Raw genomic sequence first — 57671 nt, 5'->3', positions numbered from 1 at the left:
CTCCCGTAACGACATGGTATTTCAATGTTTTCTCGAGCGTGACCTGGTCGATGTCGGCCAATCCCGATGCGCCAAGTTCAGTAAGCAAGTTCCCGAATGCCGTGTTCGTCGGTGCAAAAACCGTGAACGGCGAACTCGCGGTGCCCGACAGGATTCCAGCGAAATCAGGTTGGTCGTCTCTCGTGAGCGCGGCAACCAAGGTCGAAAAATCAGGATTCGCGATCGCATGGTTTACGACAGTCGGCAAACCGATCACTCCGTTTACGACGTGGATGACGCCGTTTGAAGCCATGATGTCGGCAGTCGTGACGGTCGCGCCACCGTTTGCGGTTCCTCCGTTAAGTACGACGCCCGATGCAGTGTTTACGAACATGCTCATCGTGTTGGTTGTCGATGCGGCGCCTTTTCCCAACGTTTTCACATAACCTGTCGTCAATGCCGATGACATCACGCTGCCCGAAACCACGTGGTTCAATAAAATTTCCTTCAATGCCGCAGTCGGGACCGCGTCGAGGTTTGCATAACCGTTTGCCGATAAAAATGCCGTAAACGCTTCATTCGTCGGCGCGAATACCGTAAACGGTCCGGAACCGTCGAGTGTCGCGACCAAACCAGCCTTGTCCAGGGCTTGCACCAAAATGGAAAGGTTTGGTGTGTCAGCCGCGATCGCTGAAATGGTCTGTGGCTGCGTTACCGGATCCGAATCATCGTCACTGCACGAAATCGCTGCAAATCCGATGAAGGCGAGCAAAATCGATTTTTTAAAAATGGTACTTGTTTTCATAATGAGTTTATTTTGTATTTGTTCATCTGCCGAAATTACGCACTTCACCACTTTTGTTTAACGTTTTTTAAATTTATTTAAACAATGTTTAATCAGTACTTTACCGTTGCTTTTACGAAAATTCCGAACGTCAGCCATACCATTGCCCTAACATAAGTTTAACAATAATTTTGTTTAATGAATTTCATAAAATCGTTAAACAAAATCTTGCGTAAAAAAAGGCGGCCTCCAAATCGCGAAACCATTGGCTCATCATCTTGTATACGTGTGTCCAAAGCCCTATATTTGCACACTTAATTTTTAATTATGATCAAGATTACATTGCCCGACGGTTCGGTAAAAGAGTTTGAAAGCGGTGCATCCCCGATGGATGTCGCCAAAAGCATCAGTGAAGGCCTCGCGAGAAACGTGATTTCGGCCTCGTTCAACGGCACGACCGTGGAAACTGAGACGCCACTCACGACCGACGGTTCTCTCGTACTCTTTACCTGGAACGACAAGGACGGCAAGAAAGCGTTCTGGCACTCGACTTCGCACGTGTTGGCGCAGGCGTTGCAGGAATTGTATCCGGGCGTGAAATTGTCGATCGGGCCTGCGATCGAAAACGGATTTTACTACGATGTCGATTTTGGCGACCTGAAGATTTCAGATGCCGATTTCAAAGCGATCGAAGACAAAATGCTCGACATCGCACGCGGAAAATTCGAATTCACTATGCGTTCGTCATCAAAGGCCGACGCGCTTGATTTTTACAAAAAAGAAAACAATCCATACAAGGTCGAACTCATCGAGAATCTCGAAGACGGAACGATTACATTCTGCGATCATTCGACGTTCACCGACCTTTGCCGAGGCGGACACATTCCGAACACGGGCATCATCAAGGCCGTGAAAATCATGTCGATCGCCGGAGCTTATTGGCGAGGTGACGAGAAGAACAAGCAATTGACGCGCGTTTACGGCATCTCGTTTCCGAAGCAGAAAGACCTTACCGATTACCTCGAATTGCTCGAAGAAGCGAAACGCCGCGATCATAGAAAACTTGGAAAAGAACTCGAATTGTTCGCGTTCTCACAGAAAGTCGGGCAAGGCTTGCCGTTGTGGTTGCCGAAAGGTGCCGCATTGCGCGACCGCTTGGAGCAATTCCTTAGAAAAGCGCAGAAGAAAGCTGGTTACGAGCAGGTCGTAACGCCGCACATCGGGCAAAAAGAACTATATGTGACTTCCGGTCACTACGCAAAATACGGAGCGGATTCTTTCCAACCGATCCACACGCCGGCCGAAGGTGAAGAATTCCTTTTGAAACCGATGAACTGTCCGCACCACTGCGAGATCTACGCCGTGAAACCTTGGTCGTACAAGGATTTGCCGAAACGCTACGCGGAATTCGGAACGGTTTATCGCTACGAACAATCGGGCGAATTGCACGGTTTGACACGCGTTCGTGGATTCACCCAGGACGACGCCCATATTTTTTGTACGCCCGACCAATTGGACGCGGAGTTCAAGAACGTGATCGATTTGGTGTTGTACGTATTCGGATCGTTAGGATTCGAGAATTTTACGGCCCAGGTTTCGGTTCGCGATCTGGACAATCCCGACAAATACATCGGATCGGTCGAAAACTGGGAAAAAGCGGAACAAGCGATCATCAATGCCGCGAAAGACAAAGGTTTGAATTATGTCATAGAATCGGGAGAAGCTGCGTTTTACGGACCGAAACTCGACTTCATGGTGAAAGATGCACTCGGTCGCCAATGGCAACTTGGGACGATCCAGGTCGATTACAATTTGCCCGAGCGTTTTGATTTGACGTACAAAGGTTCGGATAATGAATTGCACCGTCCGGTTATGATTCACCGCGCGCCGTTTGGCTCCATGGAACGTTTCATCGCGATTCTGCTCGAGCATACCGCAGGAAACTTCCCACTTTGGCTGATGCCCGAACAAGCTATCATTCTGTCTCTGAGTGAGAAATATGAAAATTATGCCAAAAAAGTTTTGGAATTGCTCGAAAATCACGAAATTCGCGCCCTAATTGACAATCGCAACGAGACGATCGGGAAGAAAATCCGCGAAGCCGAAACCAAGAAATTCCCATACATGCTCATTGTCGGCGAGGAAGAAGAGAAGAACGGAACCATCTCCGTGCGCAAACACGGGCAGGAAGGTAAAGGCAACGTAACCGTTTCGATCGAGGAATTCGCCAGGATGGTCAACGAAGAGATCAACACAACATTAAAGACGTTCAACGTCGAATCTAATTAGTCTAACTTAATAATTTAAGCCATAGCAATACGGAATAACAGAGGTTATCAACCTCGAGTAGAAAAAAAAGATGCGCATCGCATCAACCAACACATCCGCGGTCTTCAGGAAGTTCGCCTTGTTGGTGAAAACATTGAGCCTGGAGTTTACTCACTGGCCGAAGCTTTGAGAAAAGCCGACGAATTCGAATTGGATCTCGTCGAAATTTCACCCAACGCGGTTCCGCCGGTCTGTAAGATCATGGATTACAAGAAGTTCGTTTACGAGCAAAAGAAACGCGACAAAGCCTTGAAGGCAAAGTCTACGCAAGTGACGATCAAGGAAATCCGTTTCGGTCCTCAGACTGACGAGCACGATTACGAATTCAAACGCAAGAATGCCGAGAAATTCCTCAAAGAAGGTTCGAAAGTAAAAGCTTTCGTATTCTTCAAAGGACGTTCGATCATCTACAAAGATCAAGGCCAAATTTTGTTGTTGAAACTTGCCACAGACCTTGAGGAATGGGGAAAAGTCGAAGCGATGCCGGTTCTTGAAGGAAAGCGGATGATTATGTTCATGGCGCCGAAGAAGAAAAAATAAAGTGACGAAAGACAAATGACGAAAGACGAAGGACTAACAAAAGGTTAGAAATTTATCTTCAAATATATGTCTTAAGTCCTTCGTCATTTGTCATTACGACATTTGTCTAAAAATAAGTCAAACCACAATACTTAGGAATTATGCCTAAAATGAAAACCAAATCCAGCGCCAAGAAACGATTCAAAGTTACTGGTTCCGGTAAAATCAAGAGGAAACACGCTTTCAAGAGCCACATCCTTACCAAGAAGTCTAAAAAGCGCAAGCTTGCTTTGACTCATGCCGCTTTGGTTCACCCAACCGACATGAAAAGCGTAAAACAACAGTTGCGTATTATCTAAGACGCTGTTGTAATTGTCAATTGTCAATTGTCAATTAAAGGTAATTTATAACCCTGTATCAGGCCAAACAAGTTCCTTCGATTAAATTCAGGACGCCTGCTGCAAAAAACAAGAAAAGTATGCCAAGATCAGTAAACTCCGTAGCTAAAAGAGCTCGCAGAAAAAAAGTCCTGAAGCAAGCCAAAGGTTTCTTCGGACGTCGTAAAAACGTTTGGACAGTAGCTAAAAACGCTGTCGAAAAAGCAATGCAGTACGCTTACCGCGACCGCAAAGCGAAAAAGAGAAACTTCCGTGCGTTGTGGATCATGCGTATCAACGCTGGTGCACGCCAAGAAGGAATGTCATATTCTCAGTTCATGGGATTGGTTAAAAAAGGTGGAATCGAATTGAACCGTAAAGTTCTTGCCGATCTTGCCATGAACCACCCGGAAGCTTTCAAAGCTATCGTGAACAAAGTAAAATAAACGTTTTTAATCCGGTTTGACTTATAGAAAGTCCGTTCGAAAGAGCGGACTTTTTTTTTGCGAAAAGTGCAGCGTGCAGAGCGCAAAGTACAACGTCTGTCGGAGTAAAAACTTTGTACTTTGCACGCTGCACTTTGCACTTTACCTGGGCGCGCCGGCGATTCAACTTCCCCTTCCAAACCAAAACCGTGCGCCGTCAGGCTATCCGCTATTAGTCCTCGGCACGACGCGATTTTGCCGTCGCCGTTTTTGTGGCTTCCGTCGGTCGCCCAAAACGTCGGGCAAAAGACGCGTCGCGCCTGCGGGCTAACCGCTGCTATCCTTCGCGCGTCGAACTCCGAATTACATTTCTTAAAAACTGTCGGAATATCAAAAATTCAACATCTCCAACATTAAAATAACATTAGAATATCGCATTTCCCGTAAAAATTAAACAAAAAATTAAAATTTTGTAAAACCAAGCCTGCCAATCGCTCGTAGATTCACTTCATAAAACATAACACAAATAACCATGAAGAAAACACTTCGCACCTTTTGTCTTGCAGCCACGGCGCTGGCAGGAATTACGCTCACAAGTTGCAGCGATGACGACAACGGCAACAATGGATCAGGCGGCTCAAAACCTGATTTGGAATTTTACGGGCTTATCGCGGGCAACACGTTGGTAAAACTAAACGCCAATGATTCCGATGACGCCATTTCAACCACGACGATCACCGGACTGGAATCGGGCGACAACATCATCGCAATCGACTTCCGTCCTCAAACCGGACAACTCATCGGGCTTGGCAGCACGAACAGATTATACGTGATCAACCATTTGACAGGAGCTGCGAAAGCGCTCGGAACTGCACCGTTCACTCCCGCAGTCGCAGGCGATATGGTCGGATTCGATTTCAACCCGACTGTGGACCGCATCCGTTTGGTAACATCGACAGGGCAAAACCTCAGGCTGAATCCTGAAACCGGAACTGTCGCCGCAACCGATGGCAACCTAAATCCGGGAACGCCGCAAGTCGGAGCCGCCGCTTACACGAACAGTACCGCAGGCGCGACGACCACTGCCCTATTCGCGATCAATTTCGCTGACGGCATGCTCTACAAACAAGATCCGCCCAACGACGGAACGCTTACCGCAATCGGAAGCCTCGACATCAACAACTTCTCAACGATGAGTGATGGAGGTTTCGATATCGCCCAAGACAACACGACGGCGTTGGCGAGCTTCACGATCGGATCTGAAAGCAAACTATACAAAATCGACCTGACAACGGGGAAAGCGAGAAACCTTGGAGAATTGGACATGCCGTTGATCGGTCTTGCGATTCCTGTTGCGCCGGTCGCTTATGCAGTTGCTTCGAACACGCTCCATATTTTCAATCCTATGGACATCGGAACACCAACTACGAAAACCATCCAAGGTCTTGACGCAGGCGTAAACATCGTGGGAATCGACATGCGTCCCGCAACAGGGCAACTGTTCGCATTGGGCAGCAACTCGCGTATCTATACGATAAACGTGAGTAACGGAACCGCAACCGCGATCGGAGCCGCGGCTTTCGGAACGCTTGACGGAACAGACTTCGGGTTCGACTTCAATCCGCTCGTCGACCGCATCAGAATCGTGAGCAACACAGGCCAAAACCTGCGCGTGAATCCTAACGATGGCGTTTTGGCGGCAACTGATGGCAGCTTGAATCCCGGAACTCCGAACGTGACATCGGCGGCCTACACGAATAATTTCGCGGGAACAACGTCTACCGAACTTTTCGTTATCGATTCGACTATGGACATGTTGTTCAAACAAAATCCACCCAATGACGGAACATTGGTTACCGTGGGAATGCTCGGCGCCGATGTGACGGCACAAAGCGGATTCGACATCGGAGGAACTTCGAACACAGGCTACGCAATCCTTACCGTCGGTTCGGCGAGCAAGATTTACTCTGTGAATACCGGTTCTGGAGCTGTTACCGCGATGGGTAATTTCCCTGCTGCCGTAAGCGGTTTCGCGGTCGGACTCGGCTTCTAAAATCTCAGTTCAAATAAAAAGCCCGATTTCGCGATCGGGCTTTTTTTATGCGTTAAAGTTGCGCTAACGGTTTTCCAATTCAATCGATTTTTGAATATCTATGCAAAATCAATAACACCTAAATGAGGAAAATTTTTACGCTGCTTTTGCTGTGCTGCACGTTTTTGGCGTCGGCACAATTATCCGAAACCGACAAACTTTACGCCACCGCGAAAATTTGGGGCTTTTTAAAATACTATCATCCGCAGGTCGCGAAAGGAAAATTCGATTGGGATAAAGAACTTCAAGACATCGTCCAAAAAACTAAGTCGGCAAATGACAAAGAGCAACTTTCCGAAATTTATTTCGATTGGATAAACGGTCTCGGCGAAATTCCGAACTGTAAATCTTGCGCAAAATCATCGGGCAAAAAATCCTTCGACAAAAATTTCGATTTGTCGTGGACACAAAGTCCTGAATTGTTTACGCCCGAATTATCGGCCAGACTAAAACACATCGAAAACAATCGCGCCCAAGGCAATCTTTACTACGCCGACAGTTTTAAAAACACTAAACAATTAGAACCCAAAAACGAAGCTCCGTACCTAAATTCCGATTGGAAAAACGAAAACATCCGGCTGATCGCACTTTTCAGGTATTGGAACCAGGTCGAATATTTCTATCCGTACAAATACATGACCGACGAAAAATGGGACGATGTGTTGAAAAGGATGCTTCCGAAATTCGTGTCTACAACGTCCGAAACCAATTATCATTTGGCGTTGCGTGAGCTTGTAGTTTGCCTCGACGATTCGCATGCGAACTTGTACAGCCCGAAACTAAAGGAACATTTCGGTGAATATTACGCGCCTTTCGATTACAAGATCATCGACGATATGGCGGTTGTTTCGGAACTGTTTGACGAGGCGATTTGTATTTCGAACGACATAAAAATCGGAGATATCATTCAAGTTCCTGTTGCCGATTCATTGGCTTCCCAATGGAAATATTTGTCGGGCTCAAACCCCGATGTGAAACGTCGAAGCGCATTCGCAACGTTGCTGAACGGAAACACGAAGTCGGTAAACGTCACATTTTTGCGCGACGGAAAGCCAATCGAAAAAACAATTCCACGCGACATCTTCAAAAATTTCAAACCGAAAGAAAAACCCCAAACCTCGCCGTGGAAAATCATGGACGGGAACATCGGCTATGTAAACATGGGAACGCTCGAGTTCGACATCAAACGAGTCGGCCGAATGATGGACAGTCTAAAAGGAACGAAAGCCATCATTTTCGACATCCGAAATTATCCGAACGGAACGGTCTATCTAATTGGACGTGAATTGTTCGAAAAAAGCAAACCGTTCGTCAGGTTCATTTTCCCCGACTTTTCGTATCCCGGGAAATTCCTGTTTAAAGAAGCGCACGAAGTCGGAAGATCCCATAAAAATTACTACAAAGGAAAAGTCATCCTTCTTGTGAACGAACAAACGCAAAGCCACGCCGAATTCACCGTGATGGCGTTTCAGGCCGCGCCCAACGTAACGACGATCGGTAGCCAAACCGCGGGCGCCGACGGCAATGTGAGCCTAGTCGAATTTCCTGGCGGCCTAAAATCGTACATAACAGGCTTGGGCGTTTTCTATCCCGACGGAACCGAAACCCAACGCAAAGGCGTGAAAATCGACATTGAGATCCGCCCGACCGTACAAAGAATTGCAAGCGGTAAAGACGAAGTGCTTGAAAAAGCAATTGAAGTCGCGAATCGGGGAAATTAACGATTTCGACTTTGTAACACTTCTTCGACTTCAATCAGTGAAACGCCTTTCGCGCGCAACAACAGTAAATAGTGAAACAACAGATCGGCGGCTTCATTCACGAACAGCTCGCGATTGTCGTCTTTTGCTTCGATGACCAATTCGACGGCTTCCTCCCCGACCTTTTGTGCGACTTTGTTGATTCCTTTTTGGTAGAGTCGGCTCACGTACGAATCGGTTTTCGCGTTTTCTATGCGATCGGAAATAATCGCTTCCAACTCATACGTAAAGCCTTTCGCATCGGGATTCCCGAAACAGGTCGCGCTTCCCGTATGGCAAACGTTCCCGTTAGGCAAGACTTTGATCAGCAAGGTGTCGTTGTCGCAATCAGGCAAGATTTCAACGACGTTCAGGAAATTCCCCGAGGTTTCGCCTTTCGTCCACAGCCGATTCTTGGTTCGCGAAAAAAACGTGACTTTCTTCTCGGACACTGTTTTTTCATACGCGGCTTCGTCCATGAAACCAAGCATGAGCACGCGGTTTGTCACGGCGTTTTGGATTACGACAGGCAAAAGCCCGTTCATTTTATTGAAATCTGGTTTCATCGTATCGGTATGTTTTTCGTTCGTAAATAATTTTTGAGATCAGGAATCCGCAAATCGCCATAATGGAAAATTCCCGCGGCGAGCGCACCAGTTGCCCGGGTTTTGAGGAATACGTCGGCAAAATCCTGTTCGTCTCCGGCGCCGCCCGACGCGATTACGGGAATCGAAACGTTGCGGCTTATTGCGTCAGTAATCGCTATCGAAAATCCCGACCGAGTACCGTCGCGATCCATCGAGGTCAACAGGATTTCACCGGCTCCGAGTTGCTCGACACGCTTGCACCAACCCATCGCATCCCAACCGGTTTGTTTGGAACCGCCGTGTGAAAAGACGCAAGAATTTCCGCCGACTGTCTTCACGTCGACGGCAACGGTTATCGCCTGGCTTCCGAAAGCGTCGGCGAGTTCTGAAATGAGTTCGGGTCGTTTGAGTGCGCCAGAATTTACACTTATTTTGTCGGCTCCGGCCTTAATGAGTTTTCCCGCTTCGGCCACACTGTTTATGCCGCCTCCGACCGTAAACGGAATGTCGATTTCGACTGCGATTTTTTCGACGAGTGCGATCAACGTTTTCCGACCTTCGATTGTGGCCGAGATATCGAGGAACACCAATTCGTCAGCCTGTTCGCGAGCATAGTACGACGCCAGTCCGACGGGATCGCCCGCATCGGCCAAGGCCACGAAATTTACGCCTTTTACCACGCGCCCGTCCTTGATGTCGAGACACGGAATGATTCGTTTCTTCAACATAATTTCGAGAGTTCGGTTAGTGTGATCCTGTTCTCGTAAATCGCTTTTCCTACTATCGCGCCTTCACAACCCAACCGTTTCAATTCGAGTAAATCCCGTAAAGATGAAACGCCTCCGCTTGCGATGACGCCGAGGTTTTTCATCGCAAGCAAGTCGCGGTACAAGTCAAACGCCGGTCCGTTCAACATGCCGTCGCTCGCGATATCGGTGCAGATTATTGAAATCGGATCCTGTTTCGCGAACGCTGCGACAAATTCAAATATGTCGATATCGGTTGTGTTTTTCCAGCCGTTCGTCGCTATTTTTCGATTCGAGCAGTCGGCGCCCAGAATGATACGGTCGGTTCCGAAATCCGCAAACCATTCGCGTACGAGCTCGGCGTCGTGAACCGCGATACTGCCCGCCGTTACCTGACTCGCGCCGCTATCGAACGCCTGTCGCACATCGCGCGTAGTTTTTATTCCACCACCGAAATCAATTTGCAAACTGGTTCCCGATGCGATTTCCTCGAGTACTTTCGCATTTGCGATTTTGCCTAAACGCGCTCCGTCAAGGTCGACCAGGTGCAGAAAACGCAAGCCGTTATCTTCAAAAAGTTTCGCCATTTCGAGCGGCTTCCCGTAGGTTTTGCTCGTGCTGAAATCGCCTTGCGACAACCTCACGCATTTGCCGTCGATGATATCTATTGCAGGTATTATCCTCATAATTCCAAAAAGTTTTTGAGCAATTGTTGGCCCGCTATTCCCGATTTTTCAGGGTGAAATTGCACGGCGTAAAAATTATCGCGTTCAAGCGCGGCGCTGAATGGCGTCAGGTAATCGCATCGGGCCGACGTGTTTTCACTGACGGGCGCGAAATAACTGTGTACGAAATAAAAATCCGTACCGTCAGAAATCCCGTCAAACAACACGCTGTCAAGTTTGTCAACCGAATTCCAGCCCATGTGCGGTACGATTCCTGTCTCGGGAAATTTCGCGACGCGCGTTTTAAAAATCGACAAACCATCGGTGTTTCCTTCTTGTGAAAACTCGCACATCAATTGCAATCCGAGGCAAATTCCCAAAACCGGCTGTTCGAGTTCGGGCAATAACGTATTCAATCCCTGGTTTTTGAGGTTTTCCATGGCCGACGCCGCTTGCCCGACTCCGGGAAAAATTACCTTATCGGCCGATGCAATGAATTTCGCATCACGAGTCAACAACGTTTCGTATCCCAACCGATTTACGGCGTTTTGCACCGACGCGGCATTTCCGGCGCCATAATCCAGTATCGCTATCATAATATTCCTTTCGTGCTTGGTATTCCTGAAAATTCCCCTGTTTTTACGGCCATTTTGACAGCGCGAGCGAAACCCTTGAAAATCGCCTCGATCTTGTGATGCTCGTTCTCGCCTTCAGCCTTGATGTTCAGGTTGCAGGCCGCGGCGTCGCTGAACGATTTGAAGAAATGGAAAAACAATTCCGTTGGCAACTCGCCTACTTTTTCGCGTCTGAAATCGGCTTCCCAAACCAGCCACGGCCGTCCGCCAAAATCAACCGCGACCTGGGCGAGACAATCGTCCATCGGCAACAAAAAACCGTAACGCGAAATTCCTTTCTTGGAACCCAGTGCTTTCGCGAACGCCGACCCGAGCGCCAAAGCCGTGTCCTCGACCGTGTGATGTTCGTCGATGTGCAAGTCTCCGTTCACGTTTATCTCAAGGTCGATTCCGCCGTGTCTTGCGATTTGTTCAAGCATGTGATCGAAAAATCCGATGCCCGTTTTTATGGATGATTTTCCGGATCCGTCGAGATTCAGCTCGATCGAGATTTCCGTTTCGGAGGTTTTGCGGGAAATTGAAGCGCGTCGTCCTTCATTTTTCAGACATGCGAAAATCTCATGCCAATTTGTAGCTTTTTGACATGCCAATTCCGTTTTCACATCTCCGAGCAAAATCGCTTTGCAGCCCAGATTTCGCGCGAGTTGTACGTCGGTTTCCCTGTCGCCGATCACAAAAGAATTCGCGAGATCGTAATTTCCGAAAATGTATTTCGAAAACATTCCGACACCGGGTTTTCGAGTGGGCACGTTGTCCCGTTCAAAACTTCGGTCGACCAAAATATCGGCAAAAGAAACGCCCTCATTTTCGAATGCGCGAAGCATTTTCTCGTGCGCGGGCCAAAACGTTTCCTCGGCGAAAGAATCCGTACCCAATCCGTCCTGGTTCGTCGCGATGACGAGTTCGAAGTCGAGTTCGGTCGCGATTCGGTACAGGTTCCTGAAAACGCCGGGCAAAAACTCGAGTTTCTCAAGGCTATCGACCTGCTGATCGGTTTTGGGTTCGACGATAAGCGTGCCGTCGCGGTCTATGAACAGTATTTTTTTCATGTGATTTGTTTTAAGGTTTGGATCAGCGACAGGTTTTCCTGCGGAGTTCCGACAGTAATCCGAAGCGCGTTCGGAATTTGAGAGGTGCGTTTCCTGACGACGATGCCAAGATCGATAAGCTTTTCATATACCGATTCGGCTCTATCGATTCGGATCAATATAAAGTTCGCCTGTGATGGAAAAATTTTCTCGATCGATGGAATTTCCGCGAGTGCCGACATCAATTTCTCTCGCTCGACTTTTAAGATTTCTATTTCCGAATTTACTTTTTCAACATCGATTAATCGCTTCAAAACCGCGTCCTGATTCAAGCTGCTCACGTTGTACGGCGGTTTTACTTTATCGAACCAAGAAATTATTTCGGGATTCGAAATCGCGATTCCCACGCGTGCGGCCGCCAATCCGAAGGCTTTGCTGAACGTCTGCAATACGATCAGGTTTGGGAATTCGTAGATTCTTTTGGCCCAGGAAGGTTCGTCCGAAAAATCGATATACGCCTCGTCGATCACCACGATTCCTTTGAACGCCGACAAGATTTTTTCGATCCCAACGATACCATTCCCGGTCGGATTATTCGGCGAACAAAGGAACAGCAAACGCGCGTCGGAATTTTCAAGTCGGTCGATCGCCGTCCCGAAGTCGATCTGAAACACATCGTTCAATTCAATTTCCGAATAGCCGACGTCGTTTATCGCAGCCGAAACTTTATACATGCCGTAAGTTGGCCCGAATGATAAAACCTCACTTTTTCCGGGTTCGCAAAAAATCCTGAAACACAGATCGATGGCTTCGTCGCTGCCGTTTCCGACAAAAATCGATTGACGATACAAGCCTTTCAATTCGGCAATGCGTTGTTTCAGACGCGTTTGCTTCGGATCGGGATATCGGTTCAGGCTGCCGAACGGATTTTCGTTCGCGTCCAAAAATACCGACGCTTCCGAGCCGAACTCATCACGCGCGCTCGAATACGATTCGAGTTTCAACACGTTTTGCCGTATGTAATTCTTCACGTCAAACATAATCTTGTGATTTAAGCCGGATGGAAACGGCGTTTGCGTGCGCTTGCAACGATTCGGCTTCGGCCATTGCGATCACCGACGGCCCGATGTTTTTCAACCCGTCGAACGAAAGCTGCTGGAATGAGATTTTCTTCGTGAAACTGTCGGTCGAAACGCCGCTGTAGCTTCTCGCGGAACCGTTCGTCGGCAACGTGTGGTTCGTTCCGCTCGCGTAATCTCCGGCGCTTTCGCAACTGTATCTGCCCAAGAAGACGGAACCCGCGTTTTTAATTTCAGATACTATATTCTCCGGGTCCTCAATCGCGAGAATCAAATGTTCGGGCGCGTAATAGTTGCTGAATTCGACGCACGAGGAAAGACTTTCTAGCACGATTGCACTGCTGTTGGACAACGCTTTCCGGGCGATTTCCTTACGCGGAAGTTCTTCGATTTGCCGCGCTATGGCCTTTTCTACTTCCGAAACAAATGTTGCGTCGGTAGCGACGAGCAAGACTTGGCTGTCGGGCCCGTGTTCGGCTTGGGAAAGTAAGTCCGAGGCGACAAATTCGGCGTTCGCGAACTCGTCGGCGATTACCAGAACCTCGCTCGGTCCGGCGGGCATGTCTATTGGCGTTCCGAGTTGCTGTGCGAACAATTTCGCGGCCGTGACGTATTGGTTTCCGGGTCCGAAAATCTTATCGACTTTCGCGATCGATCGTGTTCCCAATGTCATCGCGGCAACGGCCTGGATGCCGCCAATCGCATAGATTTCGGTGATTCCGACGATCTTGGCCGCGTGTAGGATTGCCGGATTGATGTTCCCGTTTCTATCGCTCGGCGTGAAAAGCGCGACTTCGCGACAACCAGCTAGTTTGGCTGGAATTCCGAGCATCAGAACCGTCGAAAACAAAGGCGCGGAACCTCCGGGAATATAAATCCCGACACGGTCTATCGCGCGTTTTTCACTCCAACATTTTACGCCCGGCATGGTTTCGATCACGACTTTTTCATCGGCCGGCTCTTGAAACTTTGAGATATTCGACTTGGCAAGTTGCATCGCATCTTTCAAGTCGTCGGTAAGTATTGCCGAAGAATTTTCGATGGTAACGGGTTTCACGCCGAATTCGGTCAAAGCCGAACCGTCGAAAAGCTCGGAATACTTTGCCACGGCAAGATCGCCATTTCGCTTTACTTCGTCAAAAATCTGGGCTACCAGTTCGTTGAGCGATTCCGTATCGGCTTTAGGACGCTCGCATAGTTGCGCCCAAACGCCTCTGTCGGGAAATTCATATACAGTCATCATACGATCATTTTTTCAATATTTGTCACTAAAATCCCTTGAGCGCCAAGTGCTTTGAGCTGGTCGATCACGTCCCAAAAATCGTCCTCGCGAATCACCGAATGCACGCTGCTCCAACCTTCTTCGAGCAACGGCAGCACGGTCGGGCTTTTCATTCCGGGAAGGATTCGGGAAATTTCGTCTATGGCGTTATTGGGCGCGTTCAATAGAATGTATTTGTTCTCGGCGGCACTTCGGACGGCATCCATCCTGAACAAAAGCTTTTGCAAAAGGACGTCTACCTCTTTCGTCAAAAAGCGATTCGAAATCAACACGGCTTCGCTTTCCATAAGCGTTTCGACTTCCTTGAGGCCGTTGAGCTGGAGTGTGCTTCCCGTGCTTACGATGTCGAAAATCCCGTCGGCCAAACCGATTCCGGGTGCGATTTCGACGCTTCCACCAATGGTTTCGATTTCCGCATCGACATTCGATTGACGCAATTTTGCAGAAAGTATTTTGGGGTAACTCGTTGCTATACGCTTGCCTTCGAAATATGAAAGCCCTTGATATTGCTCGTCTTTTGGAATGGCGAGCGACAATCGGCAGGAAGCGAAACCGAGTTTTTTTATCGTCGCGACGTTTTTTTGTTGTTCGGCGACTTCGTTTTCACCGAGGATTCCGATGTCGGCCACACCTTGCTCAACATATTGCGGAATGTCATCATCTCTCAAAAAAAGGACTTCCAGCGGAAAATTGCTTGAAACGCTCTTGAGTTTTCGTTCTCCGTTCGACAATTGGATGCCGCATTCCTTCAAAAGACTGAGGGATTTTTCGCTGAGCCTGCCACCTTTTTGTATGGCGATTTTTAATTTGTCCATTTGACTTTGATAATGTCTGAACAAACTGATGATTTCGCGAAACAACAAAAAACCCGTCAGATTGCTCAGACGGGTTCGTGTATTAGGATATCATCCAATCATTACCTGCTCGCCTGAGGGCCAGTATGGAAATGATGTTGATGAAGTTGATTGTACATGCTTTGAACGCTTTGTTTCGGGACAAATGTAGAAAAAAATTACAAGAAATATACTTTCACTAAAAAATCTATAAAAATCTTAACATTTCAAATCAAAAAAGACTGTGTATTTTTGAGCATGACCAAACAACTTTTATCGCAAAATCCGCTTTTCGTATTCGCGCTCGAGATCGAGGCTGCGGCGGCTTTCGAGAATTTCAACAACGCGTTCGTCGGCATCGGGAAAGTAAGTTCGACATATAACTTAATGAGACGGATTGCTGTCGAAAAACCGAGTATCGTCGTCAACCTAGGTTCGGCGGGAAGTACTGAATTTCCAAGAGGTTCGGTCATAAATTGCACAAAATTCATCCAACGCGACATGGACGTCGGACCGCTGGGTTACGCGAAATTCGAAACGCCGTTTTCAAATGAAAACCCGATTCTCGGCTACGGAATTTCAATCCCGAACCTGACGCAAGGCATTTGCGGAACGGGCGACTCGTTTGAGGTTGCGCACGTGAACCACGAATACAATGTGATCGACATGGAAGCCTTTCCGCTCGCGCTCGTTTGTAAGAAAGAAGGCATTCCATTTTTGTGCCTGAAATATATTTCGGACGGGGCCGACGGAGCTGCGGCTGAAGACTGGCTCGTCTCGGTCCATCACGCCGCCTTGGTTCTACGCGCCGAGATTGATCGCCTGACTTAATCTGAAACTATGCAAGCCGGCGAAATTCTCATTTATATTTTGATCGCGACAAATCTCTTGGTTTCCTACAAAGGACTCAAGGACAATGCGTTTTTCAATCGGTACAAATTCGATATCGACGGGATTCTGGTACACAAAGAATACGACAGAATGATCACGTCGGGATTTCTGCACGTGAGTTGGACGCACCTTTTGTTCAACATGATTTCACTTTACTTTTTCGCGCCGAGTCTGGTCGAAATTGTCGGTATCGGATATTTCATTTTGCTGTATTTCGCGGCCTTGGTCGGAGGTGATTCGTTTGCCTTGCTCGCGCATCGGGAACACGGAGACTATTCGTCGGCAGGAGCGTCGGGCGCCATTTGCGGTGTTATTTTCGCGTGTGTCGCGCTCGATCCAGGAATTTCAATAGGTATGTTTTTCTTGCCGATCTTCCTTCCGGGCTGGTTGTATGCGCTGATTTTCGTGGGAACTTCTATCTACGGGATTCGCTCCGGACGTGATAATATCGGACACGAAGCGCATTTGGGCGGAGCGGTCGTTGGAATGTTGGTCGCAATCTGCATCTTCCCGCAAGCGATTATCTCGAATTATTTGCCGATAACGATCGTTCTGGTTCCGACTATAATCCTGATTTACATCATCCTGCACAAGCCACATCTTTTACTTGTGGACAATATGTTCTTCAAAAAACACGATAAATTCTACAATATCGACCATCGCGACAACGCCAAAAAAGCGAGCAGGCAAAAGGAACTCGATGTGCTTTTGGAGAAGATCCACAAAAAGGGAATGCAAGGTTTGAGCGCGTCCGAAAAACGAAAACTCGAAGAACTTTCTAAATGACGGAAACGATTTTCGCTTTTTGGGCGGCGACGTTTCGACCCCACTCGGCAATTATTTCGAGCATCGGAACTACGCTCTTGCCGAACTCGGTCAATTCATATTCGACTTTCAACGGCGGTTTTTGCGTGTAAACCGTCCGCTTTAAAAGGCCGTCTTCTTCGAGTTGCTTGAGTTGCAAACTCAACGTGCGTTCCGTGACAACAGGCATGAATTTTCGGATCTGATTATAACGCAACGCACCGTTCCTTAAATGAAACAAGATCACGGTTTTGTATTTCCCGCCGATGAATTCCATCGTGATGCTCGTGCTGCACGGGAACAGTTTCCCATCGATGCTATATTGTTGGTTCTGGCAATCTATCGTCATTTTTGAACCTATCCTTTTGGATAGTTATTGCAAAGATAAAAAACTATAAATACTTTTGTTACTATAATTAATATAGTTTAATATGAAGGCATATATCTTAAATGAACCCGGAGACAGCTCAGTACTGAAATTGTCTGAAGTAGCGAAACCGAACGTAAAACCAAGCGAAGTTTTAATCAGGACGAAGGCGATTTCCATCAATCCCGTCGATGCAAAATCCCGCGCCGGCAAAGGAATCTTCGGCCGATTCAAGGATCAATTGCCGTTGATTTTGGGTTGGGACATCTCAGGAACGGTCGAAGAAATCGGTTCCGACGTAACCGAGTTCAAAGTGGGCGACGACGTGTTCGGCATGGTAAATTTCCCCGGACTCGGAAAAGGCTACGCCGAACTCGTTTCTGCTCCGGCTGACCAAATCGCATTAAAACCAAAAAGCATCTCATTTGAACACTCGGTCGCGGCGACATTGGCAGCGTTGACCGCGTATCAAATCCTCAAACCGAACGTAAAAGCGGGCGATAAGGTATTGATACAATCGGCTGGGGGCGGCGTCGGACATTTCGCAATCCAGATCGCCAAGATATTCGGAGCCGATGTCACGGGAATCACGTCGACAAAAAATTTGGATTTCGTGAAATCCCTTGGTGCCGACCATGTGATCGATTACCATGAGACGCCGTTCGAGGATGCACGCGGTTTTGACTTTTCGCTGGACACGCTTTCAGGAGAAATGCTCGAAAAATTGTCGCACACGGTAAAGGACGGCGGAATTCTTTGGACGCTTCCCTCGGGCGCAAATCACGATGTGCTTGAGGCCGAAATTGCAAAACGAAACGTACGACTCGGTTTTCACATGGTCGAAAGTAACGGAGACGACATGAAGCAAATCGCCGAATGGCTTGAGTCAGGCCAATTAAAACCCGAAGTTTCCCAAGTATTCGACTTCGACGAATTGCCAAAAGCTCATGAAAGTATTGAATCCGGGCACACGCGTGGAAAAATCGTTATCCGTTTGCAAACGTTTGTTTCCGTTTGTAAACGGACATAATCGTTTGTAATCGACTGCAATCGACGGTTAATCCTATATTTGTGTCATGCAAAACCTGTTGGCACATATCGACAAATTCGTAAGCCTCGACGATCGTGAAAAAAATCTGCTGACATCGGGGCTATATGAAATCAATATCAGAAAAAAACAGCATTTGATGCGTGAAGGCGAACTCTCGCACAAACAATTTTTCGTTTCCAAAGGCTGCTTGCGATTATACATCATCAATGAAAAAGGTGTCGAGCAGACGCACCAATTCGCCATTGAAAACTGGTGGATGGCCGATTACCTTTCATATCACAACGAAAGCCCGACAACGTTTTACATCCAGGCGTGCGAGGATTCGACCGTAATCGCATTCGATAAAAAACAAATGGAAGAACTGCTTGCCAAAATCCCGAAACTCGAGCGTTACTTCAGGTTGTGCTACCAAAAATCGGTCGGAGCGTCGCAAAAACGGATTCGTTATTTGTTTTCGATGTCGGCCGAGGAACGGTTCAACAACATGAACTCGATGTTCCCTGATTTCATACAGCGCGTTCCCCAATATATGATCGCGTCGTACCTTGACTTCTCGCCCGAATTCATGAGTAAGATACGCGCGGGCAAAGTCTGAAAATATAAAATCGCACCTATAATTTATGATGGATACATTGCGTAAATATTTAAACATTCATGAAGATAAAATGTATCTGCGACTTGCGATATCGTTCTTTATCGTCTGGATTTTTTGCACCGGGCCGTTGCGATGGATCGTAAAAACCGACAGCGATTTCCTAAGGTTGTTGCTGGGCGTGGCACCTAATTTCTTCGCAGGGATAACCTTGTTCTTCTGGCAAACATACATGACAAGTTCACGTCCGGTCTTGGCTTTACTGCTCGCCGTGGCGATACTTGCTTTGGTCGAAATTGTCCAGATGTTCATGCCGTCGCATCGAGCCGATCTTCTCGATGTTATCGCTGCAATTTTGGGTGGCTTGGTCGCGATGATAATTGCGATCCGGAGATCGAAAATCGCAATTGGTCGTGGAGTGGAATAACTCGGCCGAAAACGAAATCACCACAATTCTGTTTTTTTTCGCGTGTAAAAATTTTTAGAGTGTGCGAGTAAACGAGAAAAAATATGCGCCGATCGTTTCTTGAAGTACTTCAAGTTTTTTAGTTACCGATAACCTGAAATTTGTCCTGTAACTGTAAAACACTTTATCATGACTACTCGAGTAAACATCGCAAAAACCGCTCAAGGCGCTTACACCGCGCTTATGGGAATGGAAAATTACATAGCTTCGACCCAGCTCAGCAAAACGCACAAAGAACTCATCAAACTTCGCGCGTCCCAAATAAACGGTTGCGCATTTTGCATAAACATGCATGCGACCGACGCGTTGAAACAAGGAGAAACGATGCAAAGGATTTACATGCTAAACGGTTGGCGCGAATCGGATATTTACACCGACGAAGAAAAAGCGATCCTCGCCTTGACCGAAGAAATTACACTGATCAGCGACAAACATATCAACGACACGACGTATGCGAAAATGAAGGAACTGTTCGACGATAAATACATCGCCGACGTAATCGTCATGATCGCGACAATCAACACCTGGAACCGAATCGCGATCTCTTCAGGCTGGAGAGTTTCGTAATCAAGCTCGCAGATTTGGTGCGATCAAAAGTTTAAGCCGATGCGAAAATCAAGCTGGTTTTGACGATTGATTTGTGAAACCAGCGTCATTCATGGCTTACTTTTTTCTTAACTTTGAATATGCCTGAAATAGAAATTAAAGAAAACCCAACACGAAAAGGCGAACGCGCAAAGCAAATCACCGAGGATTTCCTACGTCTTTTGGACGAACACCTGTCAGAACTTTTCGCGGGACGTGCGCCGCATCGTATGACAACCGGAAAATATGCTGAAAAATTATTCCTCAACCAGCGCCATCTGACCACGACATTGAAGTCGACGACGGGCAAATCGCCCTGCGAATTCATGGAAAATGCGATCGCCGACGAATCCAAACGCCTGCTTCTCGAAACCAACTTATCGGTCGCCGAAATCAGCACGCGTTTCGTTTGGGACGAACCCACGAACTTCGTTAAGTTCTTCAAGGGAATGGTCGGCGAAACGCCATTGCAGTTTCGAAAAAAACATTCGGGTTACCAATCTTTAAAATAAGTGACCAAAGGCGGAACCGGACACGCCCGCGAACCGAGCGCCGGTCCTTCATTGTTTGTCGTTCGTCGTTCGTCTTTCGTCTTTCGTCTTTCGTCTTCCATCATCAAACCAAAAAAACTGACGTCTCCACCATTTTTGGCTTCAACTCCGAGCGTAACTTTGCGCTATAATTTAAAATCAAAAACATGTCATCAACAAAAATAGCACTCGTTACGGGTGGAAGCCGCGGCCTCGGAAAAAACATGGCGATCGCACTCGCCAAAAAAGGACTCGACGTAATCCTGACCTACAACAACAAAGAAGATGAAGCCCAAAAAGTGGTTTCAGAAATCGAAAGTCTCGGTCAAAAAGCGGCCACACTCCAACTAAGCGTCGACAAAAGCAACTCGTTCGAATCGTTTTTCGCGAATATAAAAAACGTCCTCAATGACAAATTCGGCGTCGAAAAATTTGATTTCCTCATCAATAACGCGGGAACGGGATTGTACGTCCCGTTTGCTGAAACGACCGAAGAGCAATTCGACGAAATGTTCAACATCCATTTGAAAGCCACGTTTTTCATTAGCCAAAAAGCGCTTCCGCACCTCAACGATGGAGGCGGAATCGTGAACGTTTCTTCAGGATTGGCGCGGTTCAGTTTTCCGGGATCGTCGGCTTACGCGGCCATGAAAGGCGGTATCGAAGTCTTGACACGTTACCAGGCAAAAGAACTTGGAGCGAGAAAAATCCGCGCAAATGTGGTCGCTCCGGGCGCGATCGAAACCGATTTTGGCGGCGGACGCGTGCGTGACAACGCCGACATGAACGCACAGATCGCGTCAATGACGTCGTTGGGACGCGTCGGTTTGCCCGATGATATCGGCGGTGTCGTCGCTTTCCTTTGTTCCGATGACGCGCGTTGGGTAAATGCTCAACGCATCGAAGTCTCGGGCGGAATGTTGATTTAAGGTTTACGCGCGAATTACACGAATAGCATGAAATCAATTCGTGTAATTCGCGACAAACTTATTCCGGCTTGTTTGAATTTCATAACTTTGCAAAATGAAAACATCAATCACGATCGAAGAATTTTACAAGGACAAACTCAACAGTCTTCCTCAAAATTACCAGCAAGGCATCGGGCATTTCAACATATTCCGAACTGAAGATTGCTTCACCCACGGCCAACAGACCGTGCATTACAGCCGACGCGAGTTCTACAAGATCGCACTCGTACGCGGTAAAAACCGTTACCATTACGCCGACAAAAGCATGGACATCGAAGGTTCTACGTTGATGTTTTTCAATCCGCATGTTCCGTATACGTACGAATCGCTCACCGACAATCCTTCAGGATATTTTTGCATTTTCACCGAGGCGTTCTTCACCGAGAAAATCCGCGGCGGCATTTCGGACCTTCCAATGTTCTCACCCGCCGGACGTCCCGGTTATGTCTTGACGCCCGACGAAGATGCGCAGGTCGCCGATATCTTCAAGAAAATGAGCGACGAACTCAATTCGGATTACGCATACAAATTCGATCTGCTGCGAAACTACACCATGGAACTCGCGCACTTCGCTCTGAAACGCCAACCGTCGGAAAACCTTTATCGTCATCCGGACGCAAATTCGAGGATTACCTCGGTTTTCATGGAATTACTCGAGCGTCAATTTCCTATAGAAACCACTTCGCAACGATTCGGACTCAGGTCTGCAAAGGATTTCGCCGACCAATTGTCTGTTCACGTCAACCATTTGAACCGCGCGATCAAGACGACCACGGGCAAAACGACTACGAATGTGATCGCCGAACGCATCGCAAACGAAGCGAAAGCCTTGTTGCGCCACACGGATTGGAATGTTTCCGAGATCGGATACTGCCTCGGTTTCGACGAGGCATCGCACTTCAACAACTTCTTCCGCAAGCAAACCGCCCAAACGCCAACATTTTTTAGAAATGTTTGAATTTCGTAATTTTTGGTTTGAGTTTCGCTAACGCAGGCCTCGATTCACTATGTAATTTTGTCTCGTAATAAAAACATAGTATGAAGACAGACAATCAATCAAAAGTTTGGTTCGTGACCGGAGCGTCGAAAGGCCTCGGCTTATCTTTGGTCACGCGACTATTAAATCACGGCTACCGAGTGGCAGCTACTTCGCGTGACGCGGCGACCCTTCAGAAAGCCGTCGGACGCACTGAGAATTTCCTGCCGTTGGCGGTTGATTTGTCCAATGAAGCGAGTGTGCAAAAAGCGGTTTCGGACACCATCGGCATGTACGGGCAACTCGACGTGATCATGAACAACGCGGGTTACGGCATCGGTGGAAGCCTTGAGGAATTGACGAATTCTGAAATCCAGGACGCGTTTAACGTGAACGTGTTCGGGACGATAAACGTGATCCGTGCCGCGATGCCGCAGTTGCGCAAACAGCAGTCGGGACATATCATTAACATCTCGTCGATCGCGGGATTCGATGGCGGAACGGGCTGGGCAGCCTATTCAGCCGCTAAAGCTGCCGTGATCGCTTTGACCGAGGTGCTCGCGCTCGACGTCAAGGAATTCGGTATCAACGCCACGGTTGTAATGCCCGGCGGTTTCCGCACGAACTTCCTTAAAGCCGATTCGATTATTTTGGCCGAAAACAAGATGCCCGAATACACGGCGGTCCGCACCTATCACGACCGACTTCTATCTATCGACGGCAAACAAACCGGCGATCCCGACAAAGCTGCCGACATCTTTATCGATTTGGCTGAAAACCCGAATCCGCCAGTGCGTTTATTCTTGGGCAGCGACGCCGTGAAACGCGCTTGGGAAAAGACCGAAACACTTCAGGAAAATATCAAGGAATGGAAAATCACGTCTAAATCTTCAGACGTTTAATTCAATTTTTAAGCTGCGAATTGGGCGAACAATTTCTAATTCGGAAAACTAGTGCGATTCGCGGCCAAATCTTTTACCCAGAACTAAATTCAATTAAAATGACAAAAACATGGTTTATTACCGGAGCCTCAAAAGGTTTCGGACTGGAACTCGTGCGCCAACTCCTGGCCAAAGGCGAGAACGTTGCCGCAACGACGCGCAACAAAAAAGAACTTGAAAATTTGGTTCCCGCAAGCGACAAATTCCTTGCGCTCCAAATGGATTTGACAAACGAAGCGAACGTAAAACTCGCCATCGATTCGACGATCGAGAAATTCGGAAGCCTCGACGTCGTGATCAACAATGCAGGCTACGGATTATTGGGCGCAGTCGAAGAATTGTCGGACGCTGAAACGAAACAAAACTTCGAGGTGAACGTCTTCGGTTCTCTTAACGTGATCCGTCAAGCATTGCCTCAAATGAGAAAGCAGCAATCTGGACACATTTTCAACATTTCGTCGATTGGCGGTTACTTGGGCGATTTTGCAGGATTCGGCGTGTATTGTGCGACGAAATTTGCGGTTATCGGATTCACCGAAGCACTCGCGGTCGAGGCGAAACCATTCAATATCAAAGTGACGGCGGTTTTACCGGGATATTTTAGGACGAACTTCCTGAATTCGGATTCGTTGGTTACGCCTAATAACGAAATCGCCGACTATCAAACCACGCGCGATTCGCAGCAATGGCATCAGCAGCAAATGGCAAACAACCAGCCCGGCGATCCTGTGAAAGGTGCGAAGGCGATTATTGATGCGGTTTACGTTGAGAATCCGCCGGTTCATTTGTTGCTTGGAAGCGATGCGTTTAAATTGGCGAGCGAGAAAGCCGAGGCGATGTTGGGTAGTTTTAGAGATTGGAAAGATGTTTCGGTTGGGACTGATTTCGATACGGTGAACGTTTGAGAGATTGAATTTTGTTTGAACAATTAAGATAGTTGAGCGTAGTTAAGAATATGTATTAGGTTTGATCTTGTTAGGCTGAACTTTTAAGTTTTTTTCTTCCGATTTTCCTGAGACTATTTTTTACCATCAAAACATTAAGTTCATTAAGAGTCGGGAATTTTTAGTTTTCTTACCTGCCTGATTTTACCGAGCGTGTTTTTTTAAACATTAAAAAGATTCAAGACTTTGAGCTTTTAACTACTCTCAACTATCTCAATTGTTTAAATTTTAATTTCCTTTTTACTCAATTTCCGAGCTTATTTTTTACAATAAAAACATCTAGAGCATCAAATTCACTAACAAATCTTAGTGAACTTGGTGCTCTAAATGTTCTTAATGATTTTTCCAATTTTTCTTTGAAACAAGTTGCTTTCCAAAATGGTTTCGCCAAATAAAATCTTCCCCGTCAAAGCAACTCCGACAAATGTTTGTAATTCGATTTGACCATATCAAGTACTTCATCCATTCGTCCGCCCAGAATCATCTTTGACATCGTAAGCGCATAACCTTTCATTTGATCGAACTCCAATTTAGGCGGCATCGCGAGTGAATCGGGATTCGTCATCACGTTTATTAAAACCGGTCCGGGTTCGGCGAACGCTTTTTCCAACGCCGTTCTCAACGCGTCAGGTTGATGCACGGTCAAACCGATGAATCCCATCGCCTGCGCCACCAACGCGAAATCCGGATTGACCATTTCCACCTGATTACTCGGCAAACCTGCCACGTCCATTTCGAGTTTCACCATACCAAGCGAACGATTGTTGAACACCACAAGTTTTATCGGAAGTTTATATTGTTGTATCGTGGCAAGATCGCCCAACGACATCGAGAGTCCGCCGTCTCCGCAAAACGCGATTACCTGCCGATCCGGATACGCCAATTGCGCCCCGATCGACATCGGCATCGCGTTCGCCATCGAGCCGTGATTGAACGAGCCGAGCAATTTCCTTTGGCCCGTTCCCTCCAGATATCGCGCGCCCCAAACGCACGACATTCCCGTATCGACGGTAAAAATCGCATCCCGATCCGCAAGTTCGTTGATCGTATGCGCGACATATTCCGGGCTGATTGCATCCTTTCCACCGCGATCGTTCACGTACGTGAGCAGGTTTTCCTTTACTTTCTCATACAAATGAAGTTGCGCTTTCAGGAAACTATCATCAGGTTTTTCCTCCACGAGCGGCAACAACGCTTTCACCGTATCCTCGATCTTGCCGCACAAGCCGAGTTCCAATTTCGCACGCCTTCCCAATCGTTCGGGTTTTTCATCGATCTGGATTATCTTATTTTTCACGGGCATGAAATTCTCATACGGGAAATCAGTTCCTAATAACAGAACCACATCCGATTCGTGCATCGCATGATACGCCGACGGCACGCCCAGCAAACCCGTCATCCCGACCTCGAACGGATTGTCATATTGCATTCCCATTTTCGCGCGGAACGAATAGCCGATCGGTGCCTTTAATTTCTCGGCCAACCGAATCACGTCGTCATGCGCCTCGACAGCTCCGAAACCACAATAAATCGACACTTTCTTGCCTTCGTTGAGCAACTGCGCAAGTTGCTGCATTTCCTCGTTCGGCGGACGGGATTCCACTCTCGTCCTGAAATTCTGCATCGACGTCACACTTTCCACCGCCGGTAAAGCCGTAACATCTCCGGGCAAAGCCAACACAGCGACACCTTTTTTGGAAATCGCGTGCTGGATCGCCGTCTGCAACATACGCGGAACCTGGGCCGGCGTCGTCGCCAACTCGTTATAACAACTGCAATCGTCGAACAGACGCGTCGTGTTCGTGCTTTGGAAATAGTCCATGCCGAACTCGGCCGTATGAATTGTCGACGCGATCGCGAGCAATGGAACGCCCGTGCGGTGCGCGTCATACAATCCGTTTATCAAATGAACATGTCCGGGCCCACAACTTCCGGCGCAGACCGCAAAACCGTCGAGTTCGGCTTCGGCGGCCGCAGCATACGCTCCGGCTTCTTCGTGCCTCACGTGGATCCATTGTATTCGGCCATCGCGTCGAATCGCGTCGTTAAGTTCGTTCAGGGAATCGCCCGTCACGGCGTACAGTCGTTTTACGTTGTTGGCGACCAGCATTTCTACGATTTGGTCGGCTACTTTTTTGCTCATTTCGTTGTGTTTTAGAGGAACTTAAAGTTATCGATTATAAATTTTCAACCACTGGCTTTTGTGGTTTTGTTGGCAGTTTTTGGGCGTGCCGGCAAAACGGGAACAGTTTGTAAGCCGAAACCTTCATTCGTTTTGCCGTCCGGCTGTCCGCTGCTATCTTTTGCAAACCTCAAAGGTTTCGAAACCTTTGAGGTTTTTAGCAAAAGGATATCCGCTTCCATCCGTCACGCGGTCAAAATACAAGCGCGACCGTGTGCTAAACTTATCGTAAAGTGCCGATTCACGCTGCATTTTTGGATTAATTTGAGTACTTTCTGCACCACTAAACAAAATACGAGAAAAATACGAGACATGAACATAGAGACACGCGTTCTTACCATAGACGATTACCAGGATTTGAGCAATTCGATGCGACAGGCTTACGATACGATGGGCGGACAAGTTTGGGGCCGCAACAGCATCGACAGGCTTTTGAAACTCTTTCCTCAGGGTCAGCTATGCATTGCCGTCGACGATAAGGTCGTGGCCTGCGCGCTTTCGATCATCGTGGACTATGACGAATTCGGCGACAAACACACCTATCGATTGATTACGGGCGACTATTCCTTTTCCACACATAACGAAAAAGGCGACACGCTGTACGGGATCGAGATTTTCGTACATCCTGATTACCGCGGCTTGCGTCTGGGCAGGCGTTTGTATGAAGCGCGAAAGGAGTTGTGCGAAACCCTGAATTTAAAAAGCATCATCGCGGGCGGTCGCATTCCGGGTTACCACAGCCATTCGGACACGCTCACGCCAAGACAATACATCGACAAGGTCAAGAACAAGGAATTGTATGACAAGACGCTCACGTTCCAAATCTCCAACGATTTTCACGTGCGCAAAGTGTTGACGAATTACCTGCCCGGCGATCACGAATCGAAAGAATTCGCCACGCTTATCGAATGGAACAACATCTATTACCAGGGTTTGAACGCATCGGCGCGGTCGGCGATGAAGATCAGGCTGGGTTTGGTGCAATGGCAAATGCGTCTGTTCCCCGACATGGAAACGTTCTACGAGCAGGTCAAGTTCTTCATCGACGCGGTTTCAGGATACGGTTCTGATTTCATTATGTTCCCCGAACTGTTCAACACGCCGCTTCTCGAGCCGTACAACCATCTGCCCGAAACCGAAGCGATGCGAAAACTCGCCGAAAAAACCGAGGAAATCGTCGCGAAAATGCACGAATATTCCCTTTCATATAACGTGAATATCATCACGGGAAGCATGCCGCTCATGGACAACGGGAAATTGTACAACGCCTCATATCTATGTCATCGCACAGGGAAAATTGACGAGTTCCGAAAAATCCACATCACGCCCAACGAGCAAAAATACTACGCGATGACCGGAGGCGACAAAGTCGAGGTCTTCGACACCGATTGCGGAAAGGTCGGGATCCTGATCTGCTACGACGTCGAATTTCCGGAGCTCAGCCGTCTGTACGCCGACCAAGGCATGCAAATCCTGTTCGTCCCTTTTTTGACCGACACCCAAAACGGTTACACGCGCGTGCGTCATTGCGCCCAGGCAAGAGCGATCGAGAACGAGTGTTATGTCGCGATTGCAGGCTGTGTCGGGAATTTGCCTAAAGTAAACAATATGGATATCCAATTCGCGCAATCGGCGGTGTTCACGCCCTCGGATTTTGCATTCCCGACGAACGCCATAAAAGCCGAAGCCACGCCGAATACTGAAATGATGCTTATCGTGGATGTCGATCTGGATCTATTGGATGAACTGCATCACTACGGATCAGTACGCACAATGAAAGACCGACGACTCGACCTGTACGAATTGAAGTTGCTTAAATAACGAATCGTGGATAGGAACGCCCGCGTGAAGGATGGAAGCGGCATCCTTTTTCCCGCTTTTTCAGCGGGAAAAAGATAAAACGGACAGCCTGACAGCGGCTGGAAACGGGATGTCGAATGAGGCGAGCAAAATGCGAATAGCTTTTTGCGAGCCTACCAATGAGTCTTTTTCCAGCCGGTGGCACGCCCAAATTAAAACAGTAAGAGCATCGAATTCAGTAAGAATTAATCTCATAATGAACCCAATGCTCCAAATGTAAACCTTCGTGCCTCCGTGCCTTCGTGGCAAAAAAAAAATATCAAATGATTAAAGTCACCAAATTCGCAAAAACCATCCGCTAATGATCGTAACGCTCCTAATGGCAAACCTTCGTGGCAAAAATATTAAATGATCAAAATCACCGAATTCGTCAAGAACTATTACTTAATGAACGTAATGCCCTTAATGGTAAACTTTCCTAGCTAAAAAAAACTATCTTACTATTAACCGAAAACCTCAAATTCCTCCCCATCAAAACTCGCGAAAACCATACTCGGATGCGAATCCTGATGGAATACATTTCCTTCACGGTCAATCGCGATCGCGCCCGCAAAACCATCGAAAGGTTTCAATTCGTCAAACGTCTTGGCGAACGCGTCCTTTAACGTGAAACCGTCGGTGACGCGCGTTACGATCTTCGCCGCGACGGCTCCGCTCACGATGTCCTCGCCTACTCCGGTCAAACTCACGCCACACAATTGATTCGCGTAATTGCCCGCGACCGTTGCCGAATCCGAGATGCGACCCGGAATTTCAAAACCTTTTCCGCCCGTGGAAGTCGCCACCGCGATTCTACCGAGTTTGTCAAGCGCGACACAACCTACCGTTCCGGTTCCCGTCGGCGCTTTTTTGGCTTCGTATTCGGCGCGTCGTTGTGGGATTTCGGTAGAAAAAACTTCAAAACCGAGTTTGCGTGCGAACGACGTCGCTCCGTCTCCACCCAAAACCTTGTCCTCGCTGTCGAGTAACATCTGCGCGACATGAACCGGATTCTTGACGTCCTGGATGTTGATCACGCCGCTGAATTTCTGGGAATCGCCGTCCATGATCGATGCGCTCATGCGGATCTTTCCGTCGCTTTGGATTTGCGACCCGATTCCCGCGTTGAATAATTCGTCATCCTCCAAAAGCGCAACCGCGAACACGACCGTTTCAAGTGCGGAATGGCTTTCCAAATGTTCGAATGACTCCTTCGCGATGCGTTTGAGCGCATTCTGCTTTGCGGTTTTGGTTTCGTGGTTGGTTGCGGATTCAGAGAAGAACCCGCCGTGTATGATGATTTTCATAATGGACGAATGAGTGGTGACGAAAGACTAATGACGAAAGACAAACGAGTAATGACGAACGAGTAATGACGAAACACTAATGAATGAACAGCGAAAGATGACTCGCGTCGAGTCCTTCGTCATTAGTCTTTCGTCACCATTTTCAATCAGTCGGAATCCCCAAATCCTCCGCGTACTGCGAAGATTGAATCGACATCTTATGCGTCTTCAAATTAAACGTATCGTATTTGCTCATCACGTGCGTGACCAAATGGCTGATCGAAATCGGTTGTCCGAGCTCGACCTGCGTCAAGTTCGTATCCTTGATTTCGCGTCCGTCGACCAGGATCACGAGTCCGGAGCCTATCGCTTCCATTTCGTTACCGTTCGTAATCAGTAAGCCCGTGTCTTCGCCAAGCCCGATTCCGAGTACTTTCGGATTCCCGACAACTGCCTGGAACAAACGCCCAATGCGGCCGCGTTGCACGAAATGCGTATCGATCACGACGCCGTCGATGAATCCCAGGCCCGACGTGATCTTGACTTCGCCTTTCAAAAGCGCCTCGCTCGAACTTCCTTGGTAGATCATGGAATTCGAAGCGGCTGCCGCTCCTGCCGATGTTCCGGCGTATATGAAATCTTCGTTGTGGTATTTTTCAAGCATCAGATCGTGCATGCCTGTTCCTCCGAGGATCGACGTAAGACGCAATTGGTCGCCTCCCGTAAACATCACGACATCGGCGGCCTTGATGCGCTCCAAAACTTCAGGATCTGAAGCCATTTCACGTTTCTCAAGGTGAAGCACGTCAACGTTCGTCGCATTGAGATATTTCAATGCTTTCACATATTCAGGCCCGATGATGCGTGGGATCTTTGAAGCGGTCGTAATGATTTCGATCCGCGATTTTTCCTTGTGCTTCGATTCGTTGATAATACGTTTCAGGATGCCCGTCTCAAAAAAGTTTATATTTTTGGCGGCATTCGTGTCGATGTCGTTTTCAGTAAAACTGCCTTTGTCGACAGCTCCTCCAATGATAATCAGTTTTCCTCGTATGTTCATGGCGGTAAAAATAACCTAAAAAGATAAAAAGGGCAATTTAACCTCAGTCTTTTTGGATTTTTTTGAGATTGTAAAATAAAATCCGCAAGGAATGAAATTTAATTTTGAATACTCTCCTAAAAAAATTATTTTAGTCAAATTATAACTAGCTTTTTTAACGAAATCGCTGATTATTTTATTATTCCGGAGACCAACAAACTCACTATCAAAGCATTAAACAGAATTAACTCTTTCCCCTTATGAAAATCCTAAAAATACAGGCTTTGCGCGGCCCGAACATTTGGAGCGTGCAACGCAAAAAGCTTATACAGATGCGCCTCGATCTTGAGGACATGGAAGAAAAACCGACGAACAAGATTCCCGGCTTCCGCGAGCGCATCGAAAAACTGTTGCCGTCGCTGTACGACCATCGTTGTTCTGAGGGCATTCCGGGCGGATTTTTCTCGCGTATCGAACGCGGAACCTGGATGGGCCACGTGATCGAACACATCGCGCTTGAAACCCAGACGCTTGCGGGAATGGAAACCGGATTCGGACGCACGCGCGAAACCAAAACGCCAGGAGTTTACAATGTCGTATTCAGCTATACCGAGGAAAACGTAGGATTATTCGCTGCCGAAAGTGCCGTCGCCATTGCCGAAGCGCTTATCGCAGGAACCGAATACGACCTCGAGGCCGACATCAAGAAAATGAAGGAAATCCGAGAGCGCGACAGGCTCGGCCCGTCAACCGGAAGCATCGTCGAAGAAGCGGTCGCGCGCGACATTCCGTGGATCCGATTGGGCACGAATTCACTCGTACAATTGGGTTACGGCGTGAACCAAATGCGTTTCCAGGCAACGATCACGTGCAAGACATCGAACATCGCGGTCGACATCGCCTGCAATAAAGAGGAAACAAAACGCATGCTCGACATGAATTCGGTTCCGGTTGCGAGCGGAAGCATTTGCGTCGACGAGGAAGACCTCAAGGCGACAATCGAAAAAATCGGCTATCCGATCGTTTTGAAACCGCTTGCGGGCAACCACGGAAAAGGCGCGTCGATCAATGTCCGAACCTGGGACGAAGCCGTTGCAGGACTTGCCTTCGCACAAAATTACGGCCGACGCGTGATCGTCGAAAAGTTTATCACCGGATTCGATTTCCGAGTGTTGGTCATCGACAACAAACTCGTCGCTGCGGCCAAACGCGTTCCGGCTCACGTCGTCGGGAATGGCGCCGATTCCATTCAGGCGCTCATCGATGAGACGAACAAGGATCCGCGTCGTGGTTATGGACACGAAAATGTGTTGACCGAAATCTCAGTCGATCGCGACACCACGGATTTACTCGAAAAACTGAATTATACGCTCGAATCGGTTCCGAAAAACGGCGAAATCGTCTATTTGAAATCGACCGCGAACCTTTCGACGGGCGGAACATCGGTCGACGTCACCGACATGATGCATCCCGAAAATATTTTCCTTGCCGAACGGATTTCAAGGATCATCGGCTTGGACGTCTGCGGCATCGACATCATGGCCGAAAACCTAACACAACCGCTCAAGGAAAACGGCGGTTGCATACTCGAGGTCAACGCCGCTCCGGGATTTCGCATGCACTTGGCGCCGAGTGAAGGTTTGCCAAGAAACGTTGCGGCTCCCGTAATCGACATGTTGTATCCTCCGGGAAAACCGAGCCGCATTCCAATAATTGCAGTTACGGGAACAAACGGTAAAACCACGACGACGCGACTTTTGGCGCACATCGTGAAAAATAACGGGTTCCGCGTCGGGTTCACGACCTCGGACGGCATCTACGTCCAGAACCACATGATGGAAAAAGGCGACACGACCGGACCGCTTTCAGCCGAATATATCCTGAAAGATCCGACGGTCGAATTCGCGGTTCTCGAAACGGCCCGCGGCGGGATCCTGCGCTCAGGACTCGGTTTCAGCCGTTGCGACATCGCGATCATCACGAACATCCAGGAAGATCATTTAGGTTTATCCGATATTCATACGCTCGACGATTTGGCACGCGTGAAAAGCACGGTCGTGAAAAGCGTCAAGAAAGACGGTTGGGCGATCTTGAACGCCGAGGACGAACATTGCATGAAAATCGCGTCAGACTTGAGCTGCAACATCGCATATTTCGCCATGGACGAGGAAAATCCGACGGTCAAAAAACTCAGCAAAGAAGGAAAAATCGTCGCGGTCTATGAAAACGGATTCATCACGATCAAACGTGGCGAATGGAAAATCCGCGTGGAAAGGGCAACGCACGTACCGCTGACGTTGGGCGGAAAGGCGAAATTCATGATCGCGAACGCGCTTGCCGCAACGTTGGCCGCCTACCTGTACGGTTTCAAAACCGACGACATCAGCCTTTCGTTGCAAACGTTCATCCCAAGCGTGGCGCAGACTCCGGGCCGAATGAACATTTTTGATTTCAAGAAATTCAAGGTGCTTATCGATTTCGCGCACAATCCGTCGGGCTATTTGGGCGTCGAGGATTATTTGTCGAGCGTTGAGGCGACCAAGAAAATCGGGATCATTTCAGGTGTCGGCGATCGTCGTGACCAGGACATCCAGGAATGTGGAAAAATCGCGGGACGAATGTTCGACCATATCATCATCCGACAGGAAAAATACCTGCGCGGACGAACCGAACAGGAAATTATCGACCTTATTCTAGCGGGCATTCAAGAGTCGGAATCGGGCAAAAACGTGACCTACGAAATCATTCCCAAGGAAGTCGAGGCGATCAAACACGCGATCAATTCGGCCGAGGAAGGCACGTTCATCACCGCTCTGAGCGATGTCGTGACCAACGCGATCGACATCGTGCAGGAATATCTGGATAAGGAGAACGAGGAAGGCTCGATCTAACACCGACCGCATATTTTTTAGCCGCGGATACGCGAATTTCAAACTGTTCGAAATTCACGTATTCGCGGCTAACTTTTTACTTCGAATCAGTAACGAATCGTTCGCTTCGATGACAAACGTTTACATTTGTATCCCAACTACATTCTTATGATCAGAAAAATAATTTTGGCTTTAAGCCTTTTCATCGCCGTTTCAGCGTCGGCACAAACCAAAAAAATAACGCTCGAAGACGGCGTCCTACAGCAGTTCCGACAGTTTCGCGCTGACGGAATGTCCGGTTTCCAATGGATTCCGAATACTGACAAATACGTGTATTTTACCGATTCGGGCCGCAAACTCATGATGGCATCGGCGACTCACCAAAAAGCCACCGAAATTTTTACCGTCGACGACCTGAACAAGATCATGGGCGTGAATTTCCGAGGATTTTTCGGTATCGAATTCAAGGATGCGAACACGTTCGTGATGACGAGTTCGAATAAATTCTTCGAGTACGACATCAAGACAAAAACGGGAAAATTGGCGTCGGCGATTACGCTCGAGGCCGAGAACGTAACGTGGAGCGACGACAAAACCGCGGTCGCTTATACTGAAGGTAACAATCTTTTCGCCAAGAAAAATAACAGGATTTTCGACGTAACCGCCGAAATGAATCCTGGAATCGTTTCGGGGAAATCGATCGCGCGCAATGAATTCGGCATCGATGGCGGAATCTTTTGGTCGCCAAAGGCAAACCTGCTCGCGTTTTACCAAAAAGACGAGACCGAGGTTGCGGATTATCCGTTACTCGACATCAACGAAACGCCTGGAAAATTGGAAAACATAAAGTATCCGATGATCGGGCAGAAAAGCGAAAAACCCAAAGTCGGAATCTTCAATCTGGCTTCTGAAAAAACGGTCTTCATATCGCCACGCGGTGCGGCCGACGATTACCTGACGAACGTTTCATGGACGCCCGACGAGAAATTCATCCTGATTGCCGAAGTTAACCGCGCCCAAAACCACATGCATTTGAATTTATATAATGCGAATTCGGGCGCTTTCGTGAGAACTTTGGTCGAAGAAAAATCAGATGCCTGGACTGAACCCGAACACGCGGCGTTCTTCCCGAACCCGAAATCGAACAACTTCGTCTGGACGAGCGAAATCGACGGATTCAACAATTTCTACTATTATTCGATCGACGGAAAACTCATCAAGAAATTGACGTCGAACAAATTCATGGCGCGCGAAATCATCGGTGCGAATCCTGCGGGAACTGAATTTTACTTCAAGGCGACAGGCCCGAACCCGACGAATATGCTGGTTTACAAAGTCGATCTGAAAGGAAAGCAGACGTTGCTGACCAAGGACGAAGGCACGCATTCCGTTGCGATCTCGACCGATGGAAATTGGGTTTTCGACGAATTCTCGAACCATTCGACTCCCGGAAAATCCCTGCTTTGGAACAAGTCGGGAAAGGCGACGACGTTGGTTGAAAGCGCGAATAAATACAAGGATTACATCATCGGGACGTCGGAAATCAAGACGATCAAGGCCGCCGACGGAACGACAGATTTGTACACGCGTTTGATCAAACCAAGCAACTTCGACGCATCCAAAAAATACCCCGTTCTCGTTTATGTCTACGGCGGGCCGCATGCGCAATTGATCACGAACTCATACCTCGACGGAGCGAACTTGTGGATGTATTGGATGGCCGAGCAAGGTTACCTGGTATTCACGGTCGACAATCGCGGCTCGGATAATCGCGGCGTCGCATTTGAAAGCGTGATCCACGCGCGCGTCGGCGTGAACGAGATCGACGACCAGATGAAAGGAGTGGATTACTTGAAATCGCTCCCGTATGTCGACGGAAATCGGTTGGCGGTCCACGGTTGGAGTTTCGGTGGTTTCATGACGACATCGCTTATGTTGCGAAAACCCGACGCGTTCAAAGTCGGTGTTGCGGGCGGCCCCGTAACCGACTGGAAGTATTACGAAGTCATGTACGGCGAACGCTACATGGACACGCCGGCCGAGAACCAAAAAGGTTTCGACGAGGCCAGCACGTTGAATTACGTGAAAGATTTGAAAGGAAAATTGCTTTTGATCCACGGCACGAGCGACGACGTTGTGGTGATGCAACAAAATTTCGCACTCATCAAAAAGTTCGTCGAAGCCGAAAAACAAATCGACTTTTTCGCGTATCCGATGCACAAGCACAACGTGATCGGCAAAGACCGCGTGCACCTGATGCGGAAAGTTCTCGACTACGTGATCGACAACAACAAATAAAAATACCACTATAAAATAAAGCGTCCTCGGGCGCTTTTTTTATGCCCAGCCTTCATTGACGACCTTCGAGATCAACTCATAAGTCGATTCGCAATTGGCTTTTCGAAGTATGTTCTTGCGATGCGTGTCGACGGTCGCTTTTGAAATGTGCAATTCCTCGGCGATCTGTTTGCTGCCCAAACCCGTCGCCAAACGCCTCACGACTTCGTTTTCGCGTTGGGTAAACAAACGTTGCGTGGGTTTGAAAATGTTTTCGACTTCGACATTCACGTACGACGGTTCGCCTTCGAGCCCGATGAACGACAACATGGGTTTTCCTGTTTCCTTTAAATGCGTGATATCGGTATGGATGCCGAGCGAACGCAACAGGCTGCCGTCTTGCTCGAATTCGATGATGACCATCTGGTGCAGGATTCTCACGTACTTCCCTGAGTTGTTGCGCACCCGGAAATCGTAACGGATTTTGTATTTGCCAAGTTTATCGTGCGGAAGTTGCCTGAAAAACGTATCGACCGTTTTCTCGAAATTGAGGAAAACCGGCTGATCCTCAGGATGAAGATGACTCAGGTGCTGACGCGCCGAAATCGTGTCGTCGAAACCAAGCACGTCATGGATCGACGGACTCAGGTAATCGAAATCGCCGTTCTTGACGTTGAAAATAAAGTAATAGTAGTCGCCGACCTGAAACATACTGAGTAATTTTCGGTGCTTTTCAAGATCAAAGCCCGATTTCGCGAGCGCGCCTTTGCCCGAAATCCCGTCCCAAATCTTGTGTGCTTCCCCGAAAAAATCCAACTGCTGTATCATGCGGGAAAAGTACACACAAATGGGTAGGTAAAAATATGGTTTTCCGTAAGAGGTTTCGATTTTTTCCCCTAAAGTTTAACCACGCGTGAAAGACAATTCGTGCATTCGGGTCCGGCTACTGTTAATTGTCATTCCCAAATCAGCCCAATTGACTATTATTGCGAAAAAAATATGATCTGGCCGATTTCATCCTACAACAACATAATCAAACGTCGCAATCAGGTCGAAAACGCTCGCGCGGCCGTAGAAACCGTCCTTAAAAACCGATACGACCTGATCCCGAACCTCGTGGAAAGCGTCAAGCAGTATATGCGCTACGAAGAATCGACGCTCGCGAAAATCACCGAGATTCGGAATTCGGTGCCACGGCACGACACTTCGGCCGAAAGCCTGCAGAAAGAAAACCAATTGAGTCGTTTGCTCGGCGGAATCCTTGTCTCGCTCGAAAACTATCCGGATTTGAAATCGAATACGAATATGTTGCAGCTCCAACGCTCGATCGCTGAAGTGGAAGAAGAGATTTCGGCGGCGCGAAGGGCGTTCAATGCGGCCGTAATGGCATACAACAACAGCGTCGAGACATTCCCGTCAAACATCGTTGGAAATATCATGGGCGCGAAACGCATGTCCGCCTTTGAAGCCGCGGCGAACGAACGCGAAAATCCATCGGTAAAAAACCTGTTCGATGCAAAATAAGGTTTCGACGACGTTCGATTCGTCCCGTTTCGACGCCATTCTCGACGAGATGGAAAACAAGCGGGTCGGGCAATCAAAGACAATAACGAACAATGAAATCCAAAACCAAAAAGACAGGCGCGCCATAAACATCGGCACGTTCTCGATGGGTTGCGGTTTCATGGCGGTATCCGGAATCGGCATGCTGGTATTGTTCGTCGCGTCTATTTTCGCGATGCTTTACTTCGAAAATCCGTTTTTCGTCGTATTGCCATTCATATTCGGTCTTTTCATCATGGTCGCCTTTCCAATCGTGGCGATCCTGTTTTTTATGAAAAAGCAGAAATCAGTACAGCAACGAACCAAGACGAACTCACTGATAGCAACCGAATACTACGTCGATTTCAAAGACAAATTGATGCGTGAGATCGTGAAATCGTTCAACGGGACGTTTGAATATTTCCCGAAAAATGCGATCAGCGCGAAAGACTTCGCCGCGATGGAAGTGTATGCCAAAAACGCGATGGCGTATCGAGGCGAGGATCTGATCATTGGGAAAATCGGTGGTACGAACGTCGAGATGTGCGAATTCGCAACGGCAAAAATATCGGGCCTTTTCATGGTTGCCGACTTCAACAAACGTTTCAGGGGCGTGACCAAAGTACTCACGAAAGTCTGGGGCAAAAAATCGCTCGACATCCCGTTGTTGTTGCTCGAGGGAGAAATCGAAATCGATACCACGGGAAATTTCGAGCAATACGAAAAAGACAGGAAACGATTCTCGGGCGCGACCTTGGAAGATGTTGAACTTGAAAACATTGACTTCAACGATCGGTTCGACATCTATTCGTCAAACCAAATCGAGGCGCGATACATCTTGTCGTTGCGGCTTATGGAACGCATGGTTGATTTCAACAAATCGAACGATTGCGACATGAATTTCGTCTTCGCGAACTCAAAGATGTACTTCACGATCCATTGGGGCGCGAATTTGCTCGAACCGTACGACATCCACACGAACCTTCGAGAAAAAAAGCTGGACCTCATCAAGAAAGTGCACACGGAACTTTCCCATTGCATCAAGATCGTCGAAGCCTTGAATTTGAATGACGAACTTTGGTATTCGAGATAACGATGCTTGAATGATTACTTCAACTGCGTTTCACGCGTATTCGGAGACGTAGCGGCCGCGATGGAAGCGGTTAGCCCACAGCGATACAACCGGATTTTGCCGATGTGCGTCCGCGACCGGAGGAAGCGCGTTGCACGGCGTTGCAAAATGCGGTTGTATGCGAGGACTAAAAGCGGACAGCGCGAATCGCCGCCCAAAAACAAATCAGGTTTTTTGTTTTTTCTTGCGGGCCGCAGGAAACAAAACGTTGTTGAGGATCAGGCGATAACCCGGTGAATTCGGGTGTAAGTCGAGAACTGTTGGTTCGTCGCCCACGCGGTGTTGATAATCTTCAGGATCGTGGCCGCCGTAGAAAGTGAACATGCCTTTGCCTTTCTGGCCGTGGATGTAGCGCGCCTCTCCATTGATCTGGCTCTCGCCGAGAACGAGAACGTTCGACTTCACCAATTCGCGCTCGAACGACGTCGTCTGGCCCATGAAACCCTTGACCAACTGGGTGTGATTTTGGCACAGCATGCTTGGGATGACGTCCCATTTCGCCGAGAAATCCATGAGCGTGAAATAATCTTTTTCGAATGGGATCCGACGTTTTTCAGTCATGTCGATGTCAGAGAATTCGTAGCGTTCCGGCCGTCTTTCGAGCGTAAAATCCTTGAATGCGAATGATCTCGTGTAGTCGAGTTTGGATTGGTAGTTGGCGTCGCTCGCGTCCCCGTCGAACATGGGTTCGCAGATGTCGATGCCCTCAGCCGCGAGCGCAATGTCGAAACTGTCGGTGGCCGAACACATCGCGAACATGAACCCGCCGCCGATCACGAAATCGCGGACTTTTTTGGCGACGGCTAATTTTTCCTCGGAAACTTTATTGAAACTGAGTTTTGCTGCGAGCGCCTCGGCGTTTTTCTTTTCTTCGATATACCAAGGCGCGTTGCGGTACATGCCGTAGAATTTCCCGTATTGTCCCGTGAAATCCTCGTGGTGCAAATGCAGCCAATCGTACAGCAAAAGTTGGTCGCTCATGACTTCCTCGTCGTAGATTTCGACATAAGGGATTTCGGCGAATTTCAAAACCAATGTCACGGCGTCGTCCCAAGGTTGCTTTCCTTTTGGCGTGTAGACGGCAATTTTGGGCGCTTTTTCAAGTACGACGGTTTCCATGTTCTGCGACGGACTAGAAATTTCATCTAAAATGGCATTGGCCTGGGAATCGCTCAACACTTCGAAACTCACGCCGCGGATCTGGCATTCCTTTCGGATCTCGGGCGCGTCGGGCAACAAAAACGAACCGCCGCGGTAATTGAGCAGCCAACTCGCTTTGTACTGTTTATCGAGACACCAATACGTAATCCCGTATGCTTTTAAATGGTTTTGCTGCGTGGTTTCATCCATTGGGAGCAGGATGAAATTGGCTTTGGCCGTTGCCGATAGTATCAGGAGAAAAATGAGTAGAAATTTGCGCACGGACATTTGGAGCATTTTTTTCAAAGATAAACAAATTCGACACGCTGCGCTACAGACACGCTTAGCTTTGGACACGCCCTGCGGGCTGTGGACAAGCGCTTCGGATTTGCATTGATAGGTCATAAGAATTCCAAGTCAATCGGAAAATATAAAAATCGAACGCATTAAAAATCCCGCCAAAAAAAAACGGGACAATATTCTTGCCGAAACCGAATCCAAAGCGAAGCGCGTCCAAAGCACAGCGTGTCCAAAGCGAAGCGTGTCCAAAGCGACGCGCGTCCAAAGCGCAGCGTATCCAAAGCGAAGCGTGTCCAAGAGCGAAGCGTGTCCAAAGCGCAGCGTGTCTAAAACGGAACGTCACTATCGTCGTCAAACGAATTCGAACTGCTCCCAAACGCCTCATTCGCCGACGGCAAGCTCTTAGGAGAGAACGGCATGTCCTCGTTCATCTTCGAAGAGAATTCCCCGAAACCGCCGCCATAATCTTCAAGGTTGTCAAATTTACCGAGGTTTCCGATGAACTTGAGTCGAATGTTTTCAAGCGACCCGTTACGGTGTTTGGCGATGATGAATTCGGCCTGGCCTTCAGTGGGTGAATGTTCGTCGTCGTCCCATTCCTCGATCTTGTAATATTCGGGTCGGTAAATGAACGACACGATGTCGGCATCCTGCTCGATCGCTCCCGATTCACGAAGATCCGACAGCAACGGACGCTTGCTCGAACCACGCGTTTCCACGGCACGCGACAACTGCGAGAGTGCGATCACGGGAACACCGAGTTCCTTCGCGAGCGCTTTAAGGTTACGCGAAATGGTCGAGATTTCCTGTTCGCGGTTTCCGCCGCCTTTGCCATTTCCGCCGGCCGTCATGAGCTGGAGGTAATCGACGATGATCATCTTGATTCCGTATTGGGACGCCAAACGACGCGACTTCGCACGCAAATCGAAGATAGAAAGCGAAGGCGTGTCGTCAATGTATAAAGGCGCTTTCTCGAGGTCTTTTACCTTGGTCGAAAGCTGTTCCCATTCGTGTTTTTCGAGCTTTCCGGTACGCAGTTTTTCCGACGACAATCCGGTTTCACTCGAAATCAGACGCGTAATGAGCTGCACCGACGACATCTCGAGCGAGAACAGCGCCACGGGATGTCCGAAGTCGATCGCCATGTTGCGCGCCATCGAAAGTACGAACGCGGTCTTACCCATACCCGGACGAGCCGCGATAATGATAAGATCCGATGGTTGCCAACCGGAAGTCACTTTGTCGAGTTTTTCGAAACCCGTCGCGACTCCTGAAAGCCCTTCCTTGTTCGCGATTTCCTCGATGCGTTTCTTGGCCTGGATCACCAAACTTTGCGCGGTTTCCGACGAACGTTTGATGTTTCCCTGCGTGACTTCGTACAGGCGCGATTCGGCCTTGTCGAGCAAATCGAAGACGTCGGTGGTTTCATCGTACGATTCCTCGATGATTTCCGACGAGATCCGGATCAGGCTTCGTTGGATGTATTTCTGCAGAATGATGCGCGAGTGGAACTCGATGTGAGCCGACGACGAGATCTTTTGCGTGAGTTGGATCAGGTAAAAATCCCCGCCGGCCAACTCGAGTTTCGCGCTCTTTTTGAGTTGGGTCGAAACCGTTAATAAGTCGATGGGCTGGGAATCGGTGAATAACTGGAAAATAGCCTCGAAAATGTGCTTGTGCGCGTCTTTGTAGAACGCGTCGGCGGCGAGGATGTCGATTACTTCGTCGACACCTTTCTTGTCAATCATCATCGCACCCAAAACCGCTTCCTCAAGCTCGATGGCCTGTGGCGGGAGCTTGCCTTTCTCGAGGTTGATAATCGTCGTTTTATCGACTTTGACAGGGCTTATATTTCGGAAATTTTCCATGTGGCGAAAGTAAGCTAATTTTATACGTTTGGCGTACCGGAGTTATACAGTAGCCAATGTTGATAAGTCGTTTTTTATTGTTTATAACGCAAAAAAAATCCGAAACCACAGGGCTTCGGATTTGATATCGTCTTTCAAGTCGTTTACTCCTTGAACTCGCCCATTTTGCTGTATTTGTCCATTCTTTTGGCTACCAATTTCTCTGTTGATAAATCTTTGAGTTCATTGTAACCTTTAAGGATGTATTCCTGCACCGTTTTGAATGCGGTTTCCCTGTCGTAGTGCGCGCCTCCGAGTGGTTCGGGGATTACGTCGTCGACGAGGTTTTGTTTCTTCATGTCGGTCGAAGTCAATTTCAACGCTTCGGCCGCCTGTTCCTTGAAATCCCAGCTTTTCCAAAGGATCGAGGAACACGATTCGGGAGAAATCACCGAATACCATGTATTTTCCATCATGAACACTTTGTCTCCTACGCCGATTCCGAGTGCTCCGCCCGACGCGCCTTCACCTACGATGATCGCGATTACGGGAACTTTTAGTCGGATCATTTCAAAAATATTGCGTGCGATCGCTTCGCCTTGTCCGCGTTCCTCGGCTTCCAATCCGGGATATGCTCCGGGCGTGTCGATGAATGAGACTACGGGAATGTTGAACTTTTCGGCCATTTTCATGAGGCGCAATGCCTTGCGGTAGCCTTCAGGATTCGCCATTCCGAAGTTGCGGTATTGACGCGTTTTGGTGTTGTAGCCTTTTTGTTGTCCGATGATCATGAACGACTGGTCGCCGATTTTCCCGAGACCGCCGATCATGGCCTTGTCGTCCTTAAAGCTTCGGTCGCCGAACAATTCGAGGAACGTTTCGCCGCACAATGCACGCACGTAATCCATCGTATACGGGCGGTTCGGATGTCGTGACAATTGCACGCGCTGCCAAGCCGTAAGGTTCTTGTATATTTTTTTCTTGGTTTCTTCCAGTTTCTTTTCGATCTGCTTGCAGGTGTTCGTCACGTCGACGTTGGATTCCTGCCCGATGATCTGGCATTTGTCTAACTGATCCTCGAGTTCCTTGATGGGAAGCTCAAAATCTAAATATTCCATGCTGGCGTTTTTAGTTTAGTTGAGGGGCAAAGATAGGAATTGTTGTTGTTTTTTGTTCATTTGAGTTTTGTTCATTTGTTCATTTGAGTCAAATTTTGTCATTGACAAATAATAATACGCAGTGAACACATTCAACGGAAGACAAAAATCAAATGAACAATTGAACAAATGAACAAACCTCAACTTCTCGTCCGCTGCTTCACAATCCCATTCAAAACCACGACCGCAATAATCAACGCCGCGCCAAAGTAAAACGGCGTACTCATGCGTTCGGTTTCGCCGATGATGAACCAGGCCATCACGATGCCGTAAACCGGTTCGAGATTCGTGGTGAGCATGACCGTGTAGGGCGTTAGTCGGCGCATGATTTCAACCGAAGCCGTGAACGCATATGCCGTGCAGACCGAAGCGAGCAAAAGTAAAAGAAGCCAATCGTTTCCCGAAAGTTTAAAGAAATCGGGCGTAAAGGAATTATTGATCGCGAGATAAACTGTCACGAACAAAAAGCCCGAGACGAATTCATAAAGCGTAATGACCGTCGGGTTGTGTTCCTTTGTGAGTTTGCCGTTCAGCAATGTGAAGATCACGCCGAAGAACACCGACGTCAGCGCCAAAACCATTCCCGTAAAATACCGAAATTCCACATTCAAAATCAGGCACAAAGCCGCGATGATGACGAGTCCGAACAAGACCTCGTACCAAAGCATCTTGCGATCGTAGAAAAACGGTTCGAGCACGGCCGCGAAAAATGCGCCCATGGAAAACATCGCAAGCGTAATGGAAACATTCGAGACCTTGATTGCCGTGAAGAACAACACCCAATGGATTGCAATCAACAATCCGACGAAAGTGAGCCGCAGCACGACTTTCCACGGTAAAATAAAGGGTTGTCTCGTAACGACGAGATACGCGAAAAGGAAAACCGACGCGAGCAACATGCGGTACCAGACCAAATCCGTTCCGCCGATCGAAATCAGTTCGCCGAGCACGCCCGTGAATCCCCAAATGAAAACGATCAGATGAAGATTCAAATAACTTTTGAGGTTAGCGTTTGGCATTTCGCAGTAAATAAACCGCTAAAATACCGAAAATGAAGTTCGGAAGCCAAACCGCGAGAAACGGCGGGATGCTCGATTTTTCAGCCAATGTCCCGAAGATCTTGTCGAAGAAAACGAACGCGAACGCAATCAAAATCCCGATCGCGAGGTTCATTCCCATTCCGCCGCGACGCTTCATCGACGACACTGAAACCGCGATGATCGTCAGGATGAACGCCGAAACCGGCAAGCTGTATTTCTTGTAAAGCACGACCAGATACGTATCGATATTGCCCGATCCGCGTTTGCGTTCCTTCGCGATGAAGTCGTTGAGTTCGCCCAAAGTAAGCGTTTCGGCTACGTAGACCGTCGGTGTCAATTCCTCGAAATCGAAACTGAAGACCGTGTCTTTTTTCTCGGCCGATTTGATCCGGTCGCCAAGTTCGCCCACGTTTCGACGCGTATAGTTGAACATGGTGTAATTCTTCTTCCTGACGTTGTATTTGATGCGGCTCGCAGTGATTTTATACTCGAGTTTCTTGTTCTTGTCGAACTTTTCAAGCGTAAAATCGAAAGCCATTTTGGAATTTTGGTTGAAGTTGGCGACGTGGATGAAGACGTCGTCGTTGATTTGTCGGAACACGTCGGTATTCTTGCGCATCTTTTCTTTTCCGCCGCCTTTGAGGTATTCGTATCGGAAGTCGTTAAAACCTTGGCTCGCTTTGGGAACGATGAAGAATCCGGCCAAAAGCACGATGATCGAAACGATTGTCGCTCCCACGATGTACGGACGCAAAAATCGCGTGAACGAAATCCCCGAACTCAAGATCGCAATGATCTCAGTGTTGTTCGCCAATTTCGACGTAAACCAGATCACCGACAAAAACAGGAAAATCGGGAACAGCAAATTCGCGAAGTAAATCGTGAAGTTCAAATAATACAACGCGATCTCGAGAAACGGGATCTTGTTCTCGATCATCTTGTTGACCTTTTCGCTCACGTCGATCACGATCCCGATCGGGATAAACATGAGCAACATCACGGCAAAAGTCGCGAGGTAACGTTTTAGGATGTAGAGATCGATTATTTTCATTAGACGAATGACCAAAGACGAATGACTGAAGGACAGGCTATCGCGTTAAAATTACCGTTTTGTTTTCCTGTTGACATATATTGCTATCGCGGTTTAAACCAATTTTTACTACAATCCAAAAAATACGAACGTCCGCACTTGACCTTCGGTGATCGACTTTTAGACTAAAGTTGCTTATCGTTATTCTTTTGTCCAAAGTCCTTCGTCGTTCGTCATTCGTCATTCGTCATTCGTCTACAATCTACAATCTACAGTCCATCTGTTTCACCATCTTCTCCTTCCATTGCCTAAAATCTCCCGCTAAAATACGGTTTCTCGCTTCCCGAACCAACCACATGTAAAACCCGAGGTTGTGGATCGTCGCGATTTGTTTCCCGAGGTATTCGTCGGCCACGAAAAGATGGCGCAGATATGCTTTGGTATATTCGGTGTCCACGAACGTGTGGCCCATTTCGTCAAGCGGGGAAAAATCGTCGGCCCATTTGCGGTTCTTGATGTTGATCGTTCCCTGCGAGGTGAACAACATTCCGTTTCGCGCGTTTCTCGTTGGCATCACGCAATCGAACATGTCGATGCCGAGCGCGATGTTTTCGAGAATGTTTATCGGAGTTCCGACGCCCATCAGATAACGCGGTTTATCTTCAGGTAAGATCGCGGTCACGACTTCGGTCATCGCGTACATTTCCTCGGCAGGTTCTCCGACAGACAACCCTCCGATCGCATTCCCGACCTGTCCCGAATTTGCAATATATTCCGCCGATTGCTGGCGTAAGTCTTTATATGTACTTCCTTGTACGATCGGGAAAAACGCCTGCTCGTAACCGTATTTGAACGGCAATTTATCGAGGTGGGAAATGCAGCGGTCGAGCCAACGGTGCGTCATGTGCATCGAACGCTGGGCGTAGCGGTAATCGCAGGGATACGGCGTACATTCGTCGAACGCCATGATGATGTCGGCGCCGATCGTGCGTTGGATTTCCATCACATTTTCGGGCGTAAACACGTGGTACGAACCGTCGATATGCGACTTGAACTTCACGCCTTCTTCCTTGATCTTGCGGTTGGCCGACAACGAATAGACCTGGTATCCGCCCGAATCGGTCAAGATATTGCGGTCCCAATTCATGAATTTGTGCAAACCGCCGGCCTGTTCGAGTATGTGCGTTTGCGGACGCAAATACAGGTGATAGGTATTTCCGAGAATGATATCGGGATTGATGTCGTTCTTAAGCTCGCGCTGGTGCACGCCTTTTACGGATGCGACGGTTCCGACGGGCATAAAAATCGGCGTTTCGATAACACCGTGGTCGGTAGTGAGTTTGCCCGCTCGCGCCTTGGTTTGCGGGTCTTTGGCTAATAGATCAAAAGTCATGTTCGGCAATTACTGCGCAAAGATAATTTTTTGGCGTTTTGGCGTGGTGTTATTAGTGGATTATTTAACATTAGTGGGATTGGCCGATTTTATCGCTCGATTTAATTCTAATACTTCTGCTGCGTTCGGTACGCTTATCTGCACAGGAAAACAAAATCGACAGCCTAAGAACAATCGTCAAATCAAAAACCAGACGCGATTGCAGTGACCCGTTTGATGCACCCGACTATCTTAAAGCTTCAATTTTACTCTTTTTGTTTCATCTCTTACCAACAAACCGTACACGAATTGCACTTCAACGAAATTTCCTGCCATTCATCCTCAAAATGCAATCCTTAACATTGCAGTTTGCTGGAATTCATATATTTGAGTCAAAACCACCAAGGATTTGGATTTCAATATTTACAACAGCATCATTCTCGCGGGCATCATTCAAGGGCTGATTTTTGGTGCCGTCGTGGCGTTCTCGAAAAAATACCGCTTCGCTCCTACTTTGGTTTTGGGCGCGCTGATCGCATTTTTTTCGCTGAACAATCTACAATATTACTTGTCTGAAGTCAGACTCATCACGTCCGACCAACTCTTCGGGATCATGTTCATGCCATACCAATTGCTCACCGGGCCGCTTTTACTGCTGTACGGAATAAAACTCATGCGTCCGACGGCAAAAATCAAGAAGCGGACTTTCCTCCTATTTCTACCATTCGCGCTGATTTTCGCGCTTTCGCTCTACTACAAAATCATGTATGTGAGCGGCAGTGCCACGAAAGAACTTTCCGAGATTTGCCGGTTGATGCTCGGCGTGATGGAATTTTTCGCGATTCCGTTTGACCAGATCATCGTGCTTTGGCTGCTTTGGGAAATCCGTAAAGTAAAAAAACACGATGCCGCGACATTCAATTTATCGAAAGTGCGGCCTGAGCTCGGCTGGTTTAAAAACATCCTGATCGTATTCTTTTTCCTGAGTTTCGTTTGGCTGTACATCACGTTCATGACGTTTGTGGGCGGCGCATCCCAAGACCTTTGGTACGTGATCTGGATCGCGATTTCGGTGATGATCTATTGGCTCGGTCACATCGGAATCTACAAATTCGGTGTCATGGAAGAACGCAAAAAAATGCGCACGTTTACGCTCGACCAGACATCGCTTCCCGTGTATGAAAGACAACGAAACGAACACGTCGCGGCCTTCGAATTTTTGATGATCGACCAAAAGCGCTTCCTCGATTCGACCTTGACGCTCGACAAAGCCGCCGACGAACTGAAGATCAGCAAAAGCCACCTGTCGCGAATGATCAACAGCGAACTCAAGACGGGTTTCCCCGATTACATAAACGCGCTGCGCGTGGAGGAAGCCAAAATCTATCTTCTGCATCCGGATTTCTCGAACTACACATTGGTCGCGATCGGGCTCGAAGCGGGATTCGCGTCGAAAACCACGTTCAACAGCACGTTCAAAAAAGTCACGGGTTTCACGCCTTCGGAATTCAAAAACCAAAGCAAGATCATCCCGATTCGCCAACTTGAAAAACCGGTTGCGTGAACCTCAACATCTACAATAGCCTAATTCTCGCGGGAGTCGCACAAGGTTTGGTGTTCGGGGCCGTCGTGCTGTCGACCAAAAAATACAGGCATCGCGCCACGATGTTTTTGGGTGCGATGATACTTTGTTTCTCGTTGAGCAACCTGCAGTATTTCCTACTCGATTCGGGCGTTCTCGACTGGGCGCAGTTCACGACTTGGGTGTTCGTGCCTTGGGGAACGTTGGTCACGCCGCTTTTTCTGTTTTTCGGATTGAGTTTTTTGTATCCCGACATAAAGTTCTCCAAACGGCATTACTCGTTTTTCCTTCCGTTTTCACTGAGCATGCTTTGGATGGGAATCATCCGGATTTTCGTGATTTTCAGCTGGGACGACACATTTTTCGACGACACGTTCGACATTTTCTACGCGATGAACGAAATGGTCGGATTCACATTAAACGGCGCGATCACGGTGTTCTTGCTCATGTCGGTGTTTGAATTCGAGAAAGACCACAGCACTTTTGACGGCACGACGGTCAAAGTCGGCACGAAATGGTTCAAGATCACGCTGTTCGGGTTGTTCGCGATTTCGATTCTTTGGATGTACATCACGATTTTAAATACCATCGGGCCCGAACTGCCACTGTCGTATTATTATCCGCTGTGGCTCGCAATGTCGATCATGGTTTATTGGCTCGGACACGTCGGCATCTACAAATACGGGATCCGGGAGGAACGCCAACGCATTCGCAACCACGTGATCGAACAGATCGCAGCGCCGATCGCCAAACCTAAAAGCGATCGCATCTTTGAAGTCGAAAACCTCATACTGTCGCAAAAACGGTATCTCGACCCAAATTTGACGCTCGATTCTTTGGCCGACGAACTCGGCATGAGCAAAAGCCATCTGTCGCGCATCGTGAACGCGTCGTGGCAGACCGGTTTTCCCGAATACATCAATAATTTGCGCACCGACGAGGCGAAACGCTACCTCAACGATCCCGAATTCGAGAATTACACCTTGGTCGCGATCGGGCTTGAAGCGGGATTCGCATCGAAGACGAGTTTCAATACGGCATTCCGGAAAAATACGGGCATGACGCCGTCAGAATATAGAAAATCGGTGCGAGAATGAACTTCAACGTCGTCAACAGCATCATTCTCGCGGGCGTCGTCCAAGGTCTCATTTTTTGCGGCATCGTGTTTTCGTCGCCCAAATACCGAAATCGCACGACGACTTTCCTGGTTTTGATGATCTTGTGTTTTTCGATGAGCAATCTTCAATATTACCTCGACGACACGAACGTTGTCTCGCGCGAGGTTTTCACACGTTTCATCTATGTGCCGTGGGCCGCACTGGTCGCGCCTTTCCTTTTGCAGTTCGGATTGAGTTTCCTGAACGAAAAACCGCTTTCCAAAAAAGTGCGCTGGATGTATCTGCCGTTCGCGTTGAGTTTCGCATGGATCTGCGCTGACCGGATCAGCGATTTTTTTAATGTACGCGAGAAGTTTTTCGACGACGCATATTTGTATTACGCCGTCATCGACGAGGTCGTCCCGATCCTGATGAACATGGTCGTCGACATCGTCTTGCTCGCGAAAATCATAAAGTTCGAGAAACAGCACAGTGATTTCGACGTGAACAAAGTCGTCATCGGGCTCAAATGGCTAAAGGCGATCCTGATTTTCCTTTGGCTGCTCGCGATCCTGTGGATGTACCTTTTGGTGTTGTTCTTCTTGGAAGACGAATCGGCGATCTCGCTGTTCTATCCGTTTTGGATCGGATTGGCGATCTTGATCTACTGGCTCGGCCACATCGGAATCTACAAATACGGCATCCGCGAGGAACGCAAAAAACTCCGTTCGTTCGCCATGGAAACTTCACATTCCATCACGACTACGCCCAGAAACGACCACGCGTCGGCTTTCAAAGAATTGGTTTCAGGTCAAAAACTCTTCCTCGACCAGAATCTTTCGCTCGATTCGGTGTCTGAAAAATTGGGATTGAGCAAAAGCCATTTGTCGCGCATCATCAATTCGGAACTCAAGACCAGTTTCCCCGATTACCTGAACCAACTGCGCGTCGACGAAGCCAAATCCTATCTCGCGAATCCCGATTTCTCGAATTATACGTTGATCGCGATCGGGCTCGAAGCAGGTTTTTCTTCGAAGAGTTCGTTCAATAACGCGTTCCGGAAAATAACGGGGGAAACGCCATCGGAGTTCCGAAAAAATCTTTAGAGCAGACAATTTTCCACTACGCATTCCGAAAAATCCGCCGTACCGACAACCGTGTTCGGCGCCGATGTACCATTTTACTCATTTCTGTAAATCCTGCAAATTCGGGGTGTGCCAAATATTGTCATCACAAATACGTCCTGTTTTTTGCGTTTCCGCAATAATCTGAACGTTGCTGATTTTTTGTTAAGATAATTTTAACCTGCCTCTTCTACCCAACTTCACGTCCTGAAGCTCAAAACCACAAATTATGAAAAATCGTGTTTTGGACGGGATGAATTTTCTCCGTTCGGCAGGAAAACTGTCATCGTACTACAGCGATTCGTGAGCCAGCAAAACTTTCAGGCAAACCAATCTTTTAACTCACCAATCTTTATTTTATGAAACGAATTTTATTATTGCTGGCAATCGCCATGTCGTTTGCGTCCTACGGCCAAAAAACCTGGGACGGATCGACCAACAACAACTGGAACGTCGCCGACAACTGGACGCCGGTAGGAATTCCGACCGCAACTGACGACGTCATCGTTCCAACGGGAAGCACGATGACGATAAACGTCGCGGCTTCGATAAACTCATTGACGCTTCAAGGCAACGCGAATGTGACGCTCGTAAACACATTGAATTTAGCGGCCGCATCGACATTCTCGTCAGGCACGACGTTCAACTGGAATGACGGAGCGATTGCGGGAGCGACAACAATTGCGGCTTCGGGATTATTCAACTTAGCGACTTCAGGCAGCCGATACCTGCAATCCAATATCGTGATCAACAACTCGGGCACGATGAACGTCACGGGAAGCGGCGTCACGTATTTTTCTGACGGAACGATCAACAACACGGGGACTTTTGACGTCCAATCGTCGGGAACCATGAGCTACGTCGGCGGTTCGACGCACCTGTTCAACAACACGGGACTTTTCAGGAAAACGGCAGGCGCGGCGTTCACGTTTTCGAGCGTTTTCCAAAACCAGCCTTCGGGAACTGTGCAGATCGAAACGGGCGCCGTCACCGTACAAGGCTTGACCTCGACTTTCAACGGCGGAACGTACAATATTTCATCGGGCGCAAGCTTGAACTGGAATACGAACATCAACCTTTCGGGGATTTTCACGGGGAATGTCGCGGGCGCGATCAACTGGAATAATAATATTTTTGTACCGACGACGGCCACGTTCAATTTCTCGGCGGGCGCATCGAACATGAACTGGAACGACGGAACGCTCAGCGGATCAGGAATTTTAACGAACGCTTCGACGTTATATTTCCCGACGTCGGGCAGCAAATACATAAACGCCAATACGACACTGACCAACTCAGGAACGATTACGATATCAGGTGGCGGCGCCATGTATATCGTCGACGGACCGATCATCAACCAAAGCAGCGGCACGATCGATTTTCAGGTCGACAACATGACGTTCAGCTATTCAGGAGGTTCGAACCACCAACTCATCAACCAAGGCCTGATCAAGAAAACGGGCGGAACGGGCAACAACAACATGACGGCCCAACTCATCAATTCGGGAACGATCCGGGTCGAAACGGGAAGCCTTTCCATGACGAATGCCGACATCCAGCTCAACGGCGGAACATACAACGTATTCACCGGCGCGGCCTTCAACACGAACAACAACGTGAATTTGAGCGGCGCCTTTTCAGGAACGCTTTCGGGCGCTTTCAACGTAAACAGCACGATGACGATCGCCCCGAGCGTAACGGCGACGCTTAATTTTTCAGGCACTTCAGGATTCACCTGGAACGACGGCGCGTTGCAAGGCGGAGGAACATTCCACAATACGAACGCGATGAACATCAGTACGGCAGGCAGTCGGTACATATATAACAATTCGATTTTGCGAAATACGGGAACGATCGACTATAACGGAAACGGTGCATTTTACATCACCGACGGAAACTTCCTCAACGAAACGTCAGGAACGATCAACTTACTCACCGACGCCACGATTTCCTACAGCGGCGGCAGCGTGCACGATTTTACGAATCACGGACTCGTTCGCAAAAGTATCAGCACCGGCAATTCGACACTTACGGCGCGCACGATCAACGACGGCACAATCGAAGCCCAGACGGGAGTTATCCTTTTCAACAACGCGGCAACCGAGTTAAACGGAGGCGTTTACAACACTATGGCCGACGCTACGATCCGATTAAGTTCTACGGTAAACCTTTCAGGAACATTGACCGGAACCAACAACGGATCCTTCAACTGGACATCGACCGTGACGTCGAACAACGCGACATTGGCATTGACGGGCGCGAATCCCGTGAACTGGACCGACGGCGCACTTGCGGGAGGCGGCACGCTCAACGTCGCGACAACCTTGGACCTTACCACAGGCGCCTCGAAATACATGTACAACAACAGCGTGCTCAACAACAATGGATCGGTCGTACAAAAAGACAACGGCCAGTTTTACATCACCGACGGCACGCTGAACAACCAAGCCGGCGCAACCTGGGAACTTCAAGGTTCAGGCACTCTTAGTTACAGCGGCGGTTCGAACCATTTCGCGAACAACTTCGGGCTTTTGCGCAAAACCGGAGCCGGTATTTCCTCATGTTACGCATCGTTGCACAACACAGGAACGATGTCGGTAGAAGATGGCACGTTCCAAACTATGGTAAGTAGCATCTGGTTCGATGGTGGCATTTACAATACATCGGGAACGGGAATTTTGAGTTTGGCCAACAACATCAAACTCAGCGGGACGCTCACGGGAACACAGAACGGAACTTTTCTTTGGTCAGGCGCGGTAACGGCCGACCCGGCTGCCACGTTCAATTTCGGCGGATCGAATCCGGTTTCATGGACCGATGGAACGCTCAACGGCGGCACGCTCACTTTCGCCAGCCCGGTCGCCATGTCGGGAGGTTCGAGATATTTATACAACAATTCGGTACTCAACAACGCTTCGTCAATTGCGATGAACGGCGGGCAGTTTTACATCACCGATGGAATCTTCAACAACCTCGCTTCGGGAACCGTTACGATAAATTCGGGCGACATCACCTACAGCGGCGGAACGAACCATATCTTCAACAACTTCGGATTGGTCACGAAGCCATCAGGTTCGACATCATTATGGGCGACGACGACCAACAGCGGCATTTTCGACATCAACGGAACGATGTCGGTCCAGGCGCCTTTGAACAACACGGTTGACGGAACGATCCGAGGAAACGGAACCCTAAACCTGAACCTATTCGCCTCTTTCACGAACGACGGAACTTTCGCTCCGGGCGGAACTCCGGGAACGTTATCAGTCACGAACGGCTACAAATCATCGACTTCTTCTAAAATCGCGGTCGACCTCAACGGCCTGAATGCGGGGCAGTTCGATGTTTTGGCGATCACGGGAAATTCGGTCACGAACGGTTCGGTCGAAGTTAATCTGGGCTTCACTCCCGCCATCGGAAACTCGTTCGTAATAGCAACGGTTGCCGGCGGCACAATCACAACTTGCTCGCTCCAGTCTGAAACCACGAGCATTTACAACGGCTTGCTTTTCACGTTCAGCGTCGCATGCCAGGACAACAATAAAATCGTGTTGACGGTAACTGAAATCGCAGCCGCTCCGCCAACCGCCGAACCGCAGACGTTCTGTCAAGGAGCGACGGTTTCCAATCTTGTCGCCGACGGAGAAAATATCCAATGGTATGCGAACGCGATCGGAGGTTCGCCTTTGGCCGCGGGAACTTTACTCGCGTCGGGTTCGTATTATGCAACCCAAACCGTCGATGGATTCGAAAGCGAGCGCGTTCCGGTCCAGGTAACGGTAAACGTTACGCCTCAACCGACCGCGACGTCGCCTCAAAACTTCGTGAGCGCCGCGACCGTTGCGAACTTGACGGCCACGGGAACTGCGATTCAATGGTATGCGAACGCGATCGGAGGAACGGCGTTGACATCGGGAACTTCGATTACTTCAGGAACCTATTATGTCACGCAAACCCTGAACAGTTGCGAAAGCACGCGTTTGGCAGTTGTCGTGAACGTGACCACGAGTTTCCCTTTTTATGTTGATGCCGACGGCGACGGTTTCGGAGCCGGAAATCTCGTGAACGTTCCCGCTTCAGGGCCGAACGATCCGCCAACAGGTTATTCACTCAACGGATCGGATTGCGACGACACCGATGAAACCATCTGGCAAACCGGCACATTCTACGCCGATGCCGATGGCGATGGTTACGACGGCGGGCAGGAAAGCGTCTGCTACGGAACTTCGACGCCGGCGGGTTACATCGAAACGACTTCAGGTCCTGACTGCGACGACGACAATCCAGCCGTTTTCGAAGGGACGTTTTTCTACGTCGATACGGATCTTGACACCTACGGAGGCGTCGAACAATCGTTGGTGTGCGCCGATGTGCCGCCAGCCGGATATTCGTCGGTCAACACCGATTGCAACGATCTCGACAACACCATTTGGGAATCCGAATTTCTATATGTCGACAACGACGGCGATGGCTACGACGACGGACAACAAACCGTTTGCCGCGGAACTTCAGTGCCGACAGGTTACGCCGAAACGACACTCGGAAGCGATTGTGACGACGATGACGAAAACGTATTCCAAGGTTATGATTATTTCGTGGATGCCGACGGCGATTCCTACGGAAGCACGACCTCGCAACTCGTTTGTGCCGCGAATCCGACGGTTGCTCCTGCCGGATATTCGACCAACGACGACGATTGCGACGACACCGACGACCAAGCTTATCAAACAAGTCTGTATTACATCGATGCCGACGGCGACGGATATGACGCGGGCCAGGTCTTGCTTTGCTTCGGGGAAACGGTTCCCGATGGTTACATAGATGAAAGCGCAGGAACCGATTGCGACGACACCGACGAAACGGTCTTCCAAGGCTATAATTATTTTGTCGATGCGGACGGCGATGGTTTCGGAAGCACGACATCGGAACTCGTCTGTGCCGCGAATCCAACGATCGCACCGACAGGATATTCATTGAACAACACCGACTGCAACGACCAACTTTCAACGGTTTGGCAGAATGCGTCACTTTTCATCGATGCTGACGGCGACGGTTATGGCGCGGGTCAGGAAACGGTTTGCTATGGAACAACGATTCCGGCGGGTTACATCGAAACGACTTTAGATCCTGACTGCGACGATACCGATGAAACGTTGTTCAGCACCTATTCATTCTACCTCGATTTGGACAATGACGGATTCGGCGGTCCCGAAGCATTCCAGGTTTGCGCGATCAATGCGACGACCGCGCCTGCCGGTTATTCGACCAACAACACCGATTGCAACAACACCGATCCGCTCGTGAACGCGACTTTCGGATTCTTCGTGGATGCCGACGGCGACGGTTACGGAACCGGTTCGTCCCAACAACTTTGCGCTGCCGACGCGAACACGGCTCCGAACGGTTTCGCGGTCGTAGACGGTGATTGCAACGATTCGAACGACGGGATAAATCCGGGCGCGACCGAAATCCAGGGCGACGGCATCGACAACAATTGCAACGGAAACGGCGACGAAGGCACGACCGGAATCACGACCACGATCTTGCCGGCGAACTGCGGTTCCACGTTGGCCACGATGAATTCATTGATCGGGGCGGTTTCAGTTCCGAACGCGACGTCTTATCGGTTCAGGGTCGAGAATACGGCGACGTCACAAGTGCAGACGATCGTCCGCACGGTTCCGAATTTCAGTTTGATGATGCTCGCCTCGTACGACTTCTCGACGACGTATTCGGTATCGGTCGAACTCCAGATCAGCGGTGTCTGGCAAGGCGTTTACGGACCGGCCTGTAACGTGACTTCACCGGCGATTTCAGGAGCCGGCGGCGCTCAGGTCATCCCGAGCCAATGCGGCATCACGGTTTCGAATCTCGCCACATTGTTCGCGACGAACAGCGTTGCGGGCGTCACGGGTTATCGCTTCCGAATCACGAACCTGACCGATGCGACGGCGCCGAACCAAGTCCAGGTGCTCGACCGTCAAGTACATTGGTTCGCCTTGACGATGTTGTCGACGTACACGTACGGAACGACTTACGCGATTGAAGTCGCCGTCAAAACAACGGGAAGTTTCGGGCCTTATGGTTCGCCTTGTAATGTTTCGACGGCTCCAATTCCGACGCTCGTCAATTGCGGCGCGACGATCGCCAGCGCGAATACCTTCGTACTTACGACGAGCACGAACCGCGTGACGATGTATCGATTCGAACTCACGAACACTACCAATTCGATCGTTACGATTCTGGATAGGCCGACATATTATTTCAACTTCAACCAGGTTTCAGGCTACCAGCCGGGCGCGACATACAGCGTGAGAGTCGCGTTGATGACGACGGGAACTTGGTCGATCTTTGGAAGTGCGTGTACGATTACCGCTCCGGGAATGTCAAGAACGATTCCAGGTCTTGACGAAGAGCCGCAAACGCCATTCAAGATCGTCGCTTATCCGAATCCATACGCCGAGACTTTCGCGCTCGACATGGAATCATCGAGCGACAGGAACGTCAACGTGAAAGTGTTCGACATGATCGGAAAATTGGTTGATGAGCGTGAAATCTCAGCCGATGTCATTGAAATGCAACAGTTCGGAGATCGCTATCCATCGGGCGTTTACAACATTATCGTTACGCAGGGCGCGACCGTCAAAACATTGCGCGTGATAAAACGCTAAACCTCATATTGATTTTTTTGGAGAAAGGCCGTCAGTAAGTTGACGGTCTTTTTTTTTGTAGGGTCGGACAACGAGTTCGTCCCGGAACAAAGCGACGTGCAAGCTGCGCTAAAAAATTTCACCTTCACTGTAACAATTTCGGAAGTTTCTCTTCTTTACTACAAATCATCAATCTGCAATCACAAATCACAAATCAATTAAATCATCGATCGAAACAGGAAATCCCGCACATACAGCGGGATTTTTTGATTTCTCGATGTACCGATTCTTGTTATTCTCAACATTCGGCACACCCGATTTTTCGCGACCGCATATTTTTACACTGCCAAATATTTTTAGGAAACAAAGTTTTATTTGTGGTTGAAAGGCTCTCGCAATCTTGCGCGGGCTTTTCTTTTACGCCGACGCGTCGCACAAAAAAAATCTACCTTAAAACCAATTTCTTCACCGTCGTGCCTTCATCCCAAAATCGACCAAACACCAAACCTTCAAACGAATGCCTTAACTACTCTCAACTATCTTAACTGTAAAAAAATCTTCGTGCCTTCGTCGCAGGATCAACCAAACCTAACGTCCTATCATCCAAACGAATGCCTTAACTATTCTCAACTATCTTAACCTTAAAAAAATCTTCGTGCCTTCGTCGCAAAACAACCAAACCTAACGTCCAATCATCCAAACGAATGCCTTAACTACTCTCAACTATCTTAACTGTAAAAAAATCATAGTGCCTTCGTCGCAAAACAATTAAACCTAACGTCCAATCATCCAAACGAATGCCTTAACTATTCTCAACTATCTTAACTGTAAAAAAATCTTCGTGCCTTCATCGCAAAACAACCAAACCTAACGTCCAATCATCCAAACGAATGTCTTAACTATTCTCAACTATCTTAACTGTAAAAAAATCTTCGTGCCTTCGTCGCAAAAC

46 protein-coding genes and 1 pseudogene (1 of these 47 running past the window's edge) are annotated in these 57671 nt (G+C 48.6%); 25 read left to right on the top strand and 22 right to left on the bottom strand.

The features are described from left to right. Positions 1-784: the 5' portion of a fasciclin domain-containing protein gene (locus tag EOO50_RS10775; RefSeq protein ID WP_290839990.1), read on the bottom strand. Its footprint begins 197 nt before the window's first position; only the first 784 of its 981 coding nucleotides appear in the window; it begins with the start codon at positions 782-784; its stop codon lies beyond the left edge, outside the window. A 306-nt stretch (positions 785-1090) separates the two neighbouring features. On the opposite strand from EOO50_RS10775, the gene thrS reads away from it, so the two are divergent. From thrS to EOO50_RS10745, 6 genes are all read left to right on the top strand, one after another. Then, positions 1091-3052: a threonine--tRNA ligase gene (thrS, locus tag EOO50_RS10770; RefSeq protein WP_290839988.1), complete on the top strand. Its 1962-nt coding sequence runs from the start codon at positions 1091-1093 to the stop codon at positions 3050-3052. 27 nt (positions 3053-3079) lie between these two features. Further along, the gene (infC, locus tag EOO50_RS10765; protein ID WP_290840016.1) at positions 3080-3631 is read left to right on the top strand and encodes a translation initiation factor IF-3; all 552 of its coding nucleotides are present in this window, start codon (positions 3080-3082) and stop codon (positions 3629-3631) included. 140 nt (positions 3632-3771) lie between these two features. Continuing rightward, the gene (rpmI, locus tag EOO50_RS10760) at positions 3772-3969 is read left to right on the top strand and encodes a 50S ribosomal protein L35 (protein ID WP_290839986.1); all 198 of its coding nucleotides are present in this window, start codon (positions 3772-3774) and stop codon (positions 3967-3969) included. A 119-nt stretch (positions 3970-4088) separates the two neighbouring features. Next, the gene (gene rplT / locus EOO50_RS10755; protein ID WP_290839984.1) at positions 4089-4433 is read left to right on the top strand and encodes a 50S ribosomal protein L20; all 345 of its coding nucleotides are present in this window, start codon (positions 4089-4091) and stop codon (positions 4431-4433) included. 511 nt (positions 4434-4944) lie between these two features. Further along, complete coding sequence (locus EOO50_RS10750; protein WP_290839982.1) at positions 4945-6465, top strand: DUF4394 domain-containing protein; 1521 nt, start codon at positions 4945-4947, stop codon at positions 6463-6465. Positions 6466-6587: 122 nt separating this feature from the next. Next, entirely contained in the window at positions 6588-8225 is a 1638-nt protein-coding gene (locus EOO50_RS10745; RefSeq protein ID WP_290839980.1) for a S41 family peptidase, read from the top strand. On the opposite strand, the gene hisIE is transcribed toward EOO50_RS10745, so the two are convergent. Genes hisIE through hisG form a run of 8 tightly spaced genes read right to left on the bottom strand, consistent with a single transcriptional unit; the run spans position 8222 to position 15080 of the window. Further along, complete coding sequence (gene hisIE, locus EOO50_RS10740) at positions 8222-8809, bottom strand: bifunctional phosphoribosyl-AMP cyclohydrolase/phosphoribosyl-ATP diphosphatase HisIE (protein WP_290839978.1); 588 nt, start codon at positions 8807-8809, stop codon at positions 8222-8224. The genes EOO50_RS10745 and hisIE overlap by 4 nt on opposite strands. Beyond that, entirely contained in the window at positions 8806-9558 is a 753-nt protein-coding gene (gene hisF / locus EOO50_RS10735; RefSeq protein WP_290839976.1) for an imidazole glycerol phosphate synthase subunit HisF, read from the bottom strand. Before hisF ends, hisIE begins: the two co-directional genes overlap by 4 nt. After that, on the bottom strand, positions 9552-10262 hold the full coding sequence (hisA, locus tag EOO50_RS10730) for a 1-(5-phosphoribosyl)-5-[(5-phosphoribosylamino)methylideneamino]imidazole-4-carboxamide isomerase (RefSeq protein WP_290839974.1): 711 nt from the start codon (positions 10260-10262) through the stop codon (positions 9552-9554). The genes hisF and hisA overlap by 7 nt, the downstream gene beginning before the upstream one ends. Next, positions 10259-10837 (bottom strand): imidazole glycerol phosphate synthase subunit HisH, encoded by a 579-nt coding sequence (gene hisH, locus EOO50_RS10725; RefSeq protein WP_290839972.1) that lies wholly within the window; start codon positions 10835-10837, stop codon positions 10259-10261. The genes hisA and hisH overlap by 4 nt, the downstream gene beginning before the upstream one ends. Next, entirely contained in the window at positions 10834-11925 is a 1092-nt protein-coding gene (hisB, locus tag EOO50_RS10720; RefSeq protein ID WP_290839970.1) for a bifunctional histidinol-phosphatase/imidazoleglycerol-phosphate dehydratase HisB, read from the bottom strand. Before hisB ends, hisH begins: the two co-directional genes overlap by 4 nt. Further along, the gene (gene hisC / locus EOO50_RS10715) at positions 11922-12944 is read right to left on the bottom strand and encodes a histidinol-phosphate transaminase (protein WP_290839968.1); all 1023 of its coding nucleotides are present in this window, start codon (positions 12942-12944) and stop codon (positions 11922-11924) included. Before hisC ends, hisB begins: the two co-directional genes overlap by 4 nt. Continuing rightward, the gene (hisD, locus tag EOO50_RS10710; RefSeq protein ID WP_290839966.1) at positions 12937-14226 is read right to left on the bottom strand and encodes a histidinol dehydrogenase; all 1290 of its coding nucleotides are present in this window, start codon (positions 14224-14226) and stop codon (positions 12937-12939) included. Before hisD ends, hisC begins: the two co-directional genes overlap by 8 nt. Further along, positions 14223-15080: an ATP phosphoribosyltransferase gene (gene hisG, locus EOO50_RS10705; protein WP_290839964.1), complete on the bottom strand. Its 858-nt coding sequence runs from the start codon at positions 15078-15080 to the stop codon at positions 14223-14225. The genes hisD and hisG overlap by 4 nt, the downstream gene beginning before the upstream one ends. A gap of 210 nt (positions 15081-15290) precedes the next feature. On the opposite strand from hisG, the pseudogene EOO50_RS10700 reads away from it, so the two are divergent. Both EOO50_RS10700 and EOO50_RS10695 read left to right on the top strand, forming a co-directional pair. After that, positions 15291-15929, top strand: a pseudogene (locus tag EOO50_RS10700) (hypothetical protein); the annotation flags it as partial. A 9-nt stretch (positions 15930-15938) separates the two neighbouring features. Beyond that, the gene (locus EOO50_RS10695; RefSeq protein ID WP_290839963.1) at positions 15939-16775 is read left to right on the top strand and encodes a rhomboid family intramembrane serine protease; all 837 of its coding nucleotides are present in this window, start codon (positions 15939-15941) and stop codon (positions 16773-16775) included. Here the strand turns inward: EOO50_RS10695 and EOO50_RS10690 are convergent. After that, entirely contained in the window at positions 16768-17142 is a 375-nt protein-coding gene (locus EOO50_RS10690; RefSeq protein WP_290839962.1) for a helix-turn-helix domain-containing protein, read from the bottom strand. The two genes, EOO50_RS10695 and EOO50_RS10690, sit on opposite strands and share 8 nt — an antisense overlap. Positions 17143-17224: 82 nt before the next feature. Here EOO50_RS10690 and EOO50_RS10685 point away from each other — a divergent pair, with 82 nt between their 5' ends. Next, complete coding sequence (locus EOO50_RS10685) at positions 17225-18190, top strand: NADP-dependent oxidoreductase (protein WP_290839960.1); 966 nt, start codon at positions 17225-17227, stop codon at positions 18188-18190. Between the two features lie 46 nt (positions 18191-18236). Then, on the top strand, positions 18237-18806 hold the full coding sequence (locus EOO50_RS10680; protein WP_290839959.1) for a Crp/Fnr family transcriptional regulator: 570 nt from the start codon (positions 18237-18239) through the stop codon (positions 18804-18806). Between the two features lie 57 nt (positions 18807-18863). On the opposite strand, the gene EOO50_RS10675 is transcribed toward EOO50_RS10680, so the two are convergent. Next, the gene (locus EOO50_RS10675) at positions 18864-19115 is read right to left on the bottom strand and encodes a hypothetical protein (RefSeq protein WP_290839957.1); all 252 of its coding nucleotides are present in this window, start codon (positions 19113-19115) and stop codon (positions 18864-18866) included. 283 nt (positions 19116-19398) lie between these two features. Here EOO50_RS10675 and EOO50_RS10670 point away from each other — a divergent pair, with 283 nt between their 5' ends. The 6 genes from EOO50_RS10670 to EOO50_RS10645 all read left to right on the top strand — a co-directional run bounded on the left by EOO50_RS10670 (position 19399) and on the right by EOO50_RS10645 (position 24174). Continuing rightward, positions 19399-19836 (top strand): carboxymuconolactone decarboxylase family protein, encoded by a 438-nt coding sequence (locus EOO50_RS10670; protein ID WP_290839956.1) that lies wholly within the window; start codon positions 19399-19401, stop codon positions 19834-19836. Between the two features lie 119 nt (positions 19837-19955). After that, complete coding sequence (locus EOO50_RS10665) at positions 19956-20366, top strand: helix-turn-helix domain-containing protein (RefSeq protein WP_290839955.1); 411 nt, start codon at positions 19956-19958, stop codon at positions 20364-20366. Positions 20367-20551: 185 nt separating this feature from the next. Beyond that, positions 20552-21313 (top strand): SDR family oxidoreductase, encoded by a 762-nt coding sequence (locus EOO50_RS10660; protein WP_290839954.1) that lies wholly within the window; start codon positions 20552-20554, stop codon positions 21311-21313. A 94-nt stretch (positions 21314-21407) separates the two neighbouring features. Then, positions 21408-22310 (top strand): AraC family transcriptional regulator, encoded by a 903-nt coding sequence (locus tag EOO50_RS10655; protein ID WP_290839952.1) that lies wholly within the window; start codon positions 21408-21410, stop codon positions 22308-22310. Between the two features lie 80 nt (positions 22311-22390). Next, on the top strand, positions 22391-23230 hold the full coding sequence (locus EOO50_RS10650) for an SDR family oxidoreductase (protein ID WP_290839951.1): 840 nt from the start codon (positions 22391-22393) through the stop codon (positions 23228-23230). 98 nt (positions 23231-23328) lie between these two features. After that, positions 23329-24174: an oxidoreductase gene (locus EOO50_RS10645; protein ID WP_363331740.1), complete on the top strand. Its 846-nt coding sequence runs from the start codon at positions 23329-23331 to the stop codon at positions 24172-24174. A gap of 445 nt (positions 24175-24619) precedes the next feature. Here EOO50_RS10645 and EOO50_RS10640 read toward each other — a convergent pair whose 3' ends face one another. Both EOO50_RS10640 and EOO50_RS10635 read right to left on the bottom strand, forming a co-directional pair. Next, positions 24620-26356, bottom strand: a complete 1737-nt coding sequence (locus EOO50_RS10640) for a thiamine pyrophosphate-dependent enzyme (protein ID WP_290839949.1) — start codon at positions 26354-26356, stop codon at positions 24620-24622. A 44-nt stretch (positions 26357-26400) separates the two neighbouring features. Next, positions 26401-26577, bottom strand: coding sequence for a hypothetical protein (locus tag EOO50_RS10635; protein WP_290839948.1), 177 nt, complete (start codon positions 26575-26577; stop codon positions 26401-26403). Between the two features lie 130 nt (positions 26578-26707). Between EOO50_RS10635 and EOO50_RS10630 the strand changes: the two genes are divergently transcribed. Continuing rightward, positions 26708-28216 carry a bifunctional GNAT family N-acetyltransferase/carbon-nitrogen hydrolase family protein gene (locus EOO50_RS10630; protein WP_290839946.1) on the top strand — a complete coding sequence of 503 codons (1509 nt, stop codon included), beginning with the start codon at positions 26708-26710 and terminating at the stop codon, positions 28214-28216. A gap of 482 nt (positions 28217-28698) precedes the next feature. On the opposite strand, the gene EOO50_RS10625 is transcribed toward EOO50_RS10630, so the two are convergent. Together EOO50_RS10625 and EOO50_RS10620 are read right to left on the bottom strand one after the other, a co-directional pair. After that, the gene (locus EOO50_RS10625) at positions 28699-29541 is read right to left on the bottom strand and encodes an isoaspartyl peptidase/L-asparaginase (protein ID WP_290839945.1); all 843 of its coding nucleotides are present in this window, start codon (positions 29539-29541) and stop codon (positions 28699-28701) included. 142 nt (positions 29542-29683) lie between these two features. After that, positions 29684-30580 carry a cyanophycinase gene (locus EOO50_RS10620; protein WP_290839943.1) on the bottom strand — a complete coding sequence of 299 codons (897 nt, stop codon included), beginning with the start codon at positions 30578-30580 and terminating at the stop codon, positions 29684-29686. A gap of 239 nt (positions 30581-30819) precedes the next feature. Between EOO50_RS10620 and cphA the strand changes: the two genes are divergently transcribed. Then, positions 30820-33450, top strand: coding sequence for a cyanophycin synthetase (gene cphA / locus EOO50_RS10615; protein ID WP_290839941.1), 2631 nt, complete (start codon positions 30820-30822; stop codon positions 33448-33450). Positions 33451-33597: 147 nt separating this feature from the next. Then, positions 33598-35727 (top strand): S9 family peptidase, encoded by a 2130-nt coding sequence (locus EOO50_RS10610; protein ID WP_290839939.1) that lies wholly within the window; start codon positions 33598-33600, stop codon positions 35725-35727. A gap of 39 nt (positions 35728-35766) precedes the next feature. Here EOO50_RS10610 and EOO50_RS10605 read toward each other — a convergent pair whose 3' ends face one another. Then, positions 35767-36534, bottom strand: coding sequence for a LuxR C-terminal-related transcriptional regulator (locus EOO50_RS10605; protein ID WP_290839937.1), 768 nt, complete (start codon positions 36532-36534; stop codon positions 35767-35769). Positions 36535-36705: 171 nt separating this feature from the next. On the opposite strand from EOO50_RS10605, the gene EOO50_RS10600 reads away from it, so the two are divergent. Together EOO50_RS10600 and EOO50_RS10595 are read left to right on the top strand one after the other, a co-directional pair. Then, the gene (locus tag EOO50_RS10600; protein ID WP_290839935.1) at positions 36706-37230 is read left to right on the top strand and encodes a LemA family protein; all 525 of its coding nucleotides are present in this window, start codon (positions 36706-36708) and stop codon (positions 37228-37230) included. Continuing rightward, positions 37220-38341 carry a DUF3137 domain-containing protein gene (locus tag EOO50_RS10595; RefSeq protein WP_290839933.1) on the top strand — a complete coding sequence of 374 codons (1122 nt, stop codon included), beginning with the start codon at positions 37220-37222 and terminating at the stop codon, positions 38339-38341. Before EOO50_RS10600 ends, EOO50_RS10595 begins: the two co-directional genes overlap by 11 nt. A gap of 204 nt (positions 38342-38545) precedes the next feature. On the opposite strand, the gene EOO50_RS10590 is transcribed toward EOO50_RS10595, so the two are convergent. The 6 genes from EOO50_RS10590 to tgt form a co-directional block, all read right to left on the bottom strand. After that, positions 38546-39808 (bottom strand): asparagine synthetase B, encoded by a 1263-nt coding sequence (locus EOO50_RS10590; RefSeq protein ID WP_290840012.1) that lies wholly within the window; start codon positions 39806-39808, stop codon positions 38546-38548. 338 nt (positions 39809-40146) lie between these two features. Continuing rightward, on the bottom strand, positions 40147-41688 hold the full coding sequence (gene dnaB, locus EOO50_RS10585) for a replicative DNA helicase (protein ID WP_290839931.1): 1542 nt from the start codon (positions 41686-41688) through the stop codon (positions 40147-40149). 143 nt (positions 41689-41831) lie between these two features. Then, positions 41832-42785, bottom strand: coding sequence for an acetyl-CoA carboxylase carboxyltransferase subunit alpha (locus EOO50_RS10580; protein ID WP_290839929.1), 954 nt, complete (start codon positions 42783-42785; stop codon positions 41832-41834). A 179-nt stretch (positions 42786-42964) separates the two neighbouring features. Further along, complete coding sequence (locus EOO50_RS10575; protein ID WP_290839927.1) at positions 42965-43843, bottom strand: DMT family transporter; 879 nt, start codon at positions 43841-43843, stop codon at positions 42965-42967. Then, positions 43830-44915 carry an LptF/LptG family permease gene (locus tag EOO50_RS10570; RefSeq protein ID WP_290839925.1) on the bottom strand — a complete coding sequence of 362 codons (1086 nt, stop codon included), beginning with the start codon at positions 44913-44915 and terminating at the stop codon, positions 43830-43832. Before EOO50_RS10570 ends, EOO50_RS10575 begins: the two co-directional genes overlap by 14 nt. Before the next feature lie 241 nt (positions 44916-45156). Beyond that, complete coding sequence (tgt, locus tag EOO50_RS10565; RefSeq protein ID WP_290839924.1) at positions 45157-46287, bottom strand: tRNA guanosine(34) transglycosylase Tgt; 1131 nt, start codon at positions 46285-46287, stop codon at positions 45157-45159. A 388-nt stretch (positions 46288-46675) separates the two neighbouring features. On the opposite strand from tgt, the gene EOO50_RS10560 reads away from it, so the two are divergent. From EOO50_RS10560 to EOO50_RS10545, 4 genes are all read left to right on the top strand, one after another. After that, positions 46676-47830, top strand: coding sequence for a helix-turn-helix transcriptional regulator (locus EOO50_RS10560; RefSeq protein ID WP_290839923.1), 1155 nt, complete (start codon positions 46676-46678; stop codon positions 47828-47830). Beyond that, positions 47827-48945, top strand: a complete 1119-nt coding sequence (locus tag EOO50_RS10555; RefSeq protein WP_290839921.1) for an AraC family transcriptional regulator — start codon at positions 47827-47829, stop codon at positions 48943-48945. The genes EOO50_RS10560 and EOO50_RS10555 overlap by 4 nt, the downstream gene beginning before the upstream one ends. Continuing rightward, positions 48942-50051, top strand: coding sequence for an AraC family transcriptional regulator (locus EOO50_RS10550; protein WP_290839917.1), 1110 nt, complete (start codon positions 48942-48944; stop codon positions 50049-50051). Before EOO50_RS10555 ends, EOO50_RS10550 begins: the two co-directional genes overlap by 4 nt. Before the next feature lie 377 nt (positions 50052-50428). Beyond that, a complete protein-coding gene (locus tag EOO50_RS10545) occupies positions 50429-56740 on the top strand; it encodes a MopE-related protein (protein WP_290839916.1) in 6312 nt (2103 codons plus the stop codon). The last annotated feature ends 931 nt before the right edge of the window (positions 56741-57671 follow it).

The sequence above is a fragment of the Flavobacterium sp. genome (assembly GCF_004211145.1).
Taxonomy (GTDB): domain Bacteria; phylum Bacteroidota; class Bacteroidia; order Flavobacteriales; family Flavobacteriaceae; genus Flavobacterium.
This window is presented reverse-complemented; position numbering and strand designations above follow the sequence as displayed.

Coding starts and splice junctions, on each gene's coding strand:
- thrS (WP_290839988.1), top strand. CDS start 1,091: ATGATCAAGATTACATTGCCCGACGGTTCGGTAAAAGAGTTTGAAAGC.
- rpmI (WP_290839986.1), top strand. CDS start 3,772: ATGCCTAAAATGAAAACCAAATCCAGCGCCAAGAAACGATTCAAAGTT.
- rplT (WP_290839984.1), top strand. CDS start 4,089: ATGCCAAGATCAGTAAACTCCGTAGCTAAAAGAGCTCGCAGAAAAAAA.
- EOO50_RS10750 (WP_290839982.1), top strand. CDS start 4,945: ATGAAGAAAACACTTCGCACCTTTTGTCTTGCAGCCACGGCGCTGGCA.
- EOO50_RS10745 (WP_290839980.1), top strand. CDS start 6,588: ATGAGGAAAATTTTTACGCTGCTTTTGCTGTGCTGCACGTTTTTGGCG.
- hisIE (WP_290839978.1), bottom strand. CDS start 8,809: ATGAAACCAGATTTCAATAAAATGAACGGGCTTTTGCCTGTCGTAATC.
- hisF (WP_290839976.1), bottom strand. CDS start 9,558: ATGTTGAAGAAACGAATCATTCCGTGTCTCGACATCAAGGACGGGCGC.
- hisA (WP_290839974.1), bottom strand. CDS start 10,262: ATGAGGATAATACCTGCAATAGATATCATCGACGGCAAATGCGTGAGG.
- hisH (WP_290839972.1), bottom strand. CDS start 10,837: ATGATAGCGATACTGGATTATGGCGCCGGAAATGCCGCGTCGGTGCAA.
- hisB (WP_290839970.1), bottom strand. CDS start 11,925: ATGAAAAAAATACTGTTCATAGACCGCGACGGCACGCTTATCGTCGAA.
- hisC (WP_290839968.1), bottom strand. CDS start 12,944: ATGTTTGACGTGAAGAATTACATACGGCAAAACGTGTTGAAACTCGAA.
- hisD (WP_290839966.1), bottom strand. CDS start 14,226: ATGATGACTGTATATGAATTTCCCGACAGAGGCGTTTGGGCGCAACTA.
- hisG (WP_290839964.1), bottom strand. CDS start 15,080: ATGGACAAATTAAAAATCGCCATACAAAAAGGTGGCAGGCTCAGCGAA.
- EOO50_RS10695 (WP_290839963.1), top strand. CDS start 15,939: ATGCAAGCCGGCGAAATTCTCATTTATATTTTGATCGCGACAAATCTC.
- EOO50_RS10690 (WP_290839962.1), bottom strand. CDS start 17,142: ATGACGATAGATTGCCAGAACCAACAATATAGCATCGATGGGAAACTG.
- EOO50_RS10685 (WP_290839960.1), top strand. CDS start 17,225: ATGAAGGCATATATCTTAAATGAACCCGGAGACAGCTCAGTACTGAAA.
- EOO50_RS10680 (WP_290839959.1), top strand. CDS start 18,237: ATGCAAAACCTGTTGGCACATATCGACAAATTCGTAAGCCTCGACGAT.
- EOO50_RS10675 (WP_290839957.1), bottom strand. CDS start 19,115: ATGAACATCTGGACAATTTCGACCAAAGCAAGTATCGCCACGGCGAGC.
- EOO50_RS10670 (WP_290839956.1), top strand. CDS start 19,399: ATGACTACTCGAGTAAACATCGCAAAAACCGCTCAAGGCGCTTACACC.
- EOO50_RS10665 (WP_290839955.1), top strand. CDS start 19,956: ATGCCTGAAATAGAAATTAAAGAAAACCCAACACGAAAAGGCGAACGC.
- EOO50_RS10660 (WP_290839954.1), top strand. CDS start 20,552: ATGTCATCAACAAAAATAGCACTCGTTACGGGTGGAAGCCGCGGCCTC.
- EOO50_RS10655 (WP_290839952.1), top strand. CDS start 21,408: ATGAAAACATCAATCACGATCGAAGAATTTTACAAGGACAAACTCAAC.
- EOO50_RS10650 (WP_290839951.1), top strand. CDS start 22,391: ATGAAGACAGACAATCAATCAAAAGTTTGGTTCGTGACCGGAGCGTCG.
- EOO50_RS10645 (WP_363331740.1), top strand. CDS start 23,329: ATGACAAAAACATGGTTTATTACCGGAGCCTCAAAAGGTTTCGGACTG.
- EOO50_RS10640 (WP_290839949.1), bottom strand. CDS start 26,356: ATGAGCAAAAAAGTAGCCGACCAAATCGTAGAAATGCTGGTCGCCAAC.
- EOO50_RS10635 (WP_290839948.1), bottom strand. CDS start 26,577: ATGGAAGCGGATATCCTTTTGCTAAAAACCTCAAAGGTTTCGAAACCT.
- EOO50_RS10630 (WP_290839946.1), top strand. CDS start 26,708: ATGAACATAGAGACACGCGTTCTTACCATAGACGATTACCAGGATTTG.
- EOO50_RS10625 (WP_290839945.1), bottom strand. CDS start 29,541: ATGAAAATCATCATACACGGCGGGTTCTTCTCTGAATCCGCAACCAAC.
- EOO50_RS10620 (WP_290839943.1), bottom strand. CDS start 30,580: ATGAACATACGAGGAAAACTGATTATCATTGGAGGAGCTGTCGACAAA.
- cphA (WP_290839941.1), top strand. CDS start 30,820: ATGAAAATCCTAAAAATACAGGCTTTGCGCGGCCCGAACATTTGGAGC.
- EOO50_RS10610 (WP_290839939.1), top strand. CDS start 33,598: ATGATCAGAAAAATAATTTTGGCTTTAAGCCTTTTCATCGCCGTTTCA.
- EOO50_RS10605 (WP_290839937.1), bottom strand. CDS start 36,534: ATGATACAGCAGTTGGATTTTTTCGGGGAAGCACACAAGATTTGGGAC.
- EOO50_RS10600 (WP_290839935.1), top strand. CDS start 36,706: ATGATCTGGCCGATTTCATCCTACAACAACATAATCAAACGTCGCAAT.
- EOO50_RS10595 (WP_290839933.1), top strand. CDS start 37,220: ATGCAAAATAAGGTTTCGACGACGTTCGATTCGTCCCGTTTCGACGCC.
- EOO50_RS10590 (WP_290840012.1), bottom strand. CDS start 39,808: ATGTCCGTGCGCAAATTTCTACTCATTTTTCTCCTGATACTATCGGCA.
- dnaB (WP_290839931.1), bottom strand. CDS start 41,688: ATGGAAAATTTCCGAAATATAAGCCCTGTCAAAGTCGATAAAACGACG.
- EOO50_RS10580 (WP_290839929.1), bottom strand. CDS start 42,785: ATGGAATATTTAGATTTTGAGCTTCCCATCAAGGAACTCGAGGATCAG.
- EOO50_RS10575 (WP_290839927.1), bottom strand. CDS start 43,843: ATGCCAAACGCTAACCTCAAAAGTTATTTGAATCTTCATCTGATCGTT.
- EOO50_RS10570 (WP_290839925.1), bottom strand. CDS start 44,915: ATGAAAATAATCGATCTCTACATCCTAAAACGTTACCTCGCGACTTTT.
- tgt (WP_290839924.1), bottom strand. CDS start 46,287: ATGACTTTTGATCTATTAGCCAAAGACCCGCAAACCAAGGCGCGAGCG.
- EOO50_RS10550 (WP_290839917.1), top strand. CDS start 48,942: ATGAACTTCAACGTCGTCAACAGCATCATTCTCGCGGGCGTCGTCCAA.
- EOO50_RS10545 (WP_290839916.1), top strand. CDS start 50,429: ATGAAACGAATTTTATTATTGCTGGCAATCGCCATGTCGTTTGCGTCC.